Source organism: Streptomyces sp. NPDC052682, assembly GCF_040678435.1.
In the GTDB taxonomy this organism is placed as follows: Bacteria; Actinomycetota; Actinomycetes; order Streptomycetales; family Streptomycetaceae; genus Streptomyces.
Genome location: NZ_JBFATS010000008.1, coordinates 282310 through 339980, shown reverse-complemented (window position 1 = coordinate 339980; position 57671 = coordinate 282310). Strand labels below are relative to the sequence as shown.

49 protein-coding genes and 2 tRNA genes (1 of these 51 running past the window's edge) are annotated in these 57671 nt (G+C 69.9%); 23 read left to right on the top strand and 28 right to left on the bottom strand.

Features of this window, described 5'->3' with window-relative positions; genetic code table 11:
- Positions 1–811, top strand: the final stretch of a protein-coding gene (locus AB0K80_RS15620; RefSeq protein ID WP_365669674.1) for a glycine--tRNA ligase. 2189 nt of this gene lie to the left of the window's left edge; 811 of the gene's 3000 nt are visible here — the last part of the coding sequence; its start codon lies off the left edge, out of view; it ends in the stop codon at positions 809–811.
- 228 nt (positions 812–1039) lie between these two features.
- Here AB0K80_RS15620 and AB0K80_RS15615 read toward each other — a convergent pair whose 3' ends face one another.
- Positions 1040–1522, bottom strand: coding sequence for a MarR family transcriptional regulator (locus AB0K80_RS15615; protein WP_365669672.1), 483 nt, complete (start codon positions 1520–1522; stop codon positions 1040–1042).
- Positions 1523–1679: 157 nt separating this feature from the next.
- Here AB0K80_RS15615 and AB0K80_RS15610 point away from each other — a divergent pair, with 157 nt between their 5' ends.
- The 5 genes from AB0K80_RS15610 (at position 1680) to AB0K80_RS15590 (ending at position 7619) form a co-directional block, all read left to right on the top strand.
- The gene (locus AB0K80_RS15610; protein WP_365669670.1) at positions 1680–2840 is read left to right on the top strand and encodes a PP2C family protein-serine/threonine phosphatase; all 1161 of its coding nucleotides are present in this window, start codon (positions 1680–1682) and stop codon (positions 2838–2840) included.
- A 141-nt stretch (positions 2841–2981) separates the two neighbouring features.
- Complete coding sequence (locus AB0K80_RS15605; protein ID WP_365669728.1) at positions 2982–3884, top strand: STAS domain-containing protein; 903 nt, start codon at positions 2982–2984, stop codon at positions 3882–3884.
- Positions 3885–3974: 90 nt separating this feature from the next.
- Entirely contained in the window at positions 3975–4424 is a 450-nt protein-coding gene (locus AB0K80_RS15600; RefSeq protein WP_365669668.1) for an ATP-binding protein, read from the top strand.
- Between the two features lie 160 nt (positions 4425–4584).
- A complete protein-coding gene (locus tag AB0K80_RS15595) occupies positions 4585–6399 on the top strand; it encodes a GAF domain-containing SpoIIE family protein phosphatase (RefSeq protein ID WP_365669666.1) in 1815 nt (604 codons plus the stop codon).
- Between the two features lie 32 nt (positions 6400–6431).
- Positions 6432–7619 carry a PP2C family protein-serine/threonine phosphatase gene (locus tag AB0K80_RS15590; protein ID WP_365669664.1) on the top strand — a complete coding sequence of 396 codons (1188 nt, stop codon included), beginning with the start codon at positions 6432–6434 and terminating at the stop codon, positions 7617–7619.
- On the opposite strand, the gene AB0K80_RS15585 is transcribed toward AB0K80_RS15590, so the two are convergent.
- Entirely contained in the window at positions 7616–8125 is a 510-nt protein-coding gene (locus AB0K80_RS15585) for a MarR family winged helix-turn-helix transcriptional regulator (RefSeq protein WP_365669662.1), read from the bottom strand. The genes AB0K80_RS15590 and AB0K80_RS15585 overlap by 4 nt on opposite strands.
- 193 nt (positions 8126–8318) lie before the next feature.
- Positions 8319–8391 (bottom strand) — tRNA-Ala (locus AB0K80_RS15580).
- Positions 8392–8577: 186 nt separating this feature from the next.
- On the opposite strand from AB0K80_RS15580, the gene AB0K80_RS15575 reads away from it, so the two are divergent.
- Together AB0K80_RS15575 and AB0K80_RS15570 are read left to right on the top strand one after the other, a co-directional pair.
- Complete coding sequence (locus tag AB0K80_RS15575; RefSeq protein ID WP_187823929.1) at positions 8578–9126, top strand: DNA-binding protein; 549 nt, start codon at positions 8578–8580, stop codon at positions 9124–9126.
- Between the two features lie 82 nt (positions 9127–9208).
- Positions 9209–10570, top strand: a complete 1362-nt coding sequence (locus AB0K80_RS15570) for a serine/threonine-protein kinase (RefSeq protein WP_365669660.1) — start codon at positions 9209–9211, stop codon at positions 10568–10570.
- A gap of 35 nt (positions 10571–10605) precedes the next feature.
- Here AB0K80_RS15570 and AB0K80_RS15565 read toward each other — a convergent pair whose 3' ends face one another.
- On the bottom strand, positions 10606–11871 hold the full coding sequence (locus AB0K80_RS15565; protein ID WP_365669657.1) for a hypothetical protein: 1266 nt from the start codon (positions 11869–11871) through the stop codon (positions 10606–10608).
- A gap of 189 nt (positions 11872–12060) precedes the next feature.
- Positions 12061–12189 carry a DLW-39 family protein gene (locus tag AB0K80_RS15560; RefSeq protein WP_003999697.1) on the bottom strand — a complete coding sequence of 43 codons (129 nt, stop codon included), beginning with the start codon at positions 12187–12189 and terminating at the stop codon, positions 12061–12063.
- A gap of 339 nt (positions 12190–12528) precedes the next feature.
- On the opposite strand from AB0K80_RS15560, the gene AB0K80_RS15555 reads away from it, so the two are divergent.
- Entirely contained in the window at positions 12529–12876 is a 348-nt protein-coding gene (locus AB0K80_RS15555; RefSeq protein ID WP_365669654.1) for a DUF6344 domain-containing protein, read from the top strand.
- A 261-nt stretch (positions 12877–13137) separates the two neighbouring features.
- Here AB0K80_RS15555 and AB0K80_RS15550 read toward each other — a convergent pair.
- From AB0K80_RS15550 to dnaA, 9 genes are all read right to left on the bottom strand, one after another.
- A tRNA-Ile gene (locus AB0K80_RS15550) sits at positions 13138–13211 on the bottom strand.
- 88 nt (positions 13212–13299) lie between these two features.
- The gene (locus AB0K80_RS15545; RefSeq protein ID WP_365669651.1) at positions 13300–14130 is read right to left on the bottom strand and encodes a DUF3566 domain-containing protein; all 831 of its coding nucleotides are present in this window, start codon (positions 14128–14130) and stop codon (positions 13300–13302) included.
- An 18-nt stretch (positions 14131–14148) separates the two neighbouring features.
- On the bottom strand, positions 14149–16740 hold the full coding sequence (gene gyrA, locus AB0K80_RS15540) for a DNA gyrase subunit A (protein WP_365669649.1): 2592 nt from the start codon (positions 16738–16740) through the stop codon (positions 14149–14151).
- 42 nt (positions 16741–16782) lie between these two features.
- Positions 16783–18843: a DNA topoisomerase (ATP-hydrolyzing) subunit B gene (gyrB, locus tag AB0K80_RS15535; RefSeq protein WP_365669647.1), complete on the bottom strand. Its 2061-nt coding sequence runs from the start codon at positions 18841–18843 to the stop codon at positions 16783–16785.
- Positions 18844–19312: 469 nt separating this feature from the next.
- Positions 19313–19918: a DciA family protein gene (locus AB0K80_RS15530; RefSeq protein ID WP_365669645.1), complete on the bottom strand. Its 606-nt coding sequence runs from the start codon at positions 19916–19918 to the stop codon at positions 19313–19315.
- The gene (gene recF, locus AB0K80_RS15525) at positions 19915–21036 is read right to left on the bottom strand and encodes a DNA replication/repair protein RecF (RefSeq protein WP_365669643.1); all 1122 of its coding nucleotides are present in this window, start codon (positions 21034–21036) and stop codon (positions 19915–19917) included. Before recF ends, AB0K80_RS15530 begins: the two co-directional genes overlap by 4 nt.
- Before the next feature lie 37 nt (positions 21037–21073).
- A complete protein-coding gene (gene gnd, locus AB0K80_RS15520; protein WP_365669641.1) occupies positions 21074–21949 on the bottom strand; it encodes a phosphogluconate dehydrogenase (NAD(+)-dependent, decarboxylating) in 876 nt (291 codons plus the stop codon).
- Between the two features lie 190 nt (positions 21950–22139).
- Entirely contained in the window at positions 22140–23270 is a 1131-nt protein-coding gene (dnaN, locus tag AB0K80_RS15515) for a DNA polymerase III subunit beta (RefSeq protein ID WP_365669639.1), read from the bottom strand.
- 869 nt (positions 23271–24139) lie between these two features.
- Entirely contained in the window at positions 24140–26176 is a 2037-nt protein-coding gene (gene dnaA / locus AB0K80_RS15510) for a chromosomal replication initiator protein DnaA (protein ID WP_365669637.1), read from the bottom strand.
- A gap of 402 nt (positions 26177–26578) precedes the next feature.
- Here dnaA and rpmH point away from each other — a divergent pair, with 402 nt between their 5' ends.
- The 9 genes from rpmH (at position 26579) to AB0K80_RS15465 (ending at position 33524) form a co-directional block, all read left to right on the top strand.
- Positions 26579–26716 (top strand): 50S ribosomal protein L34, encoded by a 138-nt coding sequence (rpmH, locus tag AB0K80_RS15505; protein WP_003956500.1) that lies wholly within the window; start codon positions 26579–26581, stop codon positions 26714–26716.
- A gap of 21 nt (positions 26717–26737) precedes the next feature.
- A complete protein-coding gene (gene rnpA, locus AB0K80_RS15500) occupies positions 26738–27109 on the top strand; it encodes a ribonuclease P protein component (protein WP_365669635.1) in 372 nt (123 codons plus the stop codon).
- Positions 27106–27480, top strand: a complete 375-nt coding sequence (yidD, locus tag AB0K80_RS15495; protein WP_365669633.1) for a membrane protein insertion efficiency factor YidD — start codon at positions 27106–27108, stop codon at positions 27478–27480. Before rnpA ends, yidD begins: the two co-directional genes overlap by 4 nt.
- 3 nt (positions 27481–27483) lie before the next feature.
- On the top strand, positions 27484–28749 hold the full coding sequence (gene yidC, locus AB0K80_RS15490) for a membrane protein insertase YidC (protein WP_365669631.1): 1266 nt from the start codon (positions 27484–27486) through the stop codon (positions 28747–28749).
- Between the two features lie 15 nt (positions 28750–28764).
- Positions 28765–29277: a R3H domain-containing nucleic acid-binding protein gene (locus tag AB0K80_RS15485; RefSeq protein ID WP_365669629.1), complete on the top strand. Its 513-nt coding sequence runs from the start codon at positions 28765–28767 to the stop codon at positions 29275–29277.
- Between the two features lie 121 nt (positions 29278–29398).
- Positions 29399–30115: a 16S rRNA (guanine(527)-N(7))-methyltransferase RsmG gene (gene rsmG / locus AB0K80_RS15480; protein ID WP_365669627.1), complete on the top strand. Its 717-nt coding sequence runs from the start codon at positions 29399–29401 to the stop codon at positions 30113–30115.
- A 296-nt stretch (positions 30116–30411) separates the two neighbouring features.
- Positions 30412–31488, top strand: coding sequence for a ParA family protein (locus AB0K80_RS15475; RefSeq protein ID WP_365669726.1), 1077 nt, complete (start codon positions 30412–30414; stop codon positions 31486–31488).
- Positions 31485–32582 carry a ParB/RepB/Spo0J family partition protein gene (locus tag AB0K80_RS15470; RefSeq protein WP_365669625.1) on the top strand — a complete coding sequence of 366 codons (1098 nt, stop codon included), beginning with the start codon at positions 31485–31487 and terminating at the stop codon, positions 32580–32582. The genes AB0K80_RS15475 and AB0K80_RS15470 overlap by 4 nt, the downstream gene beginning before the upstream one ends.
- Positions 32583–32906: 324 nt before the next feature.
- Positions 32907–33524 (top strand): GNAT family N-acetyltransferase, encoded by a 618-nt coding sequence (locus tag AB0K80_RS15465; protein WP_365669623.1) that lies wholly within the window; start codon positions 32907–32909, stop codon positions 33522–33524.
- A gap of 90 nt (positions 33525–33614) precedes the next feature.
- Here AB0K80_RS15465 and trxA read toward each other — a convergent pair whose 3' ends face one another.
- The 7 genes from trxA to AB0K80_RS15430 form a co-directional block, all read right to left on the bottom strand.
- A complete protein-coding gene (gene trxA, locus AB0K80_RS15460) occupies positions 33615–33947 on the bottom strand; it encodes a thioredoxin (protein WP_365669621.1) in 333 nt (110 codons plus the stop codon).
- Positions 33948–33991: 44 nt separating this feature from the next.
- On the bottom strand, positions 33992–34960 hold the full coding sequence (gene trxB / locus AB0K80_RS15455; protein ID WP_365669618.1) for a thioredoxin-disulfide reductase: 969 nt from the start codon (positions 34958–34960) through the stop codon (positions 33992–33994).
- Positions 34961–35089: 129 nt separating this feature from the next.
- Positions 35090–36028, bottom strand: coding sequence for a hypothetical protein (locus AB0K80_RS15450; protein WP_365669723.1), 939 nt, complete (start codon positions 36026–36028; stop codon positions 35090–35092).
- Between the two features lie 11 nt (positions 36029–36039).
- A complete protein-coding gene (gene sigM, locus AB0K80_RS15445) occupies positions 36040–36765 on the bottom strand; it encodes an RNA polymerase sigma factor SigM (RefSeq protein WP_365669616.1) in 726 nt (241 codons plus the stop codon).
- Between the two features lie 27 nt (positions 36766–36792).
- A complete protein-coding gene (locus AB0K80_RS15440) occupies positions 36793–38493 on the bottom strand; it encodes a protein kinase family protein (protein ID WP_365669614.1) in 1701 nt (566 codons plus the stop codon).
- Between the two features lie 139 nt (positions 38494–38632).
- Positions 38633–40882, bottom strand: coding sequence for a murein biosynthesis integral membrane protein MurJ (gene murJ / locus AB0K80_RS15435; protein WP_365669612.1), 2250 nt, complete (start codon positions 40880–40882; stop codon positions 38633–38635).
- Positions 40883–40926: 44 nt separating this feature from the next.
- Positions 40927–43341 carry a DUF6049 family protein gene (locus AB0K80_RS15430; RefSeq protein ID WP_365669610.1) on the bottom strand — a complete coding sequence of 805 codons (2415 nt, stop codon included), beginning with the start codon at positions 43339–43341 and terminating at the stop codon, positions 40927–40929.
- A 243-nt stretch (positions 43342–43584) separates the two neighbouring features.
- On the opposite strand from AB0K80_RS15430, the gene AB0K80_RS15425 reads away from it, so the two are divergent.
- A complete protein-coding gene (locus AB0K80_RS15425) occupies positions 43585–45030 on the top strand; it encodes a CCA tRNA nucleotidyltransferase (protein ID WP_365669608.1) in 1446 nt (481 codons plus the stop codon).
- Positions 45031–45140: 110 nt separating this feature from the next.
- Here AB0K80_RS15425 and AB0K80_RS15420 read toward each other — a convergent pair whose 3' ends face one another.
- The 4 genes from AB0K80_RS15420 to AB0K80_RS15405 all read right to left on the bottom strand — a co-directional run bounded on the left by AB0K80_RS15420 (position 45141) and on the right by AB0K80_RS15405 (position 48895).
- The gene (locus AB0K80_RS15420) at positions 45141–45626 is read right to left on the bottom strand and encodes a hypothetical protein (RefSeq protein WP_365669606.1); all 486 of its coding nucleotides are present in this window, start codon (positions 45624–45626) and stop codon (positions 45141–45143) included.
- A 127-nt stretch (positions 45627–45753) separates the two neighbouring features.
- On the bottom strand, positions 45754–47016 hold the full coding sequence (locus AB0K80_RS15415) for an MFS transporter (protein ID WP_365669604.1): 1263 nt from the start codon (positions 47014–47016) through the stop codon (positions 45754–45756).
- Between the two features lie 79 nt (positions 47017–47095).
- Positions 47096–48178: an inositol-3-phosphate synthase gene (locus AB0K80_RS15410; protein WP_365669602.1), complete on the bottom strand. Its 1083-nt coding sequence runs from the start codon at positions 48176–48178 to the stop codon at positions 47096–47098.
- A 42-nt stretch (positions 48179–48220) separates the two neighbouring features.
- Complete coding sequence (locus AB0K80_RS15405) at positions 48221–48895, bottom strand: helix-turn-helix transcriptional regulator (protein WP_365669600.1); 675 nt, start codon at positions 48893–48895, stop codon at positions 48221–48223.
- A 422-nt stretch (positions 48896–49317) separates the two neighbouring features.
- On the opposite strand from AB0K80_RS15405, the gene AB0K80_RS15400 reads away from it, so the two are divergent.
- The gene (locus AB0K80_RS15400) at positions 49318–51948 is read left to right on the top strand and encodes a transglycosylase domain-containing protein (RefSeq protein WP_365669598.1); all 2631 of its coding nucleotides are present in this window, start codon (positions 49318–49320) and stop codon (positions 51946–51948) included.
- A 154-nt stretch (positions 51949–52102) separates the two neighbouring features.
- A complete protein-coding gene (locus AB0K80_RS15395) occupies positions 52103–53611 on the top strand; it encodes a glycosyltransferase 87 family protein (protein ID WP_365669596.1) in 1509 nt (502 codons plus the stop codon).
- 90 nt (positions 53612–53701) lie between these two features.
- Here AB0K80_RS15395 and AB0K80_RS15390 read toward each other — a convergent pair whose 3' ends face one another.
- From AB0K80_RS15390 to AB0K80_RS15380, 3 genes are all read right to left on the bottom strand, one after another.
- Positions 53702–54733 carry an alanine racemase gene (locus AB0K80_RS15390; protein WP_365669594.1) on the bottom strand — a complete coding sequence of 344 codons (1032 nt, stop codon included), beginning with the start codon at positions 54731–54733 and terminating at the stop codon, positions 53702–53704.
- A 60-nt stretch (positions 54734–54793) separates the two neighbouring features.
- Positions 54794–55915 carry a peptidoglycan bridge formation glycyltransferase FemX gene (gene femX, locus AB0K80_RS15385; RefSeq protein ID WP_365669593.1) on the bottom strand — a complete coding sequence of 374 codons (1122 nt, stop codon included), beginning with the start codon at positions 55913–55915 and terminating at the stop codon, positions 54794–54796.
- Between the two features lie 171 nt (positions 55916–56086).
- On the bottom strand, positions 56087–56404 hold the full coding sequence (locus tag AB0K80_RS15380; RefSeq protein ID WP_365669591.1) for a hypothetical protein: 318 nt from the start codon (positions 56402–56404) through the stop codon (positions 56087–56089).
- Between the two features lie 305 nt (positions 56405–56709).
- Here AB0K80_RS15380 and rpsF point away from each other — a divergent pair, with 305 nt between their 5' ends.
- Positions 56710–57000: a 30S ribosomal protein S6 gene (gene rpsF / locus AB0K80_RS15375; RefSeq protein ID WP_014673750.1), complete on the top strand. Its 291-nt coding sequence runs from the start codon at positions 56710–56712 to the stop codon at positions 56998–57000.
- A 78-nt stretch (positions 57001–57078) separates the two neighbouring features.
- Complete coding sequence (locus AB0K80_RS15370) at positions 57079–57651, top strand: single-stranded DNA-binding protein (protein ID WP_365669589.1); 573 nt, start codon at positions 57079–57081, stop codon at positions 57649–57651.
- Positions 57652–57671: the final 20 nt, after the last annotated feature.

The window sequence follows — 57671 nt, the reverse complement described above, 5'->3', positions numbered from 1 at the left end:
CCGCGCCGGTGAACCGGCCGAAGTGGCCCGTGCCCTGGCCGAAATGGAGCTGCCGCGGTCGGCCGGCGGCGAGCTGCCCGCCGGTGAGGCGGGGGCCGTCCTCTCGCTCGCCGACCGGTTCGACCTGGTGACGGGCATGTTCGTGATCGGCGCCGTCCCGACCGGGAGCTCCGACCCGTACGGGGTGCGCCGGGCCGCCATCGGCCTGCTCAACGTGTTGCGCAGCGTGTCCGCGGTGGCCGGGGTGCGGGTCGGCGACGGGCTGCGCGCGGCGGCCGAACGCTATGCGGCCCAGGGGATCGAGGTGCCCGCGGAGCGGCTCACCGAGGCCGCCGAGCTCATCACGCGCCGCTATGAGCAGCAGCTCACGGACGCGGGACACGAGCACCGTCTCGTCCAGGCGGTCCTGGTGCACTCCGACCGCCCCGCCCTGGGCGACCGGACGCTGGCCACGCTGGAGCGTCATGCCGGCACGGAGGCGTTCGAGGCCCTGACCGCCGCGCTGCAGCGGGTGGTGCGCATCCTGCCCGGCGACAGCCCTGAGGGCCCGGCGGACCGGTCCGTGCTGACCGCACCCGCCGAGATGCGTCTGGCCGAGGCCGCCGAGAGCGTCCGCGAGGCCCTGCACGACCGCGAGGACGACCTGGCCGCGCTGATCGAGGTGTCCGCCCCGCTGGTCGCCGCGATCAACACCTTCTTCGACGAGGTCCTGGTGATGGACCCCGACCCCGCGGTCCGCGCGGCCCGCCTGGCCCTGCTGGCCGACGTGGCCGGTCTGGCCCGCCCCGCGCTGGACTGGAGCGCGCTGTAACAAGGCCCGCCCGTACGGCCCGGGGGGCGGTGTGCGAGATGTTCCCCACAGCCACCTCGGGTCGCGGGCGAGGCGGGGTACCCGGTGGGGCAGGACACAGGGGACGGACCGAAGGAGACAGCAGACGACCATGACGCGACGGGTGTGACAGTTGCCGTTTGACAACAATAGCCGTGAGGCAACAAAGTAGCCGTGCTCGGACGTGCACGGGGAAGGAACTGGAATGGTTCAGGCGCTCCGGCTTCCGGATTCCTCGGCGTCGTCGTGTATCTGGGCCGCCGCCACGGCGCAGAACGCTTCCAGGCCGTGCAGCAGCGCCGTGCGCTGCGCCGCGGGCATCCGGTCGAGTACCGCCTGGAGGGCCCTCTCCCTGCGTGCCCGCAGATCGTCGAGGAAGGCGCGGCCCCGGCTGCTGAGGTACAGACGTACCTCGCGCCTGTCGGCCGGGCTGACCTCGCGCTCGACGAAGCCCGCGGCCTGGAGCCGGTCGCACAGCCGGCTGGTCGAGGGCGGCGTGGAGGCGAGGGCGTCGGCGAGCGTGCGCAGGTTGATGCCCTCATGGTGCTCCAGGATGAGCAGCACGCGCAGCTGGGAAGCGGAGGCGGGCGCCGTGGAGGCCCGGCCCCACAGGACTTCCAGCAGCTCCGCGGCCGTGGCGGTCACGCGTGCGACCTCGTTCGGCTCTCGGGGGCGGAAGTCAGTCACAGTCACACTCTCGCAGGCACGGGGAAGGCTGACAGCGTACTAGCCCGACCCGTTGTCCACCGATGACCCAGATGACGTCGAGGACCGGACCGACCGCGCCGGACGGCTTCGTCGTGGTTCGAGGCGTGCCATCGTCCGGCAGAAGATTGGTGTATCGACCATAGTGAACAGATTTGTGGCCGCTGAGCGCGCCCTGCGCACAGCGGCGCCCCACGAGTTGCTCCAGGCCGTCCGCGACGTGCTCGGCAAGCAGTACGAGGCGGACTCCGTCGAGCTCTTCATGGCCGACTACGGCCTCACCGTTCTCCAGCCGGTGTCCGTACTGCCGCACACCCTGGAGCCCGTGTCGGTGCACAACAGCCCGGCCGGCCGGGCGTTCGGCTCCCAAGAGCCCTTCATGGAACCGGCCGACGAGGGCCGGGTCCGCCTCCACCTGCCGGTCACGGTGCGCGGTGACCGGCTCGGTGTGCTGACGGTGACCCTGCCGGGAGCCGACCACGCCGAGGCCTGCCGTACCGAGCTGGCGGACATCGCCGAAGTGCTCGGGCACGAGGTGGTCGTCGCCGAGCGGGACACCGACCTGTATCTGCAGGCACGGCGCAAGGACCGGCTGACCCTGGCCGCCGAGATGCAGTGGCAGCTGTTGCCCGGCCGCTCCTGTGCCCGCCCGGAGTACGAACTGGGCGCCCAGCTGGAGCCCGCGTACGCCATCTTCGGCGACAACTTCGACTGGTCCGCCACGGCCGACCACCTCATGCTCTACGTCACCAACGGCATGGGCGAAGGCATAGAGGCCTCCCTGCTGACCAACCTCGCCATCAACGCCCTGCGCAACGCCCGGCGGGCCGGCATCCCCATCGCCGACCAGGCCGCCCTGGCCGACCAGGCCGTGTACGCCCACTACCGGGGCCGCAGTTACCTGTCGATGCTGATGTTCGACTTCGAACTGGCCACCGGACGCACCTGGGTGGTCGACGCCGGCTCGCCCCAGATGCTGCGCATGCGCAACGGCACGGTCGAGCGGATCACCTTCGAGGCCCAGCTGCCGCTCGGGATGTTCGAGGAGACCGACTACGTGGCGCAGGAGTTTCACGTGAAACCAGGAGACCGCCTGGTCTTCGTCAGCGACGGGGTGTACGCGGTCGCCTCCCCCAAGGGGGAGCCCTACGGGGATGCCGCCCTGGAGCGGGCGATCCAGGCCACCCGGCTCCTGCCCGCCGCTGAGGTGCCCCGCGCCATCCTGCGCGAGCTGACCGGCCACCGTGGCCAGTCCGTCCCGGACGACGACGCCCTGGTGGTGTGCCTGGACTGGCGCGGGCGGTGACCGGGCAGGCCCGCACGGCGCCCGCCCGGTGACAAGCGTGTGTTGTTTGCGCCATCCCCCCGAGGCTAATGTTTGTCGTACGGCAATAATCGGCTGAACGTCTGCCGCCCGGTGGGCGCCGCGGCCGGCATGAGGGAGACGATGCGGGTGTCGGAGCAGGACGCGGGCGTCGAGTCGGCGGCACGGCAGGTCGGGGAGTTCCTCCGGCGCAGGCAGGAACAGATCGCCCAGCGCTGGGCCGACGCCGATCTCTTCCGTACCGTCTTCACCGTCTCCCGGGACGAGGCCGTCGAGGCCTGCAAGGCCGTGCTGGACGCCCTGGCCACGGTCGCGGACTCCGGCCGGCTGGAGGACGTGACGGCACCCGGGTTCGACCCGGTGCGTGAGCAACTTCGGCGCATGGCCTCCTCCCGCGGCCGCTCCGGGTCCACCCCCGCCCGGGTCGCCGGTGAGGTCGCCGCCCTGCGTGAGCCGTCCGTGGCCCTGCTGCGCGCCGAGTTCCCCGACCCGGCCGGTGAGCAGGCGCAGGAGTGTGTGCTGGCGCTCACCGTACTGATGGGCACCCTGCGCGTGGTGGTGATGGAGACGACGCTCACCGCCGGCCAGGAGCTCGTCGAACGGCAGCGCCTGCAGATGCTGGAGGTCTCCACCCCGGTGATCAAGCTGTGGGACGGCATCGTGGCCGTACCGCTGATCGGCACGCTGGACAGCGCCCGCAGCCAGGTCGTCATGGAGGGCCTGCTCGAGGCCGTCGTCGCCGAGCGCGCCCGGTACGCCATCCTCGACATCACCGGCGTGCCCACCGTCGACTCGCTGGTGGCCCAGCACCTGATGAAGACGGTGGCCGCGGCGCGGCTGATGGGTGCCGAGTGTGTCGTCTCGGGCATCCGTCCCGCGATCGCGCAGACCATCGTCCACCTCGGCATCGACCTGGGGACCGTCGTCACCCGAGCCTCGCTGGCGGACGCCCTGGCGTACGCGCTGGCCCGGCAGGACGTCGCGGTCGCCGCGTCAGGCCCACCGGTCGGTGTGAGCCTGCCGTGACCGCTCCGGGGCGGGGCCCCACCTCCCAGGTGCCGGTGGCGGCCCTGGGGGAGACACTCCTGGTCCGCCCCCGAGCCTGGAGGAGGGCGCGTGACGCAGGCCTCCCCTGACGCCGTCACCACGAGACTGCCGATCGGCTCGGACGCGGATCTGGGCTGGGTCCGGCAGCAGGTGCGGCAGGCGGCAGCCGAGCTGGGCTTCGGGCTGGTGCAGCAGACCAAACTGGTCACCGCGGTCAGCGAACTGGCCCGCAACACGCTCGTGCACGGAGGCGGCGGCCAGGTCGAGATGACGCGCCTGCACCACGGGGCCGTGACCGGGCTGCGCCTGGCCTTCACCGACACCGGTCCCGGCATCCGCGACATCGAGCAGGCCATGACGGATGGCTACACCACCGGCGGCGGCCTGGGGATGGGACTGAGCGGCGCCAGACGCCTGGTCCAGGAGTTCGCCGTCGACAGCAGCCCCGGCCAGGGCACCACCGTCACCGTCGTCGCCTGGGCCACCGGCCTGCCGCAGAACGGCAGGGACGCCCTGTGAGCCGGGTCCGGGAGAGCGACGGGCTCCCCGCCCGGCGGACACCGCCGCAGGACACCGGACGCCGTGCCGTCTCCCACCGAGGCCGCGACCGCCGCGGTGGCGCCACCTGCCGCACCCGCACCGGCCACCGCACCGGCCCCCGCCATCGGACAGGCGCCCGATGAACACCGCCCATGGCACCTGGACGATCGCCTCGGCCGCCGAAGCAGCCCAGGCCCGCACCGCCGCCGCCCGTCTCACCGCCACCGCGGGGGCGTCCCCGGCCGGGCGCGCCCGTTTCCTGACCGCCGTCACCGGCCGGCTGCGGCAGTGCCTCGCCCAGGGCGGCGCCTGGGACCTGCGCCTGAGCGCCCACCACACGGGCACCGGCGCGGACGGGCACATCGAGGTCACGGTCCGCGAGGCCGGCCGGTCCCCGGGCGGCCGCCCGCCCTGGCGGCTCACCCTCGCCTGTCCCGACCCCGTACGCACGGACAGCCCCGGCCCCGAACCGGCACAGGGCCCCGCCCCCGTACGGGCAGACGCCCCCGACCCCACCGGCCTCGACGGCACGGACATGGCCGAGGCCCTGCTGGCCGCCGACGAGGACACCGCCGAGCTCCTGGACCGGCTGGACGCCCAGGAAGGCCTGGTCCGTTTCCACCGTGACGAACTGCACCAGACCAACCAGGGCGTCCTGGCGCTGCACGCCGAACTGGACGCGGCGGCCCTGGCCCAGCGCGATCTGCTGACCGCCGAGCGGGCCGCACGCGCGGCGGCGGACAACGCGCGGCGCCTGCTGACGTTCCTGGCCGATGCCAGCGATGCCGTCACCGCCTCGCTCGACCCCGAGGACATCCTGCGCCGGCTGCCCGGGCTGCTCGTTCCCCGTTACGCGCGCCGCGCCGACCTCTGGCTGTTCGACGACGACCCCGCACCGCACCACGGCCACCGCCCGGCCGCCGCGGTGGTCGCCGCCCGTACCGGCCGTCCCCAGCACGCCGCCCCGCACGCCGGCGACCTGCCCGGCGTCGACGACCTGCCGCCCTCCGCCCTGACCCCCGCCGCCCCCCTGCTGTGCGTTCCGCTCCTCGGTCCCCGCCCGCTGGGCGTGCTCATCCTGACCTCACCCGGCCCGCGGTTCGACCCGGACGAGGCCGTCATGCTGGTGGAACTGGCCCGCCGTACCGGCATCGCCCTGGACAACGCCCGCCGCTACGCCCAGCAGCGGGACACCGCCGAAGCCCTCCAGCGCGCCCAGCTCACCGACCTGCCCACCACCCCGCAACTGCGGCTCGCCGCCCGGTACCTGCCCGCCACCCGCGGCCTGAACATCGGCGGCGACTGGTACGACGCCTTCCCCCAGCCCGACGGCAGCCTGCTGGCCGTCATAGGGGACGTCACCGGGCACGGACTGCGGGCGGCCGTCATGATGGGCCAGCTGCGCACCGCCCTGCGCGCCTACGCCGTCGAGGGCGACAGCCCGGCCGGCATCCTCACCCGGCTGCACCGGCTGCTCCGCCACCAGCAACCCGACGTCTACGCCACCGCCGTCCTGGCCCGCTTCCGCCCGGGCGACCCCACCGTCGTCTGGGCCGCCGCCGGGCACCCGCCCGCCGTCACCCGCACCCCCGACGGCACCGTCCGCGTCCTGGACACCAAGCCCGGCATCATGCTGGGCGTCCCCCTGCCCCACGTGTACCAGGACCACCGCGTCCGCCTGGCGCCCGGCTCGACGCTGCTCCTCTACACCGACGGGCTGGTCGAACGCCGCGACCAGGGCATCGACGCCGGCGTCGGCCGGCTCACCCGGGCGATGGCCGCGCTGAGCCCCACCGAGCTCGAGCAGGACCTGGACGCGGCGGCCGAGTCGCTGCTCACACCGATGCTCCACGACTCCGGCCGGGAGGACGACGTCTGCCTGCTGCTGTGCCGCACGTCCCCCGACCGCCCCTCGTCGCCCGGTACGCCCCACCGCGGGGCCGAACCGGGATAGCGTGGAGACCACCAGCGGAGAGGGCGGACGCCATGCACACCTCTGAACCGGCCGCGTCCGCGGAGAGCCTGCTGCGGGCCGCCCCGGCCCACGCACTGGTCGCCACCGCGGGCCGCCTGCTGGCCGACCGCGTCGGCGCCGAGGAGATCACCCTGCTGCTGGCGGACTACGGGCTGACCGTCCTCCAGCCCGTCACCCACCTGCCGCACACCGGCGCGCCGGTGCCCGCTCACGAGGGCCCGGCCGGACAGGCCTTCGTCACCCAGGCACCCGTCGTGGAGGTCACCCGCGACCCGGCCGGCGAGGTGGTCCACCTGCCCATCACCGTCCGCGGCGACCGGCTGGGCGTGCTCTGCGTACGCCTGCCCGCCCGCGCCGCGGATCCCGCCACGGTGCTCCGGCTCGGCGACTTCGCCACCGCCCTCGGCCACGAGGTCGCCACCGCGGGCCGGGACACCGACCTGTACCACCAGGCCCGCCGCACCCGCCGCCTCACCCTCGCGGCGGAGATGCAGTGGCAGCTCCTCCCGGGCCACGGCTGCGCCCGCCAGGAGTACCTCATCGGCGCCCACCTGGAACCCGCCTACGCCATCGGCGGCGACAACTTCGACTGGTCCGCCGGCGCCGACCACCTCACCCTCACCGTCACCGACGGCATGGGCCAGGGCATCGACGCCTCGCTGCTGACCAGCCTCGCCGTCGGCGCCCTGCGCAACGCCCGCCGGGCCGGCATCGGCCTGGCCGACCAGGCCTGCCTCGCCGACCAGGCGGTCTACGCCCAGTACGGCGGCAGGGTGTACGCCTCGACGCTGCTGCTGCGCTTCGCGCTGGACACCGGCACCGTGCACGCCGTCGACGCCGGCTCGCCCCAGCTGTTCCGCCGGCGCGGCACGACGATCGAGCGGATCGAGCTGGAGGCCCAGTTCCCGCTCGGCATGTTCGAGGAGACCCCGTACCGGGAGCAGACCTTCCAGGTCGAACCCGGTGACCGGCTGATCGCGGTCAGCACCGGCGTGCACGGCGCACGCGCGGCGGACGGCGGCCTGTTCGGGGAGCGCGCCCTGCGGCAGACGCTCGGCGCCGCCGGCCTGGCGCCCCCGCACGAGGCCGCACGCTCCGTCGTGGCCGGTCTCATCGAGCACTTCGGCAGCAGGGACCTCACCGCGGACGCCGCCGTGGTCTGCCTCGACTGGACAGGGCGGCCGGCGAAGGCGAATTAGTGGGGACCGGCGTCCGAGGGCCTGCTGCGCGGCCCGGCGTCCAGAGCCGCGAGGAACGCCTTCATCCCCCGGCTCAGCGCCGTCCGCTCCTCGGGCCCCATCGCGGCCAGCGTCGCGGCCAGGGCCTGCGCCCGGCGTGCGGCCACGTCCTTGAGCACGTTGCGGCCGTGCGTGGTCAGGCTCAGCCGCACCTCGCGGCGTTTGTGGGGGTGCAGTGCCCGCTCCAGCAGCCCGGCCGCCTCCAGCCGGTCGCACAGCCGGCTGGCGGTGGGCAGCCCTATGTCCAGGTTCTCCGCCAGCGCCGTGAGATTGAGCTCCCGCGCCGCCTCCACGGCGCGCAGCGCCCGCAACTGGTGCGGGGACAACCGCAGCGCGGCCTCCTGGGCCGCCAGCGACCACAGGTCGGCCAGGCTCTCCACGGCATCGGCGAGCTCCCGCGCGATGGCTTCGGGGTCATCGCCCGGTCCCTGCGCGTCGTCGTCGCCGGGGCCGGCGAGGTGGGTCACGGGCGCGTCTCTCTCAGTCGGCTCCGGGCAGTACGGGTGTCCCGCTCATTCAATCGCTGTACCCGATGAGCCGCACCGCAAGCCGTGGCACGGTCCCTCCGGCCCCCCGCCCCGCGTCGGCCCGGCTCCGGCCCGCGCAACGCGAGAGCCCCTCCGCCGTGCGTCGTCCGCAGGTCGGAGGGGCTCTGAGAGGTGGAGCCTAGGGGAGTCGAACCCCTGACATCTGCCATGCAAAGACAGCGCTCTACCAACTGAGCTAAGGCCCCGGAAGGAAACGCCCGCCCGGAGGAACCACGTCCCCCGGCGGCCGCCGGAGACCAGAATACCGGGTCACCCCCGAGATTCCGCAAAAAGATTGGGGGTCCCGGTGAACGACCACTCTCCGTAAGATGCTCGGACGTGGTTCGCTACAGCGAACCACCGTTTTTTGGGGAAGCGATGGGGAGACGCTCATGGACGCCGCACAGCAGGAAGCCACCGCAAGAGCGCGGGAGCTGCAGCGGAACTGGTACGGGGAGCCGTTGGGGGCGCTCTTCCGTAGGCTCATCGACGATCTCGGTCTCAACCAGGCGCGTCTGGCGGGGGTACTGGGGCTGTCCGCGCCGATGCTGTCGCAGCTGATGAGCGGGCAGCGGGCGAAGATCGGCAACCCGGCCGTGGTGCAGCGGGTGCAGCTGCTGCAGGACCTCGCCGCGCAGGTGGCGGACGGCAGTGTCAGCGCCGCCGAGGCCACCGAGCGCATGGAGGAGATCAAGAAGTCGCAGGGGGGCTCGGTGCTCAACAACACCACGCAGACGACGAGCAGTTCGGGCGCGCCCACGGTCAAGCGGGTGGTCCGGGAGATCCAGTCGCTGCTGCGCTCGGTGGCGGCCGCGGGCGACATCATCGAGGCGGCGGACACGCTCGCCCCGACCCACCCGGAACTGGCGGAGTTCCTCCGGGTGTACGGCGCCGGCCGCACCTCCGACGCGGTCGCGCACTACCAGTCGCACCAGAGCTGATCCCACCGCCCGGCGGCCGAAGGGGGTTCGGCGGCCGGGCAACAGCCAGGGGCGACCACAGGGGGAGGAGCGACGCGCAGCCATGGGTGAGGTGTTCGCCGGCCGGTACGAACTGGCCGACCCGATCGGACGCGGCGGCGTCGGCGCCGTCTGGCGTGCCTGGGACCACCGCCGGCGCCGCTACGTGGCCGCCAAGGTCCTGCTCCAGCGCGACGCCCACTCGCTGCTGCGCTTCGTACGCGAACAGGCCCTGCGCATCGACCACCCCCATGTGCTCGCGCCCACCAGCTGGGCCGCGGACGACGACAAGGTCCTGTTCACCATGGACCTCGTCACCGGCGGTTCGCTGGTCCACCTGGTCGGGGACTACGGCCCCCTGCCGCCGGTCTTCGTCTGCACGCTGCTCGACCAGCTGCTGTCCGGGCTGGCCGCGGTGCACGCCGAGGGCGTGGTGCACCGCGACGTCAAACCCGCCAACGTGCTGCTGGAAGCCACCGGTACGGGGCGGCCGAAGCTGCGGCTGGGCGACTTCGGCATCGCGATGCGGCTGGGCGAGCCCCGCCTGACGGAGACCAACCTCGTGGTGGGGACGCCGGGTTACCTCGCGCCCGAGCAACTGCTGGGCGCGGAACCGGACTTCCCCGCCGACCTGTTCGCGGTGGGCCTGGTCGCGCTGTACCTGCTGGAGGGCGCCAAGCCGGACAGCAAGGCACTCGTGCAGTACTTCGCCGAGCACGGGACGCCCGGGGCGCCCAAGGGCGTTCCCGAACCGCTGTGGCAGGTGGTGGCCACGCTGCTCCAGCCGGATCCGCAGGCGCGCTTCCGTACGGCCACGGGGGCGCGCAAGGCCCTCGCGGCGGCCGCGGAACTCCTCCCGGAACCCGGCCCCGACGACGAGCTGATCGAGATCTTCGACCAACTCGGCCCGCTTCCCCCGGGCTTCGGCCCGCACGGCCCGCTGCAACGGGCCTCGGGCCTGGACGCGAGACGCGCCTCGGCCTCCTCGTCCGGCGACGGCACCGCTTCGGCGTCGACAGGTTCCGCCACGGACGCCGTACCACCCGTCCCGCAACGGCAGCCGACGCACACCCCGTCCGCCGCCCCGCCGCTCCCCGCGATGTCGGACACCGGCAGCTTCCACCTGCCGCCCCCTCAGCCCCCGAGTACCGTCACCCCCTCCGTACAGTCGCACACGCCGCCGCCCCCGCCGCCGTACCCCGCGCGGCCCCTGCTCCCGGCCCCGCAGCAGCGCGCCGACGCCTCCACCGCTTCCTACACCGCCCAGGCGCCGCCGGTGCCGCCTCCCGCGCCGCCCACGGCGCGGCACCGGGGCGGCCGGCGGCGCCGTCGCCGTACCGGCCCTCCGGCCAAGGTCGCGATCCCGGTCCTGGTGCTGGCCCTCGTCTGCTACGCCGTGGGCTTCTGGGCCCTCACCCGGATCTGAGGCCCGTCGGCAGCCCTACGGCCCGGCGCCGCGCCCTACGGCGAGACCCCGGCCCTCCGGCGGGCCACCACCGTCCACACCCCGAGCCCGGCCAGCAGTACGGTCCCGGTGCCGATCCCGCCCACGGCGACCGCCGTCATCACCGAGTCGCCGCCGGCGGACGCGCTGGCGCCCGCCGCCTCGGCCCGGTCCTGTGCGCTGACCTGGAAGACGCCCGACGGCACCGGCTCCCCCGCGTACTCGGGCCCCGCCTGCCCCGCGCCGCTGACCCGCACGCGCAGCGTCAGCGCGACCGGCTCGTCCCCGAAGGTGTCGGCCACCTTCCGCGCCAGGTGCGCGACGAGGTAGTACGACCCGGCGAACCGCATCGCCTTGATCCGCCGGGCGGCGGCGTAGCGGTTGGCGTACGCGACCGGCGGCAGGGCGGCCAGGCTGCCCGCCTTCTGACCGCCGTCGTAGGAGACGCCCACGTCCTGGACCACACCGCGGGCGGGGTTGTGCAGCGCCAGGTCCAGGGCGTGGACGAGGTACCCCCGGCGGGCGGTGCCGGAGCCGCTCAGCTCGGCGGTCACGGACAGCCGCTGGCCCCAGTCGACCGGCACCTTGTAGAAGAGGGTCCGGCCGGGCCGTATGTCGTCCCGCCACACGCCCTCGCCCAGGACGGTGGCCCGGGAGAACCCGGTGCCGCCCGGGCGGTGGACGGCCTCGCCTGTGGGGGGCGGCGGCGAGGCGGAGTCTCCCGCCGTCGGCGCGCTCGTCGCGCCGGCCTCGCGCAGGCCCGGCTCGGACACGACGGCGAGTTCCAGGTCCCAGGGCTCCGTCGCCCCACCCCCGGCCGCCCGGCCGGCGCGCTCGACGGACACGTAGTACGTACCGGCCGCACGGCACAGCGACCGTGTCGGGGAGATCTCCCGCATGCCCCACGCCGTGAGCGGACGCGGGCTGCCCGGTGCGCCGAAGGTGACGGTGTCGAGGGAGCAGGAGCGGCCGTCGCCGTCCGCCACGGAGATCCGGAGGCCGTCGGCGGAGGAGACCGTACTGCCGGGGGAGGGTACGGCAGTGGCGGAGACGTACGCGTTCGAGGTGCCGTCGAGTTCCAGGCGGTAGAAGACCTCGCCCTCGCCCGGGAGCGAGCTGCGGTAGGCAGCGCCGGGTGTCAGCGGCACGGCTTGCGCGGTGCCGCGCGCGCCCTCGATCCGCCGGGCGTCCTCGGCGAAGGCGTACCGGCTCGTCCCGTCCGCCGCCCGCGCCGGGCCGGCGTACGCCGGCAGGGCCGCCGTCGTGCCCAGGACGAGTGCCACCACCCCGAGGCGCACGGACGGGCGTGCGACCGCAGCCGGAAAACCCCGCCCCAGGCTCGCGCGTCCCCGCGCCGCAGACCGCTGTCTCCTCACGCGCCCCCCTCGTCACCGTCCCGAACGCGGAACCCTCACGCACGAAACCCCGACCGCGAGGGCGGCCGGGGTCTGCTCAGAATCGGTTGTCGGTACTCACGAACCCGTGGGCACGGAGTCAGTCGCCTCCGTCCACAGATCCTGCTCGGCGCGATCCGCCTGGATCTGGCGGTACACGAGGAGTCCGCCGATGGCGGCCAGTGCGACCAGGAGAAGCTTCTTCACCGCGCGACCTCGTCTTTCCTTGACGTAGGGGACCTCTGGCGCCCGACTATACACACCGATCGATATCGATCGGTGACCTGCGTCGGGGGCCAACTCCCGTCCCGGTTACCGCGATAGAAGCGGAGTACACCGCTCCGATCGGAGGGTGATCACACCCTGACCGACGGTGACTTTCGTCCCCATCCCTCCCTATCTCTCTCTTTTTCTTCCCTCTTGCACCCATCCGGGTGGTGTTCATCTGAACATCGCCGCGCCACGGGCGTCGGTCCACCACTTCGCGGCCCTCATACACATCATGAGGAAAGTACGCAAATCGCCCAACCCGAAAGTGAGGGGCACATGGCCCGCACCAAGGTCATGAAGCTGTGGACCGCCATCGTCACCGCCTTCCTCGCGCTGTGCACGGCGCTCGGACTCATCACCACGAACGCCTCCGCGGCCGTACCGCAGAGCGCACCGACCCGCAACAGCGAGCTGACGACTCCGGCGACGTCCCCCCGGTCCTCCGGTTCCGGCGCCCGGGCCCTGCCCCCCACGATGAAACAGCGCATCCTCGCCGAGGCCCACGGTACGTCCCCCCGCTGCCGGCACCGCCTCCTCGCGGACACCGCCGGCGACACGACCGCACCGGCCGCCCCCGACGAGCCGGAGTCCCCGGCGCCACCGCTCGCCCGCCTCCAGCGCTGACCACCCGGGCCGCACCGGCCCCTCCACCCGATTCCCCCGTCCATCCGGCGAACCGCGTACAGCACCCCGCCTGACAGGCCCGGCAGCTCACCCGAGCAGCCGGGCCTTCGCCGTAGGCACCCACTGCTCCAGCCGCCCCGCTGGTCTCACCAGTGGACACCAAGACCCCCCGGCCCTACTGCCATGGACGTCCACGCCGGCTGCTGTCAGCCGTAGATGTCAAAGACCCCCAGGCTTAGCCGCCTGGGGGTCTTCTCGCTGTGGGGCTAACAGGATTTGAACCTGTGGCCTCATCCTTATCAGGGATGCGCTCTAACCAACTGAGCTATAGCCCCGCCGCGCTCTGCGGTGTGTGTCCCGCGCGCTGACTCCTGAAGACTAGCGCACGACCTGCGCAGTCCCAAAATCGGTAGTCGGTGGCCGTTACTCGTCCTCCGCGAGCGTCAGCTCGACGCCGCCCACGAAGCCCGCCGACAGGTTGTAGATGAACGCGCCGAGGGTCGCCAGGGCCGTCGCGAGGACGACGTCGATGACCGCGATGATCGACGTGAAGAGCAGGACGTTGGGCAGGGACAGGAACGCCTGGAGGTCGAAACCGTTCGACTCGTTGGACCCGGTCGCCTCGGAGATCGTGCCGCCGACGGTGGAGAACACGCCCATCGCGTCCATGACCATCCACAGCACCGCCGCGGCCACGATCGTGCAGATGCCCAGCGCGATCGAGAGCAGGAAGCTGACCTTCATCACCGACCACGGGTCGGCCTTCGCCACCCGCAGGCGCGCCTTGCGCACCCGCGGCGTGGTGCGCGCCCCGGTGCGCGGGCGGCGTGCGGTACCGGCCGGGCCGCCCTCGGACGGATAGGCCTGCGGCGGGTGGTAAGGCCCGGCGGGCTGCTGCGGATGCCGTTCCCCCGGCAACGGGGAGACCGTCTCCGGCGCGGGCGCCGGCTGCGCGCCCGGCGCGGCCGGGCCCGCGCCGGCGGTGGGCTGCTGGGTGCGCGGGCCTCGGGTGTCCGTCACAGTTCCCCCCTGGGATCCATGAGGCTCGGCGGGAGCCTCGGAAGAGGGCGAGTCCTTCGCGGGCGACTTGATCGCCTTCAGCTGGGTCGTCTGCGGGTCCGTCACCTGCGCGTCGGTCGTACGCGCATCAGCCGTACGCCCGTCAGCCGCTCGCGCGGCGGAGCCACGGCCGCCGCCGTCCGTCTCCGTACCTCTGGAGGTACCGGTCGATCCGGCGCCCGTGGCTCCGCTCACGCTGACTCACTCCTCGTGCTACTCGGCCGAGGGCGCCTCACCCTCGTCCGTGCCGGTGCTCGCGGCACCCTCGGCGGTCTCCTCGACGGCCACGTCGCCGTCGACCTCCTCCGCCTCGCGTCCCGCCTCGGCGTTGCGAGCGATGCCGACCACGGCATCGCGCTTGCCCAGATTGATCAGTTGGACGCCCATGGTGTCACGGCCCGTCTCCCTGATCTCGTTGACCCGCGTACGGATCACACCACCGGACAGTGTGATGGCGAGGATCTCGTCGGTCTCCTCGACCACCAGCGCGCCGACGAGCGAACCGCGGTCCTCGACGATCTTGGCGGCCTTGATGCCGAGGCCGCCGCGTCCCTGGACGCGGTACTCGTCGACGGCGGTCCGCTTCGCGTACCCACCGTCGGTGGCAGTGAACACGAACGTACCGGGTCGAACAACATTCATCGAGAGCAGCTCGTCGCCCTCGCGGAAACTCATGCCCTTGACGCCCGAGGTGGCACGGCCCATGGGGCGCAGGGTTTCGTCCGAGGCGGTGAACCTGATCGACTGCGCCTTCTTGCTGATCAGAAGCAGATCGTCGTCGGACGAGACCAGTTCGGCTCCGATCAGCTCGTCGTCCGAACCGTCCTCCCGCTCGCGGAGGTTGATGGCGATCACACCGCCGGAGCGCGGCGAATCGTAATCCTTCAGAGGCGTCTTCTTCACCAATCCCGACTTGGTGGCCAGGACCAGGTAGGGCGCCGCCTCGTAGTCGCGGATCGCGAGGATCTCGGCGATCGCCTCGTCCGGCTGGAAGGCCAGCAGGTTCGCCACGTGCTGGCCGCGCGCGTCCCGGCCGGCCTCGGGCAGCTCGTAGCCCTTCACGCGGTAGACGCGGCCCTTGTTGGTGAAGAACAGCAGCCAGTGGTGGGTGGTGGACACGAAGAAGTGGTCGACGATGTCGTCTTCCTTCAGCTTCGCGCCGCGCACGCCCTTGCCGCCGCGCTTCTGGGCGCGGTAGTCGTCGGTCTTGGTGCGCTTGATGTAGCCGCCCCGGGTGACCGTGACGACGATGTCCTCCTCGGCGATCAGGTCCTCGATGGACATGTCGCCCTCGTACGGGATCAGCTTGGTCTTGCGGTCGTCGCCGTACTTCTCGACGATCGCGGCCAGTTCCTCGCTGACGATGCCGCGCTGGCGGGCCGGGGAGGCCAGGATCTCGTTGTACTCGTTGATCTTCGCCTGGAGCTCGTCGTGCTCCTGGACGATCTTCTGGCGCTCCAGGGCGGCCAGGCGCCGCAGCTGCATCTCGAGGATGGCGTTGGCCTGGATCTCGTCGATCTCCAGCAGGCTCATCAGGCCGCCGCGCGCGATCTCGACGGTGTCGCTGCGCCGGATCAGCGCGATGACCTCGTCGATGGCGTCCAGGGCCTTCAGCAGGCCGCGCAGGATGTGCGCGCGCTCCTCGGCCTTGCGCAGCCGGAAGCGGGTACGGCGGACGATGACCTCGATCTGGTGGTTCACCCAGTGCCGGATGAACGCGTCCAGGGAGAGCGTGCGCGGCACGCCGTCCACCAGCGCCAGCATGTTGGCGCCGAAGTTCGTCTGCAGGTCGGTGTGCTTGTACAGGTTGTTCAGGACGACCTTGGCGACCGCGTCCCGCTTGAGGACGATGACCAGGCGCTGGCCGGTCCGGGAGCTCGTCTCGTCCCGGACGTCGGCGATGCCGCCGATCTTGCCGTCCTTCACCAGGTCGGCGATCTTCTGGGCGAGGTTGTCCGGGTTGACCTGGTACGGAAGCTCCGTGACCACCAGGCACTGGCGGTTCTGGATCTCCTCGACCTCGACGACCGCGCGCATGGTGATGGAGCCGCGGCCGGTGCGGTACGCCTCCTCGATGCCCTTGCGGCCGACGACCAGCGCGCCGGTCGGGAAGTCGGGGCCCTTGATGCGCTCGATGAGCGCGTCGAGCAGCTCCTCGTGCGAGGCCTCGGGGTTCTGCAGGTACCACTGGGCGCCCTCGGCGACCTCGCGCAGGTTGTGCGGCGGGATGTTGGTCGCCATGCCGACCGCGATACCGGCCGAGCCGTTGATCAGCAGGTTCGGGAAGCGGGAGGGCAGGACGGTGGGCTCCTGGGAGCGGCCGTCGTAGTTGTCCGTGAAGTCGACGGTCTCCTCGTCGATGTCGCGGACCATCTCCATCGACAGCGGCGCCATCTTGCACTCGGTGTAGCGCATCGCCGCCGCCGGGTCGTTGCCCGGGGAGCCGAAGTTGCCGTTGGAGTCGACGAGCGGCATCCGCATCGCCCACGGCTGGGCCAGGCGGACCAGCGCGTCGTAGATCGAGCTGTCGCCGTGCGGGTGGTAGTTGCCCATGACGTCGCCGACCACGCGGGCGCACTTGTAGAAGCCGCGCTCGGGGCGGTAGCCGCCGTCGTACATGGCGTACAGCACGCGGCGGTGGACGGGCTTGAGGCCGTCCCGGACGTCCGGCAGCGCACGCGAGACGATGACGGACATCGCATAGTCGAGGTACGACCGCTGCATCTCCGTCTCGAGCCCGACGGGCTCGACGCGCAGGGTCTGGCCGGCCTCGTCAGGCGTCACGGGAGTGTTCTCGTCGGTCATTGCTGGTGAAGGTCCTTCCTGGTGCGGTCAGCTGAGACCGACTCAGATGTCGAGGAAGCGGACGTCCTTGGCGTTGCGCTGGATGAACGCGCGGCGGGCCTCGACGTCCTCGCCCATGAGCACCGAGAACAGGTCGTCGGCCTGGGCGGCGTCGTCGAGGGTGACCTGGCCGAGGACGCGGTGCTCCTGGTCCATGGTCGTGATGCGCAGCTCCTCGGCGTTCATCTCGCCGAGACCCTTGAAGCGCTGGACCGAGTCCTCGCGGATGCGCTTGCCGGCCTGGCGGCCCATCTCGATCAGGGCGTCGCGCTCACGGTCGGAGTAGGCGTACTCGAAGTCGTCCTTGCCCCACTTGATCTTGTACAGCGGCGGGCGGGACAGGTACACGTGCCCGGCCTCGACCAGCGGCCGCATGAAGCGGAACAGGAAGGTCAGCAGCAGGGTGTTGATGTGCTGGCCGTCCACATCGGCGTCCGCCATGAGGATGATCTTGTGGTAGCGCAGCTTCGAGATGTCGAAGTCCTCGTGCACGCCAGTGCCGAACGCGGAGATCATCGCCTGGATCTCCTGGTTCTGCAGGATACGGTCGATGCGCGCCTTCTCGACGTTGAGGATCTTGCCGCGGATCGGGAGGATCGCCTGGTACTGCGGGTTGCGGCCGGACTTGGCCGAGCCGCCGGCGGAGTCGCCCTCGACGATGAAGATCTCGCACTTGGCGGGGTCGTTGGACTGGCAGTCGGCCAGCTTGCCGGGCAGGGAGGCGGTCTCCAGCAGGCCCTTGCGGCGGGTCAGGTCGCGCGCCTTGCGGGCCGCCACGCGCGCGGTGGCGGCCTGGATGCCCTTGCGGACGATGTCCGCGGCCTCGTTCGGGTTGCGGTCCAGCCAGTCGGCCAGGTGTTCGTAGACGGCCTTCTGCACGAAGGTCTTCGCCTCGGTGTTGCCCAGCTTGGTCTTGGTCTGGCCCTCGAACTGCGGCTCGCTCAGCTTGACCGAGATGATCGCGGTCAGACCTTCGCGGATGTCGTCACCGGTGAGGTTGTCGTCCTTCTCGCGCAGCAGCTTCTTGTCGCGCGCGTACTTGTTGATCAGAGACGTCAGCGCGGCGCGGAAGCCCTCTTCGTGGGTGCCGCCCTCATGGGTGTGGATGATGTTCGCGAAGGAGTACACGCCCTCGCTGTAGCCGCTGTTCCACTGCATCGCGACCTCGAGGGACAGGCTCTTGTCCTTGTCCTCCGCCTCCAGGTCGATGACGGTGGGGTGCACGACCTCTCCCTTGCGGGAGTTGAGGTACTTCACGAAGTCGACGATGCCGCCCTCGTAGTAGTACGTGACGGTCTTCGCCTCGTCCTTCTCGTCGGCGCCCGCCTCGTCCGCACCGGCGGTCGCCTTCGCCGACTCGCGTTCGTCGGTGAGGCGGATCGTCAGGCCCTTGTTGAGGAACGCCATCTCCTGGAAACGCCGCGAGAGCGTCTCGAAGGAGTACTCCGTGGTCTCGAAGATGTCCGGGTCGGCCCAGAAGGTGACCGAGGTGCCGGTCTCCTCCGTCGCCTCGTGCTGCGCCAGCGGAGCCGTCGGGACGCCCATCTTGTAGTCCTGCGTCCAGCGGTACCCGTCGGTCTTGACCTCGACGGACACCTTGGTCGACAGGGCGTTCACGACGGACACGCCCACGCCGTGCAGACCGCCGGAGACCGCGTAACCGCCGCCGCCGAACTTGCCGCCCGCGTGCAGCACCGTCAGCACGACCTCGACGGCCGGCTTTCCCTCGGAGGGCACGATGCCCACGGGGATGCCTCGGCCGTTGTCGACGACGCGCACGCCGCCGTCGGCCAGGATCGTCACGTCGATGGTGTCCGCGTGGCCGGCGAGCGCCTCGTCGACGGAGTTGTCGACGACCTCGTACACGAGGTGGTGCAGTCCGCGCTCACCGGTCGAGCCGATGTACATACCGGGTCGCTTGCGGACCGCGTCCAGACCTTCGAGGACGGTAATGGCACTGGCGTCGTACGAGGCGGTGACCTCGCCGTTCGACGAGATCACCGCGCTGTCGGCGCCGGCGTCGGTGGACGGGATGTTCTCGTTGGGGTTGCCGGAATCGGCCACGAAGCGCCCTTTCTGGCACAGCACGAGCCGGGCTCCTGGAGGTGCCCCCTCGGGGAGGGGTGCCGGAGCGGCTTCGGCATGTTGCGTTGGTCAGCCTGATCAGCGTTGCTCAGCGTTACTCAGCTTTTCCCGGACGGTCCCCACGAGTGGGGCGGGATTGGCTTCCAGTCTACCGGTAGCACTGACATCGATGGGGGTTTGCCGGTACCTGAGTACGCATGTGCCGCCCTGAACCGCCCTCCGCCGACTCCCGATATGCGGATGGGGGCTCCAAGAGGCTCACGGAGCCACTCAGCGCTTCCGGCCGTCAACCCCTGGCTACTTGGGAGTCAGCTCCCGATTCGCACCCCTGTGCGGTGGTACGACGCAGCGGGCGCCGACGGCTCATGACCACCGTCGGCGCCCGCTGATGTGATGTCAGTCACGTGTTGTCCACAGCTGTGGATAAGCGTTCCGCAGCCCCTTCCGCTCACCCGTAGGTGTCGCCGGGCCCCCGGCTGCCGGGGGCGCGCAGCGGGCCGTACCGGGGAGCCGGGCCGCCCGGCCCGTTCACCTTGATCATCCGCACCGTGCCGTGGCCGAGGTCCTCGTTGAGACGGGCCACCAGGGTCGGCGCGAGCAGGCGCAGGTTCGTCGCCCAGGCCGTGGAGTCGCAGCGCACGCTCAGCACCCGCTCGTCCTCGTCGTACTTCTCCGGCACACAGTGTTTGGCCACGTCCTCGCCGACGATCTGCGGCCAGCGGCCCATCACCCCGCCCACCGCGGCCGGGGCCTCCCAGCCGCGCTCGGTGATCAGCCGGTTGATCGCGGCACCGAGCGCCATGGGGTCGCGGCGGTCGGCCCGCGCGCCCGAGCGCAGACCACCGCCGCGCCGCGCCTGCCTCTTCTGCTGCGCCGCGTCCCCACGCGCGCGTGCGGCCTCCTTCGCCGCGCGCAGCGCCACGCGCGCGAGGTCCACGCCGGAGGGCTCGGGGGCCTTCCCGGCGGCGGGGTTCTTTCCGGCGGCGGGGTTCTTCCCGGCGACGGGGTTCTTCCCGGCGGCGGTGGGGTTCTTCTTCGGCTCGCGTGTGGTCATACGCGCTCCACCGTCCCCCCGGACACCGCGTACCGCGCGCCCGACAGCACGTGCGGGACGTCGTCGTCGACCGCGGCGGTCACCAGAACCTGCTCGCCGGGCGCCACCAGCTCGGCCAGGCGCTCCCGGCGCCGGGTGTCGAGCTCGGCGAACACGTCGTCCAGCACGAGCACCGGCTCGTTGCCCTCCGCCCGCAGCAGGTCGTACGAGGCCAGGCGCAGCGCCAGCGCGTACGACCAGGACTCGCCGTGGGAGGCGTAGCCCTTGGCGGGCAGCTGGCCGAGCTTGAGCAGCAGGTCGTCCCGGTGGGGCCCCACCAGGGTGACGCCCCGCTCGATCTCCTGCTTGCGGGCGTCGGCGAGCGCGGCCGTCAGCTGCTCGAAGAGGTCCTCGCGCGTGTGCGCCTCGCCGGGCGCGGACGGCTTGTACTCCAGGGCGACCGGGCCCCCGCCGGGGGCCAGCTGTTCGTACGCCTTGTCGGCCAGCGGCTGGAGCGCCGCGATCAGGTCCAGGCGCTGGGCGAGCAGCTCGGCGCCCGCGCGGGCGAGGTGCTGGTCCCACACGTCCAGGGTGGACAAGTCCATGCCGCGTCCGCCGTGCCGCCGGGCCAGTGCGGCCGACTTCAGCAGCGTGTTGCGCTGCTTGAGGACCCGGTCGTAGTCGGAGCGGACCCCGGCCATGCGCGGCGAGCGGGCGGTGATCAGCTCGTCCAGGAAGCGCCGCCGCTCCCCGGGGTCGCCCTTGACCAGGGCGAGGTCCTCGGGGGCGAACAGCACCGTGCGGACGATGCCGAGGATGTCACGGGGTCTGACCTGCGAGGACCGGTTGATACGGGCCCGGTTGGCGCGGCCCGGGTTCAGCTCCAGCTCGATCAGCTGCTGCCGGTCGCCCTGCCGGACCTGGGCCCGGATGACCGCGCGGTCGGCGCCCATGCGGACCAGGGGAGCGTCGGAGGAGACCCGGTGGCTGCCGAGGGTGGCGAGGTAGCCGACCGCCTCGACCAGGTTCGTCTTGCCCTGTCCGTTGGGGCCGACGAAGGCCGTCACCCCCGGGTCGAGCGGGACCTCGGCCCGGGGATAGGAGCGGAAGTCGGCCAGCGACAGGTGCGTGACGTGCATGGTCGTTTCGCCGACCTCCCAGACCCTCGGGTATCGCTTACTTCTTCTCGACCGCGTGGCCGCCGAACTGGTTGCGCAGCGCCGCGATCATCTTCATCTGCGGCGAGTCGTCCTGGCGGGAGGCGAACCGCGCGAACAGCGACGCGGTGATCGCCGGCAGCGGCACCGCGTGGTCGATCGCGGCCTCCACCGTCCAGCGTCCCTCGCCGGAGTCCTGTGCATAACCCCGCAGCCCGTCCAGGTGCTCGTCCTCGTCGAGGGCGTTCACCGCGAGGTCGAGCAGCCAGGAGCGGATGACCGTGCCCTCCTGCCAGGAGCGGAAGATCTCGCGGACGTTGTCCACGGAGTCGACCTTCTCCAGCAGCTCCCAGCCCTCGGCGTAGGCCTGCATCATGGCGTACTCGATGCCGTTGTGGACCATCTTCGCGAAGTGGCCCGCGCCGACCTTGCCGGCGTGCACCGCACCGTACGGGCCCTCCGGCTTGAGGGCGTCGAAGATCGGCTGCACCTTGGCGACGTTCTCGGCGTCTCCGCCGTACATCAGCGCGTAGCCGTTCTCCAGGCCCCACACACCGCCGGAGACACCGCAGTCGACGAAGCCGATGCCCTTGGCGGCCAGTTCCGCCGCGTGCCTCTCGTCGTCGGTCCAGCGGCTGTTGCCGCCGTCCACGACGACGTCGCCGGGCTCCAGGAGCTCGGCGAGCTCGTCGATGGTGGACTGGGTCGGCTCGCCGGCCGGAACCATCACCCACACCACGCGCGGGGCGCTGAGCTTGCCCACGAGTTCCGCGAGGCTGTGGACGTCGGCGAGGTCCGGGTTGCGGTCGTATCCGATGACGGTGTGGCCGGCGCGGCGTATCCGCTCGCGCATGTTGCCGCCCATCTTGCCGAGGCCGACGAGACCGAGCTCCATCAGTTGTGTTCCTTAGGTGTCCGAGGTGGCGTGGCGGCACGGCCGCACCCGGCAGCTGCGTACCGGGGCGGGTCCGTACTCGCGTCCGAGCCTAAACCCGGACGCTCGTGCACAGCTGTGGGCATACGCGCTCAGACGTACGCCCTCACCTGCGCATTCGTCCTCAGCCTGTGGACAACTCCGGGCGCGCTCAGCCGCTGAGGCGCACCGGCATGATCAGGTACTTGTAGGCCTCGTCCGCCTCGGCGTCCACCGCCGGCTTGCCGCTGAGCAGCGCCGGCTTGGTGGACGTCGTGAACGACAGCTGGGCCACCGGGGAGTCGATGGCGCTCAGGCCGTCCAGCAGGAACGTCGGGTTGAAGGCGATCGAGATGTCGTCGCCGTCCAGCTGGGCGTCGACCCTTTCCACAGCCTGTGCGTCGTCGCTGGAGCCGGCCTCCAGGATCAGCACGCCCTGCTCGAAGCTGAGCCGCACCGGGGTGTTCCGCTCGGCGACCAGGGACACACGCTTGACGGCCTCCACGAAGGGGGCGGTCTCGATGACGGCGATGGAGTTGAACTCCGTCGGGAACAGCGTGCGGTACTTCGGGAGGTCGCCCTCCAGCAGGCGTGTGGTCGTACGGCGGCCCGCGCCCTCGAAGCCGATCAGCCCCTCGCCCGCGCCCGAGCCGGACAGCGCCAGCGTGACGCTGTCACCGGCCCCGAGCGACTTGGCGGTGTCCAGCAGCGTCTTGGCGGGCACCAGGGCGACCGCGGAGGCGTCCGGGTTCTCCGGCTTCCACAGGAACTCGCGGACCGCGAAGCGGTAGCGGTCGGTGGAGGCCAGGGTGACCGTGTCGCCCTCGATCTCGATGCGCACACCGGTGAGCACCGGAAGCGTGTCGTCGCGCCCGGCCGCGATGGCCACCTGCTGCACGGCGGAGGAGAAGACCTCTCCGGGGACGGTGCCGGTCGCGTTCGGCATCTGCGGCAGTGCCGGGTACTCCTCCACCGGCAGGGTGTGGAGGGTGAACCGGGAGGAGCCGCAGACCACGGTCGCCCGTACACCGTCTGTGGAGATCTCCACCGGCCGGTTGGGGAGCGCCCGGGAGATGTCCGCGAGCAGGCGGCCGGAGACCAGGACCGTGCCCTCCTCCTCGACCTCGGCCTCCACCGACACGCGCGCGGAGACCTCGTAGTCGAAGCTGGACAGGCTCAGCGCGCCGTCCTCGGCCTTCAGGAGAAGGCCGGCGAGGACAGGCGCCGGCGGACGGGCCGGGAGGCTGCGCGCCGCCCAGGCCACTGCCTCCGCGAGTACGTCGCGTTCCACCCGGATCTTCACCGTAAGCCGCCTCCTGCTGTTGCCGGCGTTCTCGCCCTGCTTCGCCTTCGTCGTCTGACTCGGTGTCGCCGGTCCCTGGGAAGGGAGGGACACCGGGGACCAGTCTGACGCACCGCACTGACAGTAGGTGCCTGTCGGGGTCAAGTCGCACCGAGGGGCAGCCGGGCCCGAGAGGGCGAGTTGTGCACAGGACCCACTTCGAAACGGATTCCGCGCTCTCTCTAGTCGGACGTAGTAGTAGGGCCTGTGGATACCGTGGATAACCCTGTTTTCGCAGCTCAGCGCGGGTATTTTGTCCACCGGGCCTGTGGGCGGCGGCCGTGGACAACCGGGGGTCTCTGTGGAGAACGGAAAGTTCTGCACACCCCATGCACAGGGTGAGGCGACTTCTCCCCAGAGCCGTCCCCAGTTTTACCCGCCTTTCCCACAGCCCAACCCGGCACCTTGGTGTGACGCCTTTCACTCGAGCCGGTGAGGAGGCGCGTCATGTTGCCGAACAGTGGACAGGCATGTGGAGAAGCCGGGGATCACTGGGGACAACCGGCCGTTGCCTGTGGGTTGCCGGTGGACAACTTCATGCACAGGCTGTGGACCCACTCGTTGTCCACAGGCTGTGGAGATCCTTCGTCCACGAGTCCACAGGGGGCTGACCTGGCTCGACGGGTTCTGGGCAGCCCACGCTGTGGACAGGATCGGGACAACTTAGCGGTCCCCAGGATGTGGACGGGAAAAAGTCGCCGAATCTGTGGAGGGCGGCCGTAACCACGGCGACTATTCGAACAGCGGGGACACGCGCGGATGCGCCGGCATGACGAAGGGCGCTCCCGGAAGTGCTCCGGAAGCGCCCTCGAACCGTCCGCGCGGGGTGCTCAGCCGTTCTTGATGCGGTTGGTCAGCTCGGTGACCTGGTTGTAGATCGAGCGCCGTTCCGCCATGAGATTGCGGATCTTGCGGTCGGCGTGCATCACCGTCGTGTGGTCGCGGCCGCCGAACAGCGCGCCGATCTTCGGCAGCGACAGGTCCGTCAGCTCACGGCACAGGTACATGGCGATCTGGCGGGCCGTGACCAGCTGGCGGCCCCGCGAGCTGCCGCACAGGTCCTCGACCGTGAGGCCGAAGTAGTCGGCGGTCGCGCTCATGATGGCCGTCGACGTGATCTCCGGCGTGGCATCGTCGCCGCCGGGGATCAGATCCTTCAGGACGATCTCCGTCAGGCCCAGGTCCACCGGCTGCCGGTTGAGCGAGGCGAAAGCCGTCACCCGGATCAGCGCGCCCTCCAGCTCGCGGATGTTGCGCGAGATCCGGGAGGCGATGAACTCCAGCACCTCCGGCGGCGCGTTGAGCTGCTCCTGCACCGCCTTCTTGCGCAGGATCGCGATCCGCGTCTCCAGCTCGGGCGGCTGGACGTCGGTGATGAGGCCCCACTCGAAACGGTTCCTCAACCGGTCCTCCAGCGTGACCAGCTGCTTGGGCGGCCGGTCGCTGGACAGCACGATCTGCTTGTTGGCGTTGTGGAGGGTGTTGAAGGTGTGGAAGAACTCCTCCTGCGTCGACTCCTTGTCCGCCAGGAACTGGATGTCGTCGACGAGCAGGATGTCCATCTCGCGGTAGCGCTTGCGGAAACTGTCGCCCTTGCCGTCGCGGATGGAGTTGATGAACTCGTTGGTGAACTCCTCGGAGCTCACGTACCGCACGCGCGTGCCCGGGTACAGGCTCCGCGCGTAGTGTCCGATCGCGTGCAGCAGGTGCGTCTTGCCGAGCCCGGACTCCCCGTAGATGAAGAGCGGGTTGTACGCCTTCGCGGGCGCCTCGGCGACGGCCACCGCGGCCGCGTGCGCGAAGCGGTTCGACGCGCCGATGACGAACGTGTCGAAGAGGTACTTCGGGTTGAGCCGGGCGGTCGGCTCACCGGGACCGGTCGCCGGCGCGGGCTGCGCGGCCAGCGGGCCGGGCGCGCCGGTGGTGGGCAGGTTCGGCCCGACCGGGCCGCCGCGGTGCACGTGCCCGGAGCCGGCCGGCGGGTCCGGCAGCTCACGGCGCACGGGATCGCGCTGGTCGTAGTCGGGCCGTGGCGCGTCGTAGTCCGGGCGCGCCTGGTCGTAGGAGGGGCGCTCCATGGCCTGCGGCCGGTAGTCCTGCCCGCCGTACGACTCCTGGGAGCCGTACGACTCCTGCGAGCCGTAGGAGTCGTGGGAGCCGTAGGAGTCCTGGGAACCGTAGGTGTCCTGGGGCGACGAGCCGTACGTGTCCTGCGAGGGCGAGGCGTAGGGGTCACGCTCCGGGAAGCCGAGCCGCTGCTGCTGCCAGCCGTAGTCGTCGTGCGATGGCCGCGGCCAGGAGCCGGGCTCGGGACGCTGGTACTCCGACGGGTAGGCGGGCCGGGCGGTCGGCAGCTGGTCGCTGCCCGGGAGATGGTCGGCGCGGTGGTCGCCGCGGTGATCGGGCCGGTGATCATCGCGGTGGTCGGCGCGGTGATCGGGCCGATGGTCGGCGCGATGGCGGCCGTATCCGTCGTAGAGGTCGCGGCCCTGGTCGTAGCCGTCCCTGCCCTGGCCTGCGGAGGGGAGCTCGGGCTCCTCGTAGCGCGGCTGAGGACGGGCGGGGGGCGCCGGCGGGGCCGGGGGCTCGCCCGCGGAGTCGTCCACGGTGATCGCGATGCGGATGGGGCGCCCGCACTCGCGGCTCAGCGTCTCGCTGACGATCGGGGCGAGACGGCCCTCCAGCACACCCTTCGCAAACTCGTTCGGTACGGCGAGCAGGGCGGTGTCGGCGACCAGCGCGAGCGGCTGGCAGCGCCGGATCCAGTGCTCGTCCTTCGCCTCGACCCCTTGGCCGCGCCCCTCACCGAGGAGCTGTTCCAGTACTCGTGGCCACACTGCGGCAAGATCGGCAGGTACGTCAGCCACAGGGCACGCTCTCTCACAGGTCCCTCGAACGTGTGGTTCGGGGACGGGTCGGGATGTAACTCGGGTGGAACGGGGGTCGGAACTAAACGGCTGTCGAGTGGGACAAGGGAACGAATCGGAGTTCAGTCACGGTAGTCAGGGCGGCCCGTGCGGTTCAAGTTGTTGTCCCCAGGCTGTGGACAAGTGGCTCCGCGCGGACCCTGGTTTGACCGGATGCCGCAGCCGCGCGTACCGTAACGAGGTCGAGTTGTCGATGGCTGCTGCCGCCTGCCTCCGATGGGCACAGATCGCGTCAGGTGATCGGTCAGCGGTGCACTCGGGCGTAACGCGAGCTACTCGTGGGCGCACGGTGACAGCCAGGACGGCACCCCGCAAAACACCGATTCTTAGTGGAGCCCCCGAGTGAGCAAGCGCACCTTCCAGCCGAACAACCGTCGTCGCGCGAAGACCCACGGCTTCCGGCTGCGTATGCGCACCCGTGCCGGCCGCGCGATTCTCGCGTCCCGCCGTAGCAAGGGTCGCGCCCGTCTGTCCGCCTGATCCCGGTCAGGTCATGACGTCGTGCTGCCCACCGAGAACCGGCTGAGGCGGCGCGAGGACTTCGCGACCGCGGTACGACGAGGCCGTCGGGCCGGCCGCCCGACCCTCGTCGTCCACCTTCGCAGCGGTGCCACGGACCCGCATGCGCCTGGGGAGAGCGCTCCCCCGACGCGTGCGGGTTTCGTCGTGAGCAAGGCTGTGGGCGGCGCGGTCGTGCGCAACAAGGTCAAGCGCAGACTGCGCCACCTGATGCGCGAGCGAGTCGACCTGTTTCCCCCCGGTAGCCTGGTAGTCGTACGAGCGCTGCCCGGAGCGGGTGACGCCGACCATGCACAGCTGGCCCGAGACCTGGACGCCGCCCTTCAGCGGCTGCTGGGAGGGGGCGCGCGATGAAGTACCCGCTGCTGGCTCTGATCAAGCTGTACCAGTGGACGATCAGTCCGCTGCTCGGGCCGGTCTGCAAGTACTACCCGTCGTGTTCCCACTACGGCTACACGGCCATCGACCGGCACGGTGCGATCAAGGGCACGGCGCTCACGGCCTGGCGCATCCTGCGGTGCAACCCGTGGTCGCCGGGCGGTGTGGACCATGTCCCGCCGCGCAAGCGTCCGCGGTGGCACGAAATGCTGCGTGACACCTGGCGTGCACGCAAGGGCGGGCCCTCCGCCGGCGAACCGGCCACCGAGGGACAGACTTCTCCCACAAGTCCGTCGAGTCCTTCGAGCCCGGCCGCAGAGACACCGTCCCATGCCCAAGGAGCATGATTAGTGGACACGATTGCCAGCCTCTTCAGCTTCATCACGACACCCGTCTCCTGGGTCATCGTCCAGTTCCACAAGGTGTACGGAGCGATCTTCGGCCCGGACACCGGCTGGGCCTGGGGCCTGTCCATCGTGTCCCTGGTGATCGTGATCCGCATCTGCCTGATCCCGCTCTTCGTGAAGCAGATCAAGGCGACGCGCGCGATGCAGACGCTCCAGCCGGAGATGAAGAAGATCCAGGAGCGCTACAAGAACGACCGGCAGCGCCAGTCCGAAGAGATGATGAAGCTGTACAAGGAGACGGGCACCAACCCGCTCTCCTCGTGCCTTCCGATCCTGGCGCAGTCCCCGTTCTTCTTCGCCCTGTACCACGTGCTCAACGGCATCGCGTCGGGCGACACCATCGGCGTGATCAACAAGAGCCTGCTGGAGAGCGCGCAGAAGGCGCACATCTTCGGCGCTCCGCTGGCCGCGAAGTTCACGGACAGCTCGTCCAAGGTCGACGCGCTGCAGGCCTCGCTGACCGACGTGCGGGTCGTGACCGCGATCATGATCATCCTCATGTCGCTGTCGCAGTTCTACACGCAGCGCCAGCTGATGACGAAGAACGTCGACACGACGGTGAAGACGCCGTTCATGCAGCAGCAGAAGATGCTGATGTACGTCTTCCCCGTCATCTTCGCCGTCTTCGGCATCAACTTCCCGGTCGGTGTCCTCGTCTACTGGCTGACCACCAACGTGTGGACCATGGGCCAGCAGATGTACGTCATCCACAACAACCCGACGCCGGGTTCGAAGGCCCAGGCGGCCTACCTGGAGCGCTTGTACAAGCACGTCACGCACCGCGGCAAGGTCGCCCGGCGCCGGGACAAGGTCATCATCAAGGCCATCGTCGCCAAGGGCCGCGACCGCAACGAGTTCGAGCGCAAGTTCATCAACGGCCTGAACAAGGCGGGCCTGGCCGCCCAGTCCGACGGCACCGTGATCAAGAGCGAGACCGCCGTCGCCGCGCAGACCGAGGACGGTGTGCCCACCACCACCGCCGCCGTTCCCAAGCGGCAGCAGCCCAAGCGGCAGACCAAGGCCCAGCGCCAGGCCGCGAAGGCCGCCGGTGACACGCCGTCGCTGAGCAAGTCCGACGAGCCCGAGGACGCCAAGCCGGCCTCGGCCGCGAAGAAGGCCGCCTCCAAGCCCGGCTCCGGTACCCGCAGCAAGGCCCAGTCCGGCCAGCGCAAGGGTCCGCAGCGGCCCAAGTCCCCGTCGAAGAAGTAAGAAGGAGTCCATCCCGTGACGGAAGGCACCACCTCCGCCGCTGCCGAGGGCGCAGACACCCTCACCCGCCTGGAGCAGGAGGGCGAGATCGCGGCGGACTACCTGGAGGGTCTGCTCGACATCGCCGACCTCGACGGCGACATCGACATGGACGTCGAGGCCGACCGTGCCTCCGTCTCGATCATCAGCGACACGGGCAGCCGTGACCTGCAGAAGCTGGTCGGCCGTGACGGTGAGGTGCTGGAGGCCCTTCAGGAGCTCACGCGCCTGGCCGTGCACCGGGAGACCGGGGACCGCAGCCGCCTGATGCTGGACATCGCCGGCTACCGCGCCCGCAAGCGGGCCGAGCTCTCGGCGCTGGGTGCCAAGGCCGCCGCCGAGGCCAAGAGCAGCGGTGAACCGGTGCGGCTGAAGCCGATGAGTCCGTTCGAGCGCAAGGTCGTGCACGACGCGGTCAAGGCCGCGGGCCTGCGCAGCGAGTCCGAAGGCGAGGAGCCCAAGCGCTTCGTCGTCGTGCTCCCCGCCTGATCGGCCCCTACGTTTCCCGGCCCCGTCTGTTGCGCAGGCGGGGCCGAACTTTGTCAGCCTGATAGTTCTGGTGGTTCTGGTGTCGGCGCCCGGCGCGCCGATGTACGGAAGGACGGTCCCCGTGACGGAGGCAGCGGAGCTTCCCCCTGCTCCCGAGCAGGCACGCGAGGTGTTCGGCGATCGGTTCGCCGACGCCGTGCGCTACGCCGAGCTGCTCGCCGAGGCCGGCGTGCAGCGTGGTCTGATCGGCCCGCGCGAGGTGCCCCGGCTGTGGGAGCGGCACCTGCTGAACTGTGCCGTGCTCGCGGAAGTGGTGCCTGAGGGCGTGACGGTGTGCGACGTCGGTTCCGGCGCCGGTCTGCCCGGGATTCCGCTGGCGCTCGTCCGGGAGGACCTGAAGATCACATTGCTGGAGCCTCTCCTGCGCCGCACGACCTTTCTGACCGAGGTCGTGGAGCTGCTGGGTCTGGACCATGTGACCGTCGTCCGGGGCCGTGCCGAGGAAGTCATGGGAAAGATCCCGCCGGTGCACGTCGTCACGGCCCGAGCCGTGGCACCGCTCGACCGACTCGCCGCCTGGGGCATCCCGTTGCTGCGTCCCTACGGAGAGATGCTCGCGCTGAAGGGCGACACCGCGGAGGAAGAGCTCAAGGCCGCAGCTACGGCACTGAGCAAGCTTGGGGCCGCCGAGACCTCGATCCTGCACGTCGGGGAAGGGATCGTCGATCCTTTGTCCACGGTCGTCCGGGTCGAGGTCGGGGAGAGTCCGGGCGGTGTGCGTTTCGCGGCCAAGCGGGCCAAGGCTGCCCGGACGGGGCGGGCCCGGCGGCGTCGCTGATGTGGCGGGTGGCGATGTGGCGGGTGGCTGATCCGTCCTGAGGACCAGCCGTACTCCACACAAGCTGCCAAACCTACGCAACTCGGAGTGTCGCGCGGACGCGGCTGGAGCCGCTGGGCATCGTGTTTCACGTGAAACGTCGCTCACTGCTGCACGGCATCATCAGTCGTGGCCGCGCTGCGGCCGAACCCCGCGACCGCAAGCCCCTCGGTTCACTCGATGAGGCACCTGAGTTGTCCACAGAGGTGGATTTCTCCACAGAACACCAGGCCTCACTGGTTCACGACCCCGAAGACGTGCGAGGCTCTGTTCATTGCGAGCCTGAAGTCGAGGAGAGTGAATCCTTGCGGTCCGACGCCAACATCGCGGGACCGATGACCGATCCGGTCCCCGGTCCCCGTACCGAGTCGATGGGAGCGGATGTTTCACGTGAAACACCGCCTCCTATGGACGACACCCCCATCGGTCGTGCTGCCCAACTGGCGGTGGAGGCTTTCGGCCGCGCCGGCGAGGGCCTGCCACGGCCCGAGCAGACCCGCATCATGGTGGTCGCCAACCAGAAGGGCGGCGTCGGGAAGACGACCACGACCGTCAACCTTGCCGCATCGCTGGCCCTGCACGGGGCTCGCGTCCTGGTGATCGACCTCGACCCGCAGGGCAACGCGTCCACTGCACTGGGGATCGATCATCACGCCGAAGTCCCGTCCATCTACGATGTGTTGGTCGACAGCAGGCCGCTGGCAGAGGTCGTCCAGCCGGTCCCCGATGTCGAGGGCCTCTTCTGCGCCCCCGCCACGATCGATCTCGCCGGTGCGGAGATCGAGCTGGTGTCTTTGGTGGCCCGGGAGAGCCGCTTGCAGCGCGCGATCCAGGCGTATGAGCAGCCGTTGGACTACATCCTCATCGACTGCCCGCCCTCGCTCGGCCTGCTGACGGTCAACGCGCTGGTCGCAGGCCAGGAGGTGCTCATCCCCATCCAGTGCGAGTACTACGCGCTGGAGGGCCTGGGCCAGCTGCTGCGCAACGTCGACCTGGTGCGGGGGCACCTCAACCCCGCCCTGCATGTGTCGACCATCCTGCTCACCATGTACGACGGCCGGACCCGCCTCGCGTCCCAAGTCGCGGAAGAGGTGCGCAATCACTTCGGCGACGAGGTGCTGCGGACGAGCATTCCTCGCTCCGTCCGTATCTCCGAGGCGCCGAGCTATGGACAGACGGTCCTGACCTACGATCCAGGATCCAGCGGTGCTCTGTCCTATCTTGAGGCAGCACGCGAGATCGCGCTGAAGGGTGTCGGCATCAGCTACGACGCGACGCACGCCCACATCGGCGCACAACAGAACGACCCGAGCATGGTGGAGGGGATCCAGTGAGCGAGCGACGGAGGGGGCTGGGCCGCGGACTTGGCGCACTGATCCCTGCTGCGCCGACGGAGAAGTCCGTGGCTCAGGCCGCAGTGGGGGGGATGGCGTCCACCTCCCCCACGGCGGTTCCCGGGCTGCCGACCGACCGTGGTGTGGCGGCGGCGAAGGTGGCCACACTGCCGCCTGTTTCACGTGAAACCGAGGAACCGTCGCAGGACGGCGCGGCCCTGCCCGCTCCTCCCATCGGTGCGCACTTCGCCGAGATCCCCCTGGATGCGATCACGCCGAATCCGCGTCAGCCGCGTGAGGTCTTCGACGAGGACGCGCTGGCGGAACTCGTCACCTCCATCAAGGAGGTCGGACTCCTCCAGCCGGTCGTCGTACGCCAGCTGGACCGCGGACGCTACGAGCTGATCATGGGTGAGCGTCGCTGGCGAGCCTGCCGCGAGGCGGGCTTGGAAGCGATCCCGGCGATCGTGCGAGCCACGGAGGACGAAAAGCTCCTCCTGGACGCGCTGCTGGAAAACCTGCACCGGGCCCAGCTGAACCCGCTGGAGGAGGCGGCTGCCTATGACCAGCTGCTGAGGGACTTCAACTGCACGCACGACCAGCTGGCGGACCGCATCGGCCGGTCCCGTCCCCAGGTCTCCAACACGCTGCGCCTGCTCAAGCTGTCGCCGGCGGTGCAGCGCCGTGTGGCCGCCGGGGTGCTGTCCGCCGGGCACGCCCGGGCGCTGCTGTCCGTCGAGGATTCGGAAGAGCAGGACCGGCTGGCCCATCGGATCGTGGCCGAGGGGCTTTCGGTGCGGGCGGTCGAGGAGATCGTGACCCTGATGGGGTCGCGGCCGCAGAAGACACAGCGTGCCAAGGGGCCGCGGGCAGGGGCTCGGGTCTCCCCGGCGTTGTCCGAGCTCGCCACGCGGCTCTCGGACCGCTTCGAGACCCGCGTGAAGGTCGATCTGGGCCAGAAGAAGGGCAAGATCACCGTGGAGTTCGCCTCTATGGAGGATCTGGAGCGGATCCTCAGCACCCTTGCCCCCGGTGAGGGTCCGGTCCTGCAGAAGAATCTCCAGGAGGGCGACTCGGAGGAGAACGAATCCTGAGCCTTCGGCATGCGGCGTCGTGTACTGCGCAGTCGACGGGGCGGGCCGTGTCCGGTGTGCACCGGAACGCGGCTCGCCTTTTGCTTTCTGGCGGTATCGAGGGAATCACATCGTGGATACGATGCGTTCGGGTATGGGGCATCCACCCGGCAGTACCTCGGAGAGGGGGCAGGGGCCCATGCGGACGTTGAGCCGCACCGGACTGGTGAGCGCGGGTTTGGGGCTGGGCGCGGTCGGTGGGTTCATCGGCAGCCTGCTCAAGGAACGGAGCGCTCTGACAGCCGCCCGTGATGCGGCGGGCGAAGGAAGCGAGGAACAGCCTTTATGGGGCGTCGGCTCGTACCGCTCACGCTGGACAACCTTCAGGACCTTCCCCAGCCCTGTCGTTCATGTGCCTTCTGGGAGCTGGACCCCGTCAGCGGCGAGGCCGCGGTAAAGGCGGGCACTCCTGCGCTGGAGAAGGAAGCCTGGATCTCCGCCGTCCTGCTGGACTGGGGCTCCTGCGGACGGGTCGTCTACGTGGACGATGTGCCGGTGGGATTCGTGCTCTACGCTCCCCCCGCCTATGTCCCCCGTTCGACCGCGTTTCCCACGAGCCCCGTGTCACCCGACGCGGTGTTGCTGATGACCTCGTCCATCATGCCGGGATACCAGGGCCAGGGACTGGGGCGCGTGATGGTGCAGACGGTGGCCAAGGATCTGCTGAGGCGAGGCTTCAAGGCGATCGAGGCGTTCGGAAACGCGCGCTGGAAGGAACCGGCGTGCGTGCTGCCGGCCGACCATCTCCTCGCCGTCGGCTTCAAGACCGTGCGGCAGCACCCCACCTATCCGCGGCTGAGACTGGAGCTCAGAACGACGCTGTCCTGGAAGGAAGACGTCGAGATGGCTCTGGACCGCCTTCTGGGAGCGGTCCAGAAGGAACCGGCGTTGCGGCCTCTGTAGCGCCTGCGCTGACGTGAATGGGCCAGCCCTTCCGGGCTGGCCCATTCGTGTTTCACGTGAAACATGCGTCCTAAGGGACGCCTCCACCGCTTACTCGGCGATGAACTCCTCAAGGTCACGAACGATCGCGGCCTTCGGCTTCGCCCCGACGATGGTCTTGGCGACCTCGCCACGCTGGTAGACGTTCAGGGTCGGGATGGACATGACGCCGTACTTGGCGGCGGTACCCGGGTTCTCGTCGATGTTGAGCTTGACGACCTCGATCTTGTCGCCGTACTCGGCCGCGATCGCCTCCAGGGACGGGGCGATCTGGCGGCACGGGCCGCACCAGGCGGCCCAGAAGTCCACCAGGACGGGCTTGTCGCTCTTGAGGACGTCCTGCTCGAAGGAGTCGTCGGTCACGTTCTTCAGGGTGCCTGCCACAGCGGGCTCCTTACCTGGTTGTGCGTGGGGCGGATGGGGGTCGGTCAGACAGCGGTCTTCTCGGGCTCGGCCTTCTCCTCGTCCGCCAGAGCGGCGAGGAAACGCTCGGCGTCGAGGGCGGCGGCACAGCCGGTGCCGGCTGCGGTGATCGCCTGCCGGTAGGTGTGGTCGACCACGTCACCGGCACCGAAGACACCGGGCAGGTTCGTGCGCGTCGAGGGCGCGTCGACCTTCAGGTACCCCTCCTCGTCCAGCTCGAGCTGGCCCTTGAAGAGCTCGGTGCGCGGGTCGTGGCCGATGGCGATGAACAGGCCGGTGACCGCCAGATCCGAGAGCTCGCCGGTCTTGACGTTGCGCAGCTTCAGACCCGAGAGCTTCCCGTCGCCCTGGATCTCGGCGACCTCACTGTCCCAGACGAAGGAGATCTTCGGGTCGGCGAAGGCGCGCTCCTGCATCGCCTTGGAGGCACGCAGGGTGTCGCGGCGGTGGACGACGGTCACGGACTTGGCGAACCGCGAGAGGAAAGTGGCCTCCTCCATCGCGGTGTCACCGCCACCGATCACGGCGATGTCCTGGTCCTTGAAGAAGAACCCGTCGCAGGTGGCACACCAGGAGACACCCCGGCCGGACAGGGCGTCCTCGTTCGGCAGCCCCAGCTTGCGGTGCTGCGAGCCGGTGGTGACGATGACGGCCTTGGCCTTGTGGACCGTGCCGGCCGTGTCCGTGACGGTCTTGATCTCACCGGTGAGGTCGACGGCGACGACATCGTCCGGGACGAGCTCGGCACCGAAACGCTCGGCCTGAGCGCGCATGTTGTCCATGAGCTCGGGGCCCATGATGCCGTCCTGGAAGCCGGGGAAGTTCTCCACCTCGGTGGTGTTCATCAGCGCACCACCGGCGGTGACGGCACCCTCGAACACCAGTGGCTTCAGCGACGCGCGCGCGGTGTAGAGCGCCGCCGTGTAGCCGGCGGGCCCGGAGCCGATGATGATCACGTTACGGACGTCGCTCACGGCTTGATTCCTCGTCTCTGGTCTGCGTCGTACGACCGGTGGGAGCTTCTCTCGGAACTCTCACCCCACCCAACGGATCCTAAGGGGCGCGCATTCCCACTGTGTCCGGGCACACGGAGAGGCGAAGCGTCAGCCTTCGGGGTACGCGTAGGAGTGCTGGAAGAGCACCTTGCCCTTGCTGCCGGTCGATGCGTGGTCCACACAGGTCGCCTCGACGATGTAGGCGGTCACCCGGGTGGGGTCGGACGCGTCGCGGAGGACCACGAGCAGAGCCTTCGTCCCCTTGTAGGTGCCTTCCTCGGTGGCCAGCGCCACGTCGTCGCGATTGATGCCCTTGCGGACACAGTCGGGAACGAGGGGCTCCCGGAAGATCTTGGGATGTGCGGAGCCGTGGGTGGTCGCCGCGCCCAAGTCGTCCGGTGTCCGGGCGCCACCTTCACGCTGGTTCTGCGTAAGGAGATCGGCGACCTGCTTCTCCAGCTTCTCCGCGGCGAAGGTGTCGGCCGAGGGGGACTGCTGCTCCTGGGCGGAGTTTCCGTTCGGCTTGTCGTCGTCGAAGGAGGCGACCAGTACGGAGCCGAGTCCCAGAGCTGCGGCAGCGAACACGGCGGCCAGGATGACGTTCCTGCGGCGGCCGGTCCGAGCGCGGCCCTTACGGCCGGGACCGGTGGTGGAGGCACGGGGACGACCCGCGGGGCGGTCCGTCGGTGCCGACGTTTCACGTGAAACATGTGCGCGGTCGTCGCCGTCGGGCGAGGCCGTGCTGATCACTTCGGGGACGTCGGAAACGGGGGATTCTGCTGTCGGGGTCTCCGCGGACGCGGATGTCGTGGCCTGGAGAAGCGCCTCCGCGGCGAGCGCGGCATCGATACGGCCCGCGACATCGGCGGGCATGCGCGGCGGGCCCGGCAGCGTGCCGAGCAGGCCACGGATCTCTTCCAGGGACGCGTAGACGTCCGCACACAGCTCGCACTCGTCCAAGTGCTGCCGTATGTCCGCGGTGCGCGACGGCGGGAGGATGCCCTCGGCGAGGTCGGAGATCTCGGTGACGTCCGGGTGGCCGGCCATGTCTGTCGACGTCACGCTCGTCCACCTCCGCCCTTCACTGCAGCTGAGTCGCTTGGTCCTGCGCCCGACGGGCCCTTTCTGGTCGGTCCCGCTGCGGGTGGGACGGATGTCTGCTGCGTCCGGTTCCGCTCCCGGCCCGGATTCTTGCTCTCAGCGCCGCCGTCCGGCCGCAGGTGGGTCAGCAGCGGCAGGAGTCTCGCTCTGCCGCGGGCACACCGGCTCTTCACGGTGCCCGTCGGCACGTCGAGGATGCGGGCGGCCTCGGCGACGGGATAGCCCTGCATGTCGACGAGGACGAGCGCGGCTCGCTGATCCGCGGGCAGGGTCCCCAGGGCTTGCAGGAGCTGGCGATGGAGGTCCTGACGCTCCGCGGGCTCCGAGGCCGCCTCATGGGGCTCCAGCAGCTGCTCCAGGCGCTCGGTGTCGTCCACCGGAGCGGTCTTGCGGGAGGCGGCCTTGCGGGCGCGGTCGAGGCAGGCGTTCACCGTGATGCGGTGCAGCCACGTCGTGACAGCGGCTTGGCCCCGGAAGGTGTGGGCGGCCCGGTACGCGGAGACCAAGGCGTCCTGAACGGCGTCAGCGGCCTCCTCGCGGTCGCCGAGCGTCCGAAGGGCGACGGCCCAGAGGCGGTCACGATGGCGGCGTACGAGCTCGCCGAAGGCGTCGGGGTCGCCTTCGACATGGCGGGCGAGGAGGTCCTGATCGCTCGTCTCGTCGTATCCGGTGCCGTCTGCCATCGGCCCCCTTCCTCGAGGCAGATGCCTTCAGCTGGTCACCTTGATGTCCGCCACTCGGCCGCGCCACTTGCCGTCGTCCGGCTGCAACGGCAGCTTGGTCAGCCACACCAGGACGTACCTGGTCTTGAGGGTCTTGCCGGGCTTGAGTTCCACGGTCGTCCCCGATCCCTCGGCGACCTTGGTGTAGCTCTCGAAGGACGTGGGTTCCGAGGAGGCGTCCGCGCGGGCGCTGCGAAGTTCGACGGACGTGTCCCCCACGAAGGTGACGGTCACCTTTCCTACCTGCTGCACCTTGCCGAGGTCGAGAATGATGCCGACACCCGACTTCAGACGGCCGAAGTCCGCGCTCAGGTAGTAGTCGGTCTGCCAGTACGTGGTCTTGCTGTTGTCGTAGACCTTCCCTATGGCGGACGGCTTCTCCGAGCCGTCAGCGCCGAACGGGTCGAAGTCGCGGGCGCTGCTGATGGCGACGGGCTTGCCCGTCGCCGGCTTCCGGGGATTCTTGTCGTCGCCGTCCGTCGTCTGCGTCTGGTTCGGGTCGTCGGTCTTGCCGCCGTGCTCCATGAGCGCGTCCGCCAGCTGCCAGGAGCCCAGGCCCAGGGCAGCGATCAGCAGCGCGGACACCGCCCACTTCAGGGCCTTGCCGGTGCGGCTCTGCAGCGGGGGCGGCGGGACGGGGACCGGCTGGGTGACCCCGGGGCGCTGGGCCGGGCGGCCGTAGGAGCCCTGCTGGTAGGTCGTGCGCTGGTACTCGGGCGGGGTGGCGAACGCCGGCTCCGGCGGACGGATGCGCGGCATCTCGCCGATCGCCTTCACGAGCTCCTCCGGCGTGGTGCAGGGGGACTCGTGGCGCGAGGCGGTCGCGCCGTCGTTGGCGAGCGCGCGCATGGCCAGCTCGGACAGGCCGCGGTGGACCCCGGCCCGTACCTGGTCGGGCGGGATCAGCCCGATGTCCTTGGGCAGACCGGACAGGCCGTAGGCGTCGCTCTCGTACGGCCAGCGCTGGGTGAGCGCCGCGTACAGCAGGGCGCCGATGGCCTCGGTGTCGGTGCGCTGCGGGGTGTCGGACTTCACGCCGCGCAGGGCGGCGTTGACGGCCAGGCCGCGGATGCGCCACTGGCCGGTCGAGGTGCGCAGGACGGCGTTGGGGTTCAGACGCAGGTGGGCGAGGCCCTCGCGGTGGGCGGCGGCCATGGCGGCGGTGACCTGGCTGACCATCTGGAAGGCGTCGTACGGCTCCAGCGGGCCGGAGGCGAGGAGCGTGGTCAGCTCGGTGGCGTCGGGGAGCCACTCGTGGACGACGTAGACGAGGTCGTTGTCCTCGACGGCGTCGAGGACCTGTACGAAGCGGGGATCACCGAGGAGGGCGGAGGAGCGGGCCGCGGCCAGCACCGAGCGGGCTCGTGCGTGGTCCGCGGGCAGGACGTGGACACCGACGGCGCGCCGGAGCTTCTCGTCGACGGCTCGCCAGCTGCTGAATCCGTCCAGACGGGTGACGCACTCCTCGAGGCGGTAGCGTCTGGCGAGTTTGTGACCGCTGTGCAGTTCGGGAGGCGAGGCCTTCACGGAATCGTCGTGCCGGGGGCTCTCCTGTACCTCGTCGCTGTCCGTGTCCCGCTCCCGGTTCTTGGCCACCCCGTCGGCCGTGGACTGGTCCGCCTGCGCGGTCAGCGACGTCTCGCCGCTGTTGTCTGCCACGTCGACGGCAGCCGTGCTCCGTTCCGCCACCGTCGTTCCTGCCTCCCCATTCGTTGCGCGCCGTCCGACACCCGTGCGCGCCGTCCGACGCCGAAACCAATTGTGCCCACAGTCCGCCGCTATGCACGACACGCGGTGGCTGACGATGGTTGTGCGCCTACCCCCTGCCTCAGCGTCCCAGGCGTCCGCGGACCATGCCGACCAGCGAGTTGACTTCCTCGATGCGCATGCGCCGGGCGGCGACGACGAACACGCCCAGCAGCACGGCACCACCGGCCAGCAGCGCGGCGAACGAGCCGGCGACGCCCTGGCCGAGCGTGTGGCCGATCCCGTAGCAGGCCGCGCCGCTGAGCAGGGCGGCCGGCACCGAGGCGATGCACAGCCGGGCGTACGTCCGCAGCACGCGGGAGCCGTCCAGGTCCCCGCCCAGCCGCTTGCGCAGGCGGCGCCAGGCGACACCGACGCCGATCGCGTAGGCCAGGCCGTACGAGGCGGCCATGCCGACGACGGCCCAGCGGGCCGGGATCAGGAAGTAGCAGGCCGTCGAAGCGCCGGCGTTGACCGCGGCCACGATGACCGTGTTGTAGAAGGGGGTGCGCGTGTCCTCGTACGCGTAGAAGGCGCGCAGCACGACGTACTGCACGGAGTAGGGGATCAGGCCGAGGCCGAAGGCCATCAGCATGTAGCCCATGTTGGTGGCTTCGCTCGTGCCCGACGACCCGAAGATCAGCGTGCACATCGGGATGCCGAGCGAGACGAAACCGAAAGCGATCGGCACGATGGCGACCGCTGTGGTGCGCAGCCCCTGGGAGATGTCGTCGCGGACGGCGCCCCCGTCGCCCTCGGCCGCCGAGCGCGCCAGGCGGGGCAGCAGGGCAGCCATGAGCGACACGGTGATGATGGCCTGCGGCAGGCCCCAGATCAGCTGGGCGTTGGCGTAGGCGGCGAAACCCGTACCGTCGACGGGCGAGGTCTTGCCCGCCGCGGTGGACAGCTGGGTGACCACGAGCGCGCCGGCCTGGTTGGCGAGGACGAACAGGACCGTCCACTTGGCGAGCGTCACCGCCTTGCCGAGCCCCTGACCCTTCCAGTCGAAGCGCAGCCGCAGCCGGAACCCGGTCTCGCGCAGGTACGGGATCATGGCCAGGGCCTGGACGACCATGCCGAGCAGGACCCCGATGCCCAGGAGCCGCTGCCCCTCGGGCGGGATGTTCGTGACCTTCATGCCGGAGTCCGCGGCGGTGCCGTAGACCCAGATGAACGTGCCCAGCGTGACGATGATGACGATGTTGTTCAGGACCGGCGTCCACATCATCGCGCCGAACCTGCCGCGGGCGTTGAGGATCTGCCCCATCACCACGTGGATGCCCATGAAGAAGATCGAGGGCAGGAAGTACTGCACGAAGGTGATGCCGACCTGGTTGGCCGCCGGGTCGCCGGCGACCGAGTCGGACAGCATGCGGATCAGCAACGGCGCGCCGAAGACCGACAGCACGGTGAGCCCGCCGAGCGCCACCATGACCAGGGTCAGCAGACGGTTGGCGTACGCTTCGCCGCCGTCGTCGTCCTCCTTCATCGCCCGGACCAGCTGCGGCACGAAGACGGAGTTGAGGCCGCCGCCCACCGTCAGGATGTAGATCATCGTCGGCAGCTGGTAGGCCACCTGGAAGGTGTCGCCGAGGAGGCCGACACCCAGCGCCGAAACGATGAGCGCCGAGCGGATGAAGCCGGTCAGACGGGAGACCATCGTGCCCGCCGCCATCACGGCACTCGACTTCAGCAGGCTTCCGGCACGGCCGCCCTTCTTCGGGGCGGGCGTGGGCTCCGGCTCGGGTGCCTCGGCCGCGGGTGAGGCGGCCGGCTCCGGGTACTGGCCCGGTGCCGGGCCCGGTCCCGGCACCGACGCGGGCTGCTGCTGGTACGCCGGCCGGTCGCCGCCCGGCTGCTGCTCGGGGAATCCGCTGTGCTGCTGGTCGCGGAACAGGTGCGCGAAGGCATCCGGCTCGTGGCGCTGCGCACCGGCCTGACTCACCAGGTCGTCCACGCCCACGTACTCGGTCGTGCGCGGGTCGTCGCCGTAGGGCAGGTACTGCGTGGGGCCCTCGGGCTCGGGCGCCGGTGTCTGGGCCCACACGCTCGGATCGGGGGCGTACGGCGACTGGGGAGGTCGGCCGTACAGCGACTGCTCCGGCTGGTACGTCCCCGGCGGCGGGTGCGCGGCACGGTCGTAGAGCGCCTCGGCGGCCGGGTCCTGGGCGGCGAGGTCCTGCGCCCGGTAGGGGTCCTCGGCGTAGGCGTCCTGGAGGTAACCGTCCGCGGGCGGCTGCGGCGGCACCTGGCCGTGCTCGGGCGTCGGCCCCTCGGGGTAGCCCGAGTCGGGCACGGCCCGGCCGCGGTCACCGTCGTACGGCGCGTTCATGGTTACCCCACCTCATCGTCCCGGGCCCACCGGCCACGACATCCTCAACGGTCCACTCTCTCACCCGTGCCGGACGGGTCGGCGCTTTCCGCTGCGGTGTCCGGTGCCGGGTCACTCGGCTGCTCGGGGGCGTTCCCCCCTGTCCCGGCCGCGGACTCCTGGGTGAGACGTTCCTCGGCGGTGTCCGGGTTCTGCCGGCGGCCTGCGTCCTTCACCGGCTCCTCACCGCCGTCCTCGCCCGGCTCGTCGCCGCTGCCCTCTTCCGTATCCCGGGCGGATGCACGCTTGCGCTGGGTGTACATCCGGAAGCCGGCGAGGACGAGCAGCAGGACGCCGCCGCCGATGACCAGCATCACCGTGGCGGTGATCTCCGTGACCCGCACATCGAAGGTGACGGGCTCACCGTACGGCCGGCCGTCCTGCGTGTAGAGCTGGGCGCGTACGGTCGCGCGGCCGTTGGCGTTGGCCGACGTGGTGAACTTCACCGACTGGCTGTGGCCGCCGGAGACGGAGACGGGCTGCTCCTCGTAGGCGGCACCGTCGATCTTGAGACGGGTGGGGTTCGTGGACGTGAGCCGGAGCACCAGGTGCTCGACGCCCTGGACGAGGTTGTTCTGGACGGTCACCGGGATGGTGGCGCTGCGCCCGGAGAGCTTGGTCTCCGACTTCTTGATCAGCCTGACGCCCTTGATGAGGCCCTCGAGGTAGGACTCGACACCGTCGCGGTAGGCCGTCCCCGCGCTTGCGCGACCGCGCCACGACGTGGACATCTCCCGGTTCATGGCCCGCCCGAACGGTGTCACCACCCGGGACTGGTCGCTGAGGATCACCTTGAAGTTGTCGAGGTTGTCCTGTGTCCGGGCGATCTGGGCGAACGCCGGCTGCTTCAGTTCCTGGGCGCGCAGCGAGGAGGGGTAGGAGGAGGCCGGCGGCACCTTCGTGGTGGCGCGCGGGTCCGGCTTGGTCCTGGCGGCCGCCGTGAGGTCCTGGGTCTGGGACCAGGTGCTGCCCTGCAGGGCGGTGAGCGCGTCGGCCATGGCCTTGGCCTGGCTGACGGACGGCATGCGCTGCGGGGCCACGACGACGCTGCGCTGCTTGCCGGTCTGGAGGTCCAGCGTCAGGCTCTGGGCGAGGAACCGCTGCACCGCGAGCGTGGCGGCGGAAGCCCGGGTCAGGTCTGACTGGAACGCCGTCGACAGCCGAGCGTCCGCGACGACCGCCGTGGTGCCGCCGCCGATGGGACGGGCCGCCGAGGGCGTGTACGACAGGCCGCCGGTCTCCTGGAGGCTGTCGCTCCGGGCGATCACCTTGTCGGCGCCCGCGGACGTGGCGACCTTGACGATCGACGGGTCGACGGCGCCGTTCACCGGCCAGGCGAAGTCGGTGTCCGGGGTGACGTGGAGGATGGTGTCCACCGTCTTGGCGGCGGCGTCGGTGGCCTCCTTGAGGTGGCTCAGCGAGCCGGTGACGCTCGTGCCGTTGTGGGCGAGTGAGGCCAGGTCCGGGTCGGAGAAGGGCAGCGCGACGACTTCCTTGCCCGCGACCGCCTGCTGCAGCTCGGCGAGCCAGCGGTCCGCGATCCTCTGGTTGTGCCCGGCGGCGGGTGTGTCGTCTCCGTCCTGAACCCCGTAGTTCTCCGTCATCGCGTCGACCGATGCCAGCAGGTCCGGGTCGATCACCCAGGTTACGTCGAGGTCCTTGCCCAGCGAGACCATCTGGTCCAGACGGCCGCCCGGCGCGATCTCCTGGGCGAGGTCGTCATTGAGGAACACCGGCGTCTGCTGCTCGTTGGAGCCTGTCTCCGCCGTCATATGGACGGTGGAGATCAGGGGCCACAGGAAAGTCGTCTTCGTCTTCGTGCCGGCGGCCTCGGGCTGCCACGGCAGGAACGTGCGCTGAACGCCGAGAGTCTGGTCCCACGGCTGCGCGGACGTCTGCCCGGACAGGGCGACGGCGAGCTGGTAGACGCCGTCGCGGCCGAGGTCCAGTTCGTCGACCGGCACGGAGATGCTGAAGGGCTGAGCGACCCCCGGGGAGAGCCTGGAGAACTTCTGCGTGTACTTGCCGCCGACCTCCGAACCGGGAACGCCCTGGACGTCGTCGCTGTCCCTGGCGATGGCGTCGATACCCGAGCGGGTGTCCAGCAGGGGGCCCACGCGCAGGCCGACATGGGCGCCGGTGACCGTCTGCTTGCCGTTGTTGGTCACCGTGCCGCTGACTGTGACGGTGTCCCCGTCGGTGGGGGCGTTCGGGGTGAGCGAGTCGATGGCGACGGCCACCGAGCCCGGCCCCGAGGCTGCCTGCGACGCGTCCTGTACGGCGGCGCCGGCGTGAGGGGCGGCGGGCAACTGCAGGAGTCCGGCGAGCAGGGGCACTCCGGCGAGCAGGGCTCCGGTGCGCCGGAGCCACCGGCGGGCAGGTGAGGCACTCGTCCCCTGGAAGTCTGCCGCCTCGGCCACGCGCTCGCCCGTCCCTCGTCGTCGTCAGTGGTCGTCGGAATGTGCGTCCACGCATGGTAACGATGCGCGCTGAGGGGAAGTGCCGCGGACCGGTCCACAAGATCAGGAGGCACCGGGTGCCTGTCCTGTATGTGCGGGTATCGGGAGGGCCCGCCCCGGGCTGCCCGTGTGCACGTTCCATGAAGGCGCGTGCCGTTTTATGGGGGCGCGTCCGGTCGCCCGGGCCACGTACCCTCTTCTGTTGTGCCGAACGCCAACGAAGTATCCCCCAGTGCCCTGAACCAGGTGCAGCACCGCGCGGTGAGTGAGCTGCTGCGGGTCGCCCCTGTCGCCGACGATCTCGCCCGCCGTTTCAGGGAGGCCGGGTTCTCCCTCGCCCTGGTCGGCGGCTCGGTCCGGGACGCACTGCTCGGCCGGCTCGGCAATGACCTGGACTTCACGACCGACGCCCGTCCTGAGGACGTGCTCAAGATCGTGCGCCCGTGGGCGGACGCCGTCTGGGAGGTCGGCATCGCCTTCGGCACGGTGGGAGCCCAGAAGGACGGCTACCAGATCGAGGTGACCACCTACCGGTCGGAGGCGTACGACCGTACGTCCCGCAAGCCGGAGGTGTCGTACGGCGACTCCATCGAGGAGGACCTCGTTCGCCGTGACTTCACCGTGAACGCGATGGCGGTCGCGCTCCCGGAGAAGGAGTTCGTCGATCCGCACGGTGGGCTGGATGATCTCGCCGCCCGGGTGCTGCGCACTCCCGGCACTCCCGAGTCCTCCTTCTCGGACGATCCGCTGCGGATGATGCGGGCCGCGCGCTTCGCGGCCCAGCTGGACTTCGAGGTGGCACCCGAGGTCGTCACCGCCATGAAGGAGATGGCCGGGCGTATCGAGATCGTCTCCGCGGAGCGGGTGCGGGACGAGCTGAACAAGCTGATCCTGTCCGCGCACCCGCGTAAGGGCCTGACGCTCCTCGTCGACACCGGCCTCGCCGACCACGTGCTGCCCGAGCTGCCTGCCCTGCGCCTGGAGAGCGACGAACACCACCGGCACAAGGACGTCTACGAGCACACGCTGATCGTCCTGGAGCAGGCGATGGCGCTGGAGGACGAGGGCCCCGACCTCACCCTCCGCCTCGCCGCCCTGCTGCACGACATCGGCAAGCCGCGCACGCGCCGCTTCGAGAAGGACGGCCGCGTCTCGTTCCACCACCACGAGGTGGTAGGGGCGAAGATGACCAAGAAGCGGATGTCGGCGCTCAAGTACTCCAACGAGCTCGTGAGGGACGTCTCACGGCTGGTCGAACTGCACCTGCGCTTCCACGGCTACGGCACGGGTGAGTGGACGGACTCCGCGGTCCGCCGGTACGTCCGGGACGCGGGGCACCTCCTCGACCGCCTGCACAAGCTGACCCGCTCGGACTGCACCACGCGCAACAAGCGCAAGGCGGCCGCGCTGTCCCGTGCCTACGACGGGCTGGAGGAGCGGATCGCGAAGCTCCAGGAGCAGGAGGAACTGGACGCCATCCGCCCGGACCTCGACGGCAACCAGATCATGAAGATCCTCGACATCAAGCCTGGACGGGCTGTGGGCCGTGCGTACCAGCACATGCTGGAGCTGCGCCTGGAGAACGGGCCGATGGAGCAGGACGAGGCCGTGGCGGCGCTTAAAGAGTGGTGGGCGGAACAGCAGGGCTGACCGCCCGAGGGCGCTCGGGAAGCGATGTTTCACGTGAAACACGGCCTCTGGACGCACCGAGGGGCGGCGTTTCACGTGAAACACCGCCCCTCTGGAGGTCAGTGAAGGCGCTACTTCACTTCCTTCAGGCAGAGAACCACGTTGTGGTTGTTGCCCGTCTGGTAGTAGGAGATCGTCGCTGTCTTGACGGCCTCGCACTTCTTGTCGTCGCTGGTGTTGTCGAACTTCTCGACGACTTCGTACTGGGCGTCGCTAGATGAGCAATCAACGGTCTTCAGGTCGGGGCTGACCTGGGTGCCTTCGTTGTGCATGCAGCTGCCGACAGACGTCGTCTCTGCGTCCGTCTGCCCCAGGTACCACTTGCCTGCGGCGACGAGTATCGCCACAACGATGAAGCCGACTATGCGCAGCAGCTTCTTACTCACGCGCTTGGTAGGGGCCTGCGGCGGAACGGGAGCGTAGGGGGCCGCCCCCTGCTGCTGCGGGAAGTCGCCCTGCTGGGGGTAGCCGCCCTGCGGCGGGTGCGGCGCCTGCTGCTGATCGGCGGGCTGCTGACCCTGTGCGAACGGGTTGCCCTGGGGCGGCGTAGTGGTCACTTGGGGGTCCCCCTAAGAAAACAATGGGTGAGTGGCGCGTACACGTCGCGCATAAGACCCACGTAAGTTATCGGCCACCACTGACAACTGGCGAGCTGGAAGTGGCACTGTGGCACTGATGTGACACTTATTGGCTTCCAAACCGGGCCATACCCGCTGCTACCGCTCCGTAGATAACGGCGATCGTGACCACCAGCGGCACCGATCGGCCGTCGGGCGGCAGCATCAACGCGGCGACTGCGGCGGCAACGACGAAAGCGACGTTGAACAGCACGTCGTAAACGGAGAAGATCCGGCCACGGAAGTCGTCGTCGACACACGACTGGACGATGGTGTCCGTGGCGATTTTCGCTCCCTGGGTGGTCAGTCCCAGGACGAACGCGGCGACCAGCAAGGGGACGGTGGCGAACGGCAGCCCCAGGGCGAGTTCCATGATTGCCGCGCCCGCGGCGCACACGACGATCCAGCGGCCCGGGCCGAACCGTCCGGCGGCCCAGGGCGTCACCACGGCGGCCGCGAAGAAGCCCGCCCCGGAGATGCCCAACGCCAGCCCCAGCAGCGCGAGTCCCGCGTCCGTGCTGGAGGCCAGGGCGTAGCGGCAGAGCATCAGCAGCATCACCAGCAGGGCGCCGTAGCAGAACCGCATCAGCGACATCGCCACCAGCGCCCAGGCGGCCTCCCGGCGTGGCGGTGCGGCGATGTGTCGTACGCCCGCCATCAGGTCGCGAGCGGTGACGGCCAGGGCCGCCGCCACACGCGGACGTACCGGCGCACGGTCGGGGCCGAGCAGTCCGCGTGCCATGCGCAGGGTCGCCAGCGCCGCGCACAGGTACAGCAGGGCTCCCATGAGGACGACCGCCGCGTTGGAGTCCGCGGCCATCAGCCGGACCACGAAGGCGAGACCGCCGCCCGCCGTCGCGGCGAGTGTTCCGGCGGTGGGCGACAGGGAGTTGGCGAGGACCAGGCGCTCGGTGTCGACCACGCGTGGCAGCGCGGCGGACAGCCCCGAGAGGACGAAGCGGTTGACGGCGGTGACGCACAGGGCGGAGAGGTAGAAGAGCCAGTCAGGGGCGTGACCGAGGATCAGCAGGGCCGTCGCCGAGGCGAGCAGGGCGCGCAGCAGACTGCCGTACAGCAGGACCTGGCGGCGGCGCCAGCGGTCCAGCAGCACGCCGGCGAAGGGGCCGACGAGGGAGTACGGCAGCAACAGGACGGCCATCGCGGAGGCGATCGCGGCGGCCGAGGTCTGCTTTTCCGGGGAGAAGACCACGTAGGCGGCGAGCGCGACCTGGTACACGCCGTCGGCGCCCTGGGAGAGGAGGCGTACGGCGAGGAGGTGTCTGAAGCCCTGGAAGCGCAGTAGGACGCGCAGGTCACGGACGACGGGCATGGGGCACAGCCTCACATACGGCGGGGGTCCCCGGGTCGCGCGACCCGGGGACCCTCAACAGCCCACAAGGACAGGGGCTTTAGCGCTCGACCTCACCCCTGATGAACTTCTCGACGTTCTCGCGGGCCTCGTCGTCGAAGTACTGCACCGGCGGCGACTTCATGAAGTAGCTCGACGCGGAGAGCACCGGCCCGCCGATGCCGCGGTCCTTGGCGATCTTCGCGGCGCGCAGGGCGTCGATGATGACGCCGGCGGAGTTCGGGGAGTCCCACACCTCGAGCTTGTACTCCAGGCTCAGCGGCACGTCACCGAAGGCGCGGCCCTCGAGGCGGACGTACGCCCACTTGCGGTCGTCGAGCCAGGCGACGTAGTCGGACGGGCCGATGTGGACGTTCTTCTCACCGAGGTCCCGGTCGGGGATCTGGGAGGTGACGGCCTGCGTCTTGGAGATCTTCTTCGACTCGAGGCGGTCGCGCTCGAGCATGTTCTTGAAGTCCATGTTGCCGCCGACGTTCAGCTGCATCGTGCGGTCCAGGATGACGCCCCGGTCCTCGAACAGCTTCGCCATGACACGGTGCGTGATGGTGGCGCCGACCTGCGACTTGATGTCGTCACCGACGATCGGCACGCCCGCCTCGGTGAACTTGTCCGCCCACTCCTTGGTGCCGGCGATGAACACCGGGAGGGCGTTGACGAAGGCGACCTTGGCGTCGATGGCGCACTGGGCGTAGAACTTCGCCGCGTCCTCGGAGCCGACGGGGAGGTAGCAGACGAGGACGTCGACCTGGCGGTCCTTGAGGACCTGGACGACGTCGACGGGCTCCTCGGCGGACTCCTCGATGGTCTCGCGGTAGTACTTGCCGAGGCCGTCGAGGGTGTGGCCGCGCTGGACCGTCACGCCGGTGCTGGGCACGTCGCAGATCTTGATGGTGTTGTTCTCCGAGGCGCCGATGGCGTCCGCGAGGTCGAGACCGACCTTCTTGGCGTCCACGTCGAACGCGGCGACGAACTCGATGTCGCGGACGTGGTAGTCGCCGAACTGGACGTGCATCAGGCCCGGCACCTTGGACGCCGGGTCGGCGTCCTTGTAGTACTCGACTCCCTGCACCAGCGATGCGGCGCAGTTGCCCACGCCGACGATGGCTACGCGAACCGAACCCATTCCGGTTGCTCCCTGTTGTGTACGAGTGAGGCCCTGAGAGCCTCACGTGGCGGTGTCGCCGGGCGTATCCGGCCGGGGCTCGTCCCCCGGCCGGGGCAGGACGCCCGGCGCTCCAGATGTGGTGTCCTGCGAAGCGGGCCCCCCGGACGCGGAACCCTTCAGGTCCCGTCCGGCCCGCTCGCTCTCGATGAGCTCGTTCAGCCAGCGCACCTCGCGCTCCACGGACTCCATCCCGTGGCGCTGGAGCTCAAGCGTGTAGTCGTCGAGGCGCTCCCGGGTGCGGGCCAGGGAGGCGCGCATCTTCTCCAGGCGCTCCTCCAGCCGGCTGCGGCGGCCCTCCAGCACGCGCATGCGCACGTCGCGGGACGTCTGCCCGAAGAAGGCGAAGCGCGCGGCGAAGTGCTCGTCCTCGTACGCGTCGGGCCCCGTCTGGGAGAGCAGTTGCTCGAAGTGCTCCTTACCCTCCGCCGTCAACCGATAGACGATCTTGGCGCGGCGCCCGGTGAGGGGAGCGGTCTCCGAGTCGTTCCCCGGCTCCTCGATCAGCCAGCCGTTTGCGACCAGCGTTTTGAGGCAGGGGTACAGCGTCCCGTAACTGAACGCACGGAACACCCCCAGTGAGGTGTTGAGCCGTTTGCGCAGCTCATAGCCGTGCATCGGAGATTCGCGGAGCAGGCCGAGTACGGCGAACTCGAGGATTCCGGAACGCCGGCTCATCGTCGCCTCCTCTCTGCCGCGGTCGTGCCGTGACGGGCCTTGACGGCTGTCTCACACCGATGTGTCGGACCGATGTGTCGAGCTGATGTATCGAGTCGATACATCACGACGATAGAACGGCCTTCCGGGCGCGACAAGAGGGAGAGTGGTGAACGGGATCACATCACCGATTCATCGGAAGCAAGTTGCCTGATTTGGGGTGAAGTTCTGGACTCGGCAGGTTTTGGCGGTGCGTAGTCTGTGCGCCATGCACACCACCGGGAACCGAGTGACGTCTGTGGACGTCACCGTCTTCGGTGCAGTACGGGCTCATGCGGTCCCGGTGAATGGGGAACCGGCCGCATCCGTACTTCGGGGGGACCGGAAACCAGCCGCCGCTTCCAGGCGCGCAAGGGTGCGCCTGCCCGAGGAGTAGTCGTTCGATGAGCGAGCACCGTCGCAAACCGCCGCAGCCGCAGGGAGGCGGACGTGCCGCGGCCCGACGCGGCCAGTCCGGTTCGGCCTCCGGCCGCCGCGCGGCACCGCGAGGCGCCACCGAGTCTCCGTCCGGCTCCTATGGCGCGGGAGGTGAGGAGCGCCCGTACGGCGGCCGTGCCGAGGCCCGGCGTGCGGCCCAGAAGAGTGCGGGCGGCCGCCGCCGAGCGGCCGACCCGGGCCGAGGGGGCCGGCGCGCCGCTCCCGGGGGTCCGAGCGGTCCCGGGCGGGGCAGAGGGCGGGCGGTCGCTCCCGGCAAGAAGCGGATCATCGACTACCCGAGAGCCGACAAGTACGGCTGGCGCCGCTGGATGCCCTCCTGGAAGCTCGTCTCCGGCCTGTGTCTCGGCTTCATCGGCAGTCTGGTGGCCGTCGCCGGCATCGGGTACGCCATGGTGGGCGTGCCCGACGAGCAGCAGGCCGCGGCCCTGTCGCAGAACAACGTCTACTACTGGGAAGACGGCACCCAGATGGTCGCCACGGGCAGCGGCCAGAACCGTCAGAACGTCACGCTCGCCCGGATCCCCAAGGCCATGCGGTACGCGGTGATCTCGGCCGAGAACAAGACGTTCTACCAGGACTCGGGCGTCGACCCGATGGGCATCGCCCGGGCCCTGGTGAACATGGCCCGGGGCGGTGACGTGCAGGGCGGTTCGACGATCACCCAGCAGTTCGTCAAGAACACCTACCTGAGCCAGGAACAGACGATCTCCCGGAAGTTCAAGGAGATGTTCATCTCCATCAAGGTGGGGACGAAGCTCAGCAAGGACGACATCCTGCAGGGCTACCTGAACACCTCCTACTTCGGGCGTGGCGCCTACGGCATCCAGGCCGCCGCGCAGACCTACTACGGCAAGAACGCGGAGCAGCTCACCCCGAGCGAGTGCGCCTTCCTCGCCTCCCTGCTCAAGGGCCCGACGTACTACGACCCCGCCGGCAACGACAGTCTCGACCCGTCGGCGACCAGGGACGCCAACACCAAGCGTGCCAAGGAGCGCTGGGGCTGGATCCTCGAGCAGATGCACAACGACAAGCGTCTGACGGACTCCCAGTACCAGCAGGCCATCAAGAAGTTCCCCATGCCCCAGGGCCGTAAGGCCACCAAGGGCATGACCGGCCAGATCAGCTACCTGGTGGACACGGCCAAGAAGTACGTCCTGAACCACTCCAACATCACGGAGGCGCAGTTCGACCAGGGCGGCTACCAGATCTACACGACCTTCGAGAAGGACAAGGTCGAGGCACTGGCCAAGGCCGTCCAGAAGGTCGAGAAGCAGAAGATCGACCCGGAGAAGCGCGAGAAGGACAAGCACGTCCAGTTCGGCGCGGCGTCCGTGAAGCCCAAGGACGGTGCGATCGTCGCGCTCTACGGTGGTGCCGGCTACGAGAAGGGCCACTTCAACAACAACGCGGACACCTCGGGTGTCCCCGTGGGTTCGACGTGGAAGCCCTTCGTGCTCGCGGCCGCGATGGAGCACGGTACGTACCGGAGCGACGGTGTCGGTGTCTCACCGCTGAGCAAGTACAACGGCAACGACGACCTGAAGATCAGGAAGCCGGACGGTACCTACTACCTGCGCAAGGACAACTCGGTCTTCAGGCAGCAGAACGAGAGTGACTACCCCTGGGGGTACATCACCCTGCGCAAGGCGATGGAGCAGTCCGTCAACACGCCGTTCGTGCAGCTCGGCGTGGATGTGGGGATGTCCAAGGTGCGTGACATGGCCAAGGCGGCGGGCATCCTGGACCAGAGCATGCTGCAGGACCTCAACCCGTCCTTCGCGCTGGGTGTGTCCACCCCCAGTGCCATCCGCATGGCCGACGCCTACGCGACGTTCGCCGCATCCGGCAAGCAGGCCGACCCGTACTCGGTGACCGCCGTCAAACACGGCGGCGAGGACGTTCCCGGGTTCACCAAGCCGAAGGTCAAGCAGGCCATGCAGGAGATCGTGGCGAACAACGTCACGGACGTCCTCGAGAACGTGATCAAGAACGGTACGGGTAAGAACGCCCTGGCTCTGGGTCGTACGGCGGCCGGCAAGACCGGTACCACGGACGAGAACAAGTCCGCCTGGTTCGTCGGGTACACCCAGCAGCTGTCGACCTCGGTCGCGATGTTCCGTGAGGACCCCAAGAGCGCCAAGCTGCTCTCCATGAACGGCACGGCCGGTGTGGAGTCCATCCATGGTGGTGACATCCCCACGCTGGTGTGGACCGAGTACATGAAGGCCGCTCTGAAGGGGCAGCCCGACCCAGGCTTCCCGGCGGCCGAGAAGATCGGTGAGATCCAGGACGAGGTGGGCGCACCGTCGCCGACCCCGACCGTCAGCGCGACGCCCAGCGAGACCCCCTCCGAGACGCCGAGCGCGACGCCCAGCGAGACCCCGTCCGAGACGCCGACGCCCACGCCGAGCGACACCTGCTTCGGCTTCCAGTGCAACGTCGACGGTGGTGCAAACAACGGTGGTACCGACGGAGGCCCGTCAGCCTCTCCGGCACCGACCGAGACCGGTGATCCCGGGAACACCCGCGGCAATGCCAACGGGGGAGGCGGCCTCTTCGGAGGCTCGACCGGTTAGCCGCGCAATCGGCCGACCTGGGCGTTTCACGTGAAACATGCGGTTGTTTCACGTGAAACACCGTCCCGGAGACGTTGCCGAAAGACAGGCCGAGGGCCGCCGCGCTCACAGGAGTGCGGCGGCCCTCGGCGCTTTCTCAGGTCAGTACGGCAGGATGTGCGGCATGCCCAGTGCAGAATCGACGCAAGCGAACGCCCACGAGCCGGAGCTGGTGCGCCCGACCAGGGAGGACGAGGTCGCCGCGGTCGGCAGCGAGCTGATCGGTGGCCCCCTCGGACGGCGCGCCCTGGTCGGGACGTCCTGGTGGACCCCCGTGCGGGTGATCGCGCTGGTGGCGATCGGCATGTTCGCCCTGGGGCTGGTCCAGAAGGCGCCCTGCTACAACGGCGCCTGGTTCTTCGGCGCCAGCTCGCAGTACACGCACGCCTGCTACTCGGACATTCCGCACCTCTACCAGGGGCGCGGCTTCGCCGACGGCCTCGTGCCGTATTTCGACAAGCTCCCCGGGGACATGCAGTACCTGGAGTATCCGGTCCTGACCGGTGTGTTCATGGAGGTCGCCTCCTGGCTCACGCCGGGCTCGGGCACCATCCAGGACCAGGAGCAGTGGTACTGGATGGTCAACGCCGGAATGCTCATGGTGTGCGCGGCCGTCATCGCGGTCTGTGTCACCCGCACGCACGCCCGGCGTCCCTGGGACGGGCTGCTGGTGGCGCTGGCGCCCGCCTTCGCCCTCACCGCGACCATCAACTGGGACCTGCTGGCCGTCGCCCTGACGGCCGCCGCCATGCTGATGTGGTCGCGGGGCCGGGCCCTCGCCTTCGGTGTTCTGCTGGGGCTTGCGACGGCCGCGAAGCTCTATCCCGTCTTCCTGCTGGGCCCGCTGTTCGTGCTCTGCTGGCGTGCGGGCCGGTGGCGGGAGTACGGCACGGCTCTGGGCGGAGCAGTGGTCGCCTGGCTCGTGGTGAACGGACCGGTGCTGCTGTTCGCCTTCGAGGGCTGGTCGAAGTTCTACACGTTCAGCCAGGAGCGGGGCGTCGACTTCGGATCCTTCTGGTTGATCATGGCCCAGAACTCGACGGATCCGTTGAGCACCGACACCGTCAACATGCTGGCCACGCTGCTCATGCTGCTGTGCTGTGCGGGCATCGCGGCTCTCACCCTGACCGCCCCGCGCCGCCCTCGCTTCGCCCAGCTCGCCTTCCTGATCGTGGCGGCGTTCATCGTCACCAACAAGGTCTACTCGCCGCAGTACGTTCTGTGGCTGGTGCCCCTGGCCGCCCTCGCCCGGCCCAAGTGGCGGGACTACCTGATCTGGCAGGCCTGCGAGGTGGCGTACTTCCTGGGGATCTGGATGTACCTCGCGTACACGACCAGCGGTGAGGCCCACAAGGGCCTGCCGACCGACGGTTACCACTGGGCCATCGGGCTGCATCTGCTCGGGACGCTCTACCTGTGCGCTGTCGTCGTACGGGACATTCTCATGCCGGAGCGTGACCCGGTGCGCCGGTCCGGGGCCGACGATCCTTCGGGCGGTGTGCTCGACGGCGCTCCGGACGTCTTCGTGCTGGGTCCCGCGGCTCACCCCCCGCGGCACGCGGCGCACTTCGACGGCCCCGAGGTGGAGTGGGGCAGGCAGGGCGCCCCCGGTGATGCGCACTGAGTGAACGGCCCACCAGGGCCGAGCGAAGCGAAAGGCCGTACCCGGTGGTTGCGGGTACGGCCTTCGCCTTGGTTCCGGTAGCGGCGCGGCTCAGCGGTCCACGAGCCGGTCGAACTGCGTGGTGGTGTGCCGCAGATGGGCCACCAGTTCCTCGCCGACCTTGGGCTCCGGCGCGTCCGCGGGCACGAAGAGGATCGACACCTGCATGTGCGGCGGTTCGGCGAACCAGCGCTGCTTGCCGCCCCAGACGAACGGAGAAAGGTTCCGGTTCACCGTGGCGAGGCCGGCGCGGGCGACGCCCTTGGCGCGCGGCATGACGCCGTGCATGGCCTTGGGGGCCTCCAGACCGACCCCGTGGGACGTACCGCCCGCCACGACCACCAGGAAGCCGTCCGAGGCCGCTTTCTGCTGCCGGTAGCCGAAGCGCTCCCCCTTGGAGACGCGGGTGACGTCCAGGACAGCGCCGCGGTACTCGGTGGCCTCGTGGTCCCCCAGCCACAGCCGCGTGCCGATGCGGGCCCGGAAGCGGGTCTGCGGGAACTGCTGCTGCAGCCGCTGGAGCTCCTCGGCCTTGAGGTGGCTGACGAACATCGTGTGCAGCGGCAGCCGCGCGGCGCGCAGCCGGTCCATCCAGGCGATGACCTCCTCCACGGCGTCGGAACCGTCGGTGCGGTCCAGCGGCAGATGGATGGCGAAGCCCTCCAGACGGACGTTCTCGATGGCGGCGTGCAGCTGGGGCAGATCCTGCTCGCTGATGCCGTGCCGCTTCATCGAGGACATCACCTCGATGACCACCCGGGCTCCCACGAGGCCGTACACGCCGTCGACCGACGACACCGACCGCACGACCCGGTCGGGCAGCGGCACGGGCTCCTCGCCGCGCCGGTAGGGGGTCAGGACCAGCAGGTCACCACTGAAGAAGTCCTTGATCCGCGCGGCCTCGTACGTCGTGCCGACGGCGAGGATGTCCGCGCCCAGCCGCGTGGCCTCCTCGGCCAGCCGCTCGTGCCCGAAGCCGTAGCCGTTGCCCTTGCAGACGGGGACGAGTCCCGGGAACTGCTCCTGCACGTGCTTGTGGTGCGCCCGCCAGCGCGCGGTGTCGACGTAGAGCGTGAGCGCCATGGCCGGACCTGGAACCTTTCTGGTCTTAGCGGTCTATGAGGGGAGAGCGAAGGTGAGGGCTCAGCGGCGCGACATGTAGATGTCGAGTGCCTTGTGGAGCAGCTTGTTCAGCGGGAAGTCCCATTCACCGAGGTACTCGGCGGCCTGACCGCCCGTGCCCACCTTGAACTGGATCAGGCCGAAGAGGTGGTCGGTCTCGTCCAGCGAGTCGGAGATGCCGCGCAGGTCGTACACGGTCGCGCCGAGGGCGTAGGCGTCGCGCAGCATGCGCCACTGCATGGCGTTGGAGGGCCGGACCTCGCGGCCGATGTTGTCGGAGGCACCGTAGGAGTACCAGACGTGCCCGCCGACGATCAGCATGGTGGCGGCGGCCAGGTTCACGCCGTTGTGGCGGGCGAAGTACAGCCGCATGCGGTTGGGGTCCTCGGTGTTGAGGGCGGTCCACATGCGCTGGAAGTACGACAGCGGGCGGGGCCGGAAGTGGTCGCGCACGGCCGTGATCTCGTACAGCCGCTGCCACTCGGGCAGGTCGTGGTAGCCGCCCTGGACGACCTCGACGCCGGCCTTCTCGGCCTTCTTGATGTTGCGGCGCCACAGCTGGTTGAAGTTCTTGTGGACCTCTTCCAGGGAGCGGTTGGCCAGCGGCACCTGGAAGACGTAGCGGGGCTGGACGTCGCCGAAGCCGGCACCGCCGTCCTCGCCCTGCTGCCAGCCCATGCGGCGCAGCTTGTCGGCGACCTCGAAGGCGCGCGGCTCGATGAAGTCGGCCTCCAGGTCGCGCAGCCGCTTCACGTCCGGGTCCTGGATGCCCTTCTTGATGGTGTCGGCGTTCCAGCGCCGGATGACCACCGGCGGGCCCATCTTCACGGAGAAGGCGCCCTGCTGCTTCAGGTGCGCCAGCATCGGCTCGATCCACTCCTGGAGGTTCGGCGCGAACCAGTTGATGACCGGGCCCTCGGGCAGGTAGGCGAGGTAGCGCTTGATCTTGGGCAGCTGCCGGTAGAGCACCAGGCCGGCGCCGACCAGCTCGCCGGTCCGGTCGTCGAACCAGCCGAGGTTCTCCGAGCGCCACTCCGCCTTCACATCCGCCCAGGCCGGGACCTGCATGTGACTCGCCGACGGCAGGCTCTGGATGTATGCCAGATGCTGCTCGCGACTGATGGTCCTCAGGGTCAGGCTCATTCGGGGCGCTCCTCGGGCTGGTGTGTCCCCATGGGTACAGGGGCTCCGGCTCTAGCGCCGAAGCCTACTGCGCCTTGTGCGCGCCCCGGTTGGGCGTACGTGTCCTTCGCCCCGGGCCGGTGGCCGGGGCGGGCGTTGTGCGGTGTTCGTGACGGGATGGTGTCCGTGGCGTCAGTCGATGAGCCCACCGAAGAGGCCGCCGTGCGCCATGCCGAGGAAGAAGCCGACTCCTGCGGCGCCGAGACCGAGGATCAGGAAGAAACGTTCGCGGGTGGTCTCGGAGATCCACTGGCCGTACGCGCCCGTGAGGATCCCCAGCAGGCCGGTCCACGAGCTCAGCAGGTGCAGGTCGTCGTCGACGAGCGCCGTGACGAACGACATGATCCCCAGCAGGAGGGTCACCGCGAGCAGCGTGTCCTGGAGGGGGTGGGGCTTGCCGTCCGTGGCGAAGAGGCCTCCGACGGTGTTGGGTCGCATTGCCTGTGCCATAGGGCACCTCCTGCGAAAGGCGGCGGATCGTAGCGCCATACACACCCGATGTGTACAGATTGGCCGCCCACGCGGCCGGATTTCAACCGGAAGCCGCTGTGCGGGTACTCTGTACCGTCTGCACCGGTGTCTGCCCACGCAGAGCCAGGAACATGCCAGGATCCGTCCCGGCGACCTGGGGAAACCGCCGCCCGACCCGATTGTCAGTGGCGGCTGATTGACTGACAGGCACCGTTGCGTACGCATCACAACCCTCCTGCCACGGAACGACCGTGGCCGTTGAGTCCAAAGGAGGTGGGTTCCACATGCGTCACTACGAGGTGATGGTCATCCTCGACCCCGATCTCGAGGAGCGCGCTGTCTCCCCGCTGATCGAGAACTTCCTTTCTGTCGTCCGTGACGGTGGCGGAAAGGTCGAGAAGGTCGACACCTGGGGCCGTCGTCGTCTCGCGTACGAGATCAAGAAGAAGCCCGAGGGCATCTACTCGGTCATCGACCTGCAGGCCGAGCCTGCGGTCGTCAAGGAGCTCGACCGCCAGATGAACCTGAACGAGTCGGTCCTCCGGACCAAGGTCCTCCGTCCCGAGACCCACTGAGCTCTTCCGCTCAGCTGATCCCGGGATTCGAGTAGCAGCACCCAGCAGCCAGCAGCAAACCCGCCGAGAGGTTCCCCCATGGCAGGCGAGACCGTCATCACGGTCATCGGCAATCTTGTCGATGACCCCGAGCTGCGCTTCACCCCCTCCGGTGCGGCGGTCGCGAAGTTCCGTGTCGCGTCCACTCCCCGCACCTTCGACCGCCAGACGAACGAGTGGAAGGACGGCGAGAGCCTGTTCCTGACCTGCTCGGTCTGGCGTCAGGCGGCGGAGAACGTCGCCGAGTCGCTTCAGCGAGGCATGCGCGTCATCGTGCAGGGCCGGCTGAAGCAGCGGTCCTACGAGGACCGTGAGGGCGTCAAGCGCACGGTCTACGAGCTGGACGTCGAGGAAGTCGGCCCCAGCCTGCGCAACGCCACGGCCAAGGTCACCAAGACCGCCGGCCGCGGTGGCCAGGGCGGTTACGGCGGCGGTGGCGGCCAGGGTGGCGGCGGCTGGGGCGGCGGCCCCGGTGGCGGCCAGCCGGGCGGCAGCGCTCCGGCCGACGACCCGTGGGCGACCGGCGCTCCCGCCGGTGGCGGCCAGGGTGGCGGCGGCTGGGGCGGTGGCTCCGGCGGCGGTGGCGGCTACTCGGACGAGCCCCCCTTCTAGGCCCTCGCGCCAGGCCTTCG

Coding starts and splice junctions, on each gene's coding strand:
- AB0K80_RS15605 (WP_365669728.1), top strand. CDS start 2,982: ATGCGGGTGTCGGAGCAGGACGCGGGCGTCGAGTCGGCGGCACGGCAG.
- AB0K80_RS15595 (WP_365669666.1), top strand. CDS start 4,585: ATGAACACCGCCCATGGCACCTGGACGATCGCCTCGGCCGCCGAAGCA.
- AB0K80_RS15590 (WP_365669664.1), top strand. CDS start 6,432: ATGCACACCTCTGAACCGGCCGCGTCCGCGGAGAGCCTGCTGCGGGCC.
- AB0K80_RS15575 (WP_187823929.1), top strand. CDS start 8,578: ATGGACGCCGCACAGCAGGAAGCCACCGCAAGAGCGCGGGAGCTGCAG.
- AB0K80_RS15570 (WP_365669660.1), top strand. CDS start 9,209: ATGGGTGAGGTGTTCGCCGGCCGGTACGAACTGGCCGACCCGATCGGA.
- AB0K80_RS15555 (WP_365669654.1), top strand. CDS start 12,529: ATGGCCCGCACCAAGGTCATGAAGCTGTGGACCGCCATCGTCACCGCC.
- gyrA (WP_365669649.1), bottom strand. CDS start 16,740: ATGACCGACGAGAACACTCCCGTGACGCCTGACGAGGCCGGCCAGACC.
- AB0K80_RS15530 (WP_365669645.1), bottom strand. CDS start 19,918: ATGACCACACGCGAGCCGAAGAAGAACCCCACCGCCGCCGGGAAGAAC.
- recF (WP_365669643.1), bottom strand. CDS start 21,036: ATGCACGTCACGCACCTGTCGCTGGCCGACTTCCGCTCCTATCCCCGG.
- gnd (WP_365669641.1), bottom strand. CDS start 21,949: ATGGAGCTCGGTCTCGTCGGCCTCGGCAAGATGGGCGGCAACATGCGC.
- yidD (WP_365669633.1), top strand. CDS start 27,106: ATGAAGTACCCGCTGCTGGCTCTGATCAAGCTGTACCAGTGGACGATC.
- AB0K80_RS15465 (WP_365669623.1), top strand. CDS start 32,907: ATGGGGCGTCGGCTCGTACCGCTCACGCTGGACAACCTTCAGGACCTT.
- AB0K80_RS15450 (WP_365669723.1), bottom strand. CDS start 36,028: ATGGCCGGCCACCCGGACGTCACCGAGATCTCCGACCTCGCCGAGGGC.
- sigM (WP_365669616.1), bottom strand. CDS start 36,765: ATGGCAGACGGCACCGGATACGACGAGACGAGCGATCAGGACCTCCTC.
- murJ (WP_365669612.1), bottom strand. CDS start 40,882: ATGAACGCGCCGTACGACGGTGACCGCGGCCGGGCCGTGCCCGACTCG.
- AB0K80_RS15415 (WP_365669604.1), bottom strand. CDS start 47,016: ATGCCCGTCGTCCGTGACCTGCGCGTCCTACTGCGCTTCCAGGGCTTC.
- AB0K80_RS15410 (WP_365669602.1), bottom strand. CDS start 48,178: ATGGGTTCGGTTCGCGTAGCCATCGTCGGCGTGGGCAACTGCGCCGCA.
- AB0K80_RS15405 (WP_365669600.1), bottom strand. CDS start 48,895: ATGAGCCGGCGTTCCGGAATCCTCGAGTTCGCCGTACTCGGCCTGCTC.
- AB0K80_RS15400 (WP_365669598.1), top strand. CDS start 49,318: ATGAGCGAGCACCGTCGCAAACCGCCGCAGCCGCAGGGAGGCGGACGT.
- AB0K80_RS15395 (WP_365669596.1), top strand. CDS start 52,103: ATGTGCGGCATGCCCAGTGCAGAATCGACGCAAGCGAACGCCCACGAG.
- AB0K80_RS15390 (WP_365669594.1), bottom strand. CDS start 54,733: ATGGCGCTCACGCTCTACGTCGACACCGCGCGCTGGCGGGCGCACCAC.
- femX (WP_365669593.1), bottom strand. CDS start 55,915: ATGAGCCTGACCCTGAGGACCATCAGTCGCGAGCAGCATCTGGCATAC.
- AB0K80_RS15380 (WP_365669591.1), bottom strand. CDS start 56,404: ATGGCACAGGCAATGCGACCCAACACCGTCGGAGGCCTCTTCGCCACG.
- rpsF (WP_014673750.1), top strand. CDS start 56,710: ATGCGTCACTACGAGGTGATGGTCATCCTCGACCCCGATCTCGAGGAG.
- AB0K80_RS15370 (WP_365669589.1), top strand. CDS start 57,079: ATGGCAGGCGAGACCGTCATCACGGTCATCGGCAATCTTGTCGATGAC.